The organism is Streptacidiphilus alkalitolerans, from assembly GCF_042511045.1.
Classification (GTDB): domain Bacteria; phylum Actinomycetota; class Actinomycetes; order Streptomycetales; family Streptomycetaceae; genus Streptacidiphilus; species Streptacidiphilus alkalitolerans.
Window position 1 is genome coordinate 55,900 of sequence record NZ_JBHEZX010000002.1, and the last position, 57,671, is coordinate 113,570.

Annotated in this window: 47 protein-coding genes and 4 pseudogenes (2 of these 51 only partly in view); 25 read left to right on the top strand and 26 right to left on the bottom strand. The window is 69.0% G+C overall.

The window, feature by feature from the left end:
- Positions 1-114 (top strand): annotated as a pseudogene (locus tag ACEZDG_RS04085) (IS5/IS1182 family transposase); its annotated part reaches 45 nt to the left of the window's first position; the annotation flags it as partial.
- A gap of 173 nt (positions 115-287) precedes the next feature.
- Here ACEZDG_RS04085 and ACEZDG_RS04090 read toward each other — a convergent pair.
- On the bottom strand, positions 288-5,117 hold the full coding sequence (locus ACEZDG_RS04090; protein ID WP_380502356.1) for a DUF5979 domain-containing protein: 4,830 nt from the start codon (positions 5,115-5,117) through the stop codon (positions 288-290).
- A gap of 216 nt (positions 5,118-5,333) precedes the next feature.
- Here ACEZDG_RS04090 and ACEZDG_RS04095 point away from each other — a divergent pair.
- Positions 5,334-6,094, top strand: a pseudogene (locus tag ACEZDG_RS04095) (IS3 family transposase); the annotation flags it as partial.
- Positions 6,095-6,139: 45 nt separating this feature from the next.
- Here ACEZDG_RS04095 and ACEZDG_RS04100 read toward each other — a convergent pair.
- The 3 genes from ACEZDG_RS04100 to ACEZDG_RS04110 form a co-directional block, all read right to left on the bottom strand.
- Positions 6,140-6,601 carry a hypothetical protein gene (locus ACEZDG_RS04100; protein WP_380503872.1) on the bottom strand — a complete coding sequence of 154 codons (462 nt, stop codon included), beginning with the start codon at positions 6,599-6,601 and terminating at the stop codon, positions 6,140-6,142.
- A 372-nt stretch (positions 6,602-6,973) separates the two neighbouring features.
- On the bottom strand, positions 6,974-7,174 hold the full coding sequence (locus tag ACEZDG_RS04105) for a hypothetical protein (RefSeq protein ID WP_380502358.1): 201 nt from the start codon (positions 7,172-7,174) through the stop codon (positions 6,974-6,976).
- Between the two features lie 139 nt (positions 7,175-7,313).
- The gene (locus ACEZDG_RS04110) at positions 7,314-7,493 is read right to left on the bottom strand and encodes a hypothetical protein (RefSeq protein WP_380503875.1); all 180 of its coding nucleotides are present in this window, start codon (positions 7,491-7,493) and stop codon (positions 7,314-7,316) included.
- A 282-nt stretch (positions 7,494-7,775) separates the two neighbouring features.
- On the opposite strand from ACEZDG_RS04110, the gene ACEZDG_RS04115 reads away from it, so the two are divergent.
- Positions 7,776-8,075 (top strand): hypothetical protein, encoded by a 300-nt coding sequence (locus ACEZDG_RS04115; protein WP_380502360.1) that lies wholly within the window; start codon positions 7,776-7,778, stop codon positions 8,073-8,075.
- Between the two features lie 418 nt (positions 8,076-8,493).
- Here ACEZDG_RS04115 and ACEZDG_RS04120 read toward each other — a convergent pair whose 3' ends face one another.
- A complete protein-coding gene (locus tag ACEZDG_RS04120; protein ID WP_380502362.1) occupies positions 8,494-10,194 on the bottom strand; it encodes a CHAP domain-containing protein in 1,701 nt (566 codons plus the stop codon).
- 1,011 nt (positions 10,195-11,205) lie between these two features.
- On the opposite strand from ACEZDG_RS04120, the gene ACEZDG_RS04125 reads away from it, so the two are divergent.
- Positions 11,206-11,745, top strand: a complete 540-nt coding sequence (locus ACEZDG_RS04125) for a hypothetical protein (RefSeq protein WP_380502364.1) — start codon at positions 11,206-11,208, stop codon at positions 11,743-11,745.
- Positions 11,746-11,930: 185 nt separating this feature from the next.
- Here ACEZDG_RS04125 and ACEZDG_RS04130 read toward each other — a convergent pair.
- The 9 genes and pseudogenes from ACEZDG_RS04130 to ACEZDG_RS04170 form a co-directional block, all read right to left on the bottom strand.
- Positions 11,931-12,698 (bottom strand): annotated as a pseudogene (locus ACEZDG_RS04130) (transposase).
- A 7-nt stretch (positions 12,699-12,705) separates the two neighbouring features.
- The gene (locus tag ACEZDG_RS04135; RefSeq protein WP_380502366.1) at positions 12,706-13,044 is read right to left on the bottom strand and encodes a hypothetical protein; all 339 of its coding nucleotides are present in this window, start codon (positions 13,042-13,044) and stop codon (positions 12,706-12,708) included.
- Positions 13,045-13,223: 179 nt separating this feature from the next.
- Complete coding sequence (locus ACEZDG_RS04140; RefSeq protein ID WP_380502368.1) at positions 13,224-13,817, bottom strand: 3'-5' exonuclease; 594 nt, start codon at positions 13,815-13,817, stop codon at positions 13,224-13,226.
- Positions 13,814-14,965: a radical SAM protein gene (locus ACEZDG_RS04145; RefSeq protein WP_380502370.1), complete on the bottom strand. Its 1,152-nt coding sequence runs from the start codon at positions 14,963-14,965 to the stop codon at positions 13,814-13,816. Before ACEZDG_RS04145 ends, ACEZDG_RS04140 begins: the two co-directional genes overlap by 4 nt.
- A 130-nt stretch (positions 14,966-15,095) precedes the next feature.
- Positions 15,096-15,953: a helix-turn-helix domain-containing protein gene (locus tag ACEZDG_RS04150; RefSeq protein WP_380502372.1), complete on the bottom strand. Its 858-nt coding sequence runs from the start codon at positions 15,951-15,953 to the stop codon at positions 15,096-15,098.
- 13 nt (positions 15,954-15,966) lie between these two features.
- Positions 15,967-16,482 (bottom strand): DUF6879 family protein, encoded by a 516-nt coding sequence (locus ACEZDG_RS04155; RefSeq protein ID WP_380503816.1) that lies wholly within the window; start codon positions 16,480-16,482, stop codon positions 15,967-15,969.
- Complete coding sequence (locus ACEZDG_RS04160; protein WP_380502374.1) at positions 16,479-16,757, bottom strand: hypothetical protein; 279 nt, start codon at positions 16,755-16,757, stop codon at positions 16,479-16,481. Before ACEZDG_RS04160 ends, ACEZDG_RS04155 begins: the two co-directional genes overlap by 4 nt.
- A 277-nt stretch (positions 16,758-17,034) precedes the next feature.
- Positions 17,035-17,604: pseudogene (locus ACEZDG_RS04165) on the bottom strand (hypothetical protein).
- Positions 17,605-17,828: 224 nt separating this feature from the next.
- Complete coding sequence (locus ACEZDG_RS04170; RefSeq protein WP_380502376.1) at positions 17,829-18,536, bottom strand: GntR family transcriptional regulator; 708 nt, start codon at positions 18,534-18,536, stop codon at positions 17,829-17,831.
- A 205-nt stretch (positions 18,537-18,741) separates the two neighbouring features.
- Between ACEZDG_RS04170 and ACEZDG_RS04175 the strand changes: the two genes are divergently transcribed.
- Both ACEZDG_RS04175 and ACEZDG_RS04180 read left to right on the top strand, forming a co-directional pair.
- Entirely contained in the window at positions 18,742-19,368 is a 627-nt protein-coding gene (locus ACEZDG_RS04175; RefSeq protein WP_380502378.1) for a hypothetical protein, read from the top strand.
- Positions 19,368-21,572 (top strand): hypothetical protein, encoded by a 2,205-nt coding sequence (locus ACEZDG_RS04180; RefSeq protein ID WP_380502380.1) that lies wholly within the window; start codon positions 19,368-19,370, stop codon positions 21,570-21,572. The genes ACEZDG_RS04175 and ACEZDG_RS04180 overlap by 1 nt, the downstream gene beginning before the upstream one ends.
- Positions 21,573-21,680: 108 nt before the next feature.
- On the opposite strand, the gene ACEZDG_RS04185 is transcribed toward ACEZDG_RS04180, so the two are convergent.
- Both ACEZDG_RS04185 and ACEZDG_RS04190 read right to left on the bottom strand, forming a co-directional pair.
- Positions 21,681-22,490, bottom strand: coding sequence for an IclR family transcriptional regulator (locus tag ACEZDG_RS04185; protein WP_380502382.1), 810 nt, complete (start codon positions 22,488-22,490; stop codon positions 21,681-21,683).
- A gap of 8 nt (positions 22,491-22,498) precedes the next feature.
- Entirely contained in the window at positions 22,499-24,025 is a 1,527-nt protein-coding gene (locus ACEZDG_RS04190; RefSeq protein ID WP_380502384.1) for a bifunctional 3-(3-hydroxy-phenyl)propionate/3-hydroxycinnamic acid hydroxylase, read from the bottom strand.
- Between the two features lie 122 nt (positions 24,026-24,147).
- Here ACEZDG_RS04190 and ACEZDG_RS04195 point away from each other — a divergent pair, with 122 nt between their 5' ends.
- Together ACEZDG_RS04195 and ACEZDG_RS04200 are read left to right on the top strand one after the other, a co-directional pair.
- Positions 24,148-25,107, top strand: coding sequence for an amidohydrolase family protein (locus ACEZDG_RS04195; protein ID WP_380502386.1), 960 nt, complete (start codon positions 24,148-24,150; stop codon positions 25,105-25,107).
- Positions 25,108-25,189: 82 nt separating this feature from the next.
- Positions 25,190-26,644: an aldehyde dehydrogenase family protein gene (locus tag ACEZDG_RS04200; protein WP_380502388.1), complete on the top strand. Its 1,455-nt coding sequence runs from the start codon at positions 25,190-25,192 to the stop codon at positions 26,642-26,644.
- 33 nt (positions 26,645-26,677) lie between these two features.
- On the opposite strand, the gene ACEZDG_RS04205 is transcribed toward ACEZDG_RS04200, so the two are convergent.
- The 3 genes from ACEZDG_RS04205 to ACEZDG_RS04215 are packed head-to-tail and all read right to left on the bottom strand — an operon-like array spanning position 26,678 to position 30,154.
- Positions 26,678-27,673: an amidohydrolase family protein gene (locus tag ACEZDG_RS04205; RefSeq protein ID WP_380502390.1), complete on the bottom strand. Its 996-nt coding sequence runs from the start codon at positions 27,671-27,673 to the stop codon at positions 26,678-26,680.
- On the bottom strand, positions 27,670-29,253 hold the full coding sequence (locus ACEZDG_RS04210; protein ID WP_380502393.1) for an FAD-dependent monooxygenase: 1,584 nt from the start codon (positions 29,251-29,253) through the stop codon (positions 27,670-27,672). The genes ACEZDG_RS04205 and ACEZDG_RS04210 overlap by 4 nt, the downstream gene beginning before the upstream one ends.
- Positions 29,246-30,154, bottom strand: coding sequence for an alpha/beta hydrolase (locus ACEZDG_RS04215; RefSeq protein WP_380502397.1), 909 nt, complete (start codon positions 30,152-30,154; stop codon positions 29,246-29,248). Before ACEZDG_RS04215 ends, ACEZDG_RS04210 begins: the two co-directional genes overlap by 8 nt.
- A gap of 393 nt (positions 30,155-30,547) precedes the next feature.
- On the opposite strand from ACEZDG_RS04215, the gene ACEZDG_RS04220 reads away from it, so the two are divergent.
- Positions 30,548-31,753, top strand: coding sequence for an amidohydrolase family protein (locus tag ACEZDG_RS04220; protein WP_380502400.1), 1,206 nt, complete (start codon positions 30,548-30,550; stop codon positions 31,751-31,753).
- 94 nt (positions 31,754-31,847) lie between these two features.
- Here ACEZDG_RS04220 and ACEZDG_RS04225 read toward each other — a convergent pair whose 3' ends face one another.
- From ACEZDG_RS04225 to ACEZDG_RS04235, 3 genes are all read right to left on the bottom strand, one after another.
- Entirely contained in the window at positions 31,848-32,417 is a 570-nt protein-coding gene (locus ACEZDG_RS04225) for a VOC family protein (RefSeq protein WP_380502403.1), read from the bottom strand.
- A gap of 77 nt (positions 32,418-32,494) precedes the next feature.
- Positions 32,495-33,340 (bottom strand): fumarylacetoacetate hydrolase family protein, encoded by an 846-nt coding sequence (locus tag ACEZDG_RS04230; protein ID WP_380502406.1) that lies wholly within the window; start codon positions 33,338-33,340, stop codon positions 32,495-32,497.
- A gap of 295 nt (positions 33,341-33,635) precedes the next feature.
- Complete coding sequence (locus ACEZDG_RS04235; RefSeq protein ID WP_380502409.1) at positions 33,636-34,328, bottom strand: GntR family transcriptional regulator; 693 nt, start codon at positions 34,326-34,328, stop codon at positions 33,636-33,638.
- A 201-nt stretch (positions 34,329-34,529) separates the two neighbouring features.
- On the opposite strand from ACEZDG_RS04235, the gene ACEZDG_RS04240 reads away from it, so the two are divergent.
- Genes ACEZDG_RS04240 through ACEZDG_RS04250 form a run of 3 tightly spaced genes read left to right on the top strand, consistent with a single transcriptional unit; the run spans position 34,530 to position 38,087 of the window.
- Positions 34,530-36,899 carry a transketolase-like TK C-terminal-containing protein gene (locus ACEZDG_RS04240; RefSeq protein WP_380503819.1) on the top strand — a complete coding sequence of 790 codons (2,370 nt, stop codon included), beginning with the start codon at positions 34,530-34,532 and terminating at the stop codon, positions 36,897-36,899.
- A 45-nt stretch (positions 36,900-36,944) separates the two neighbouring features.
- A complete protein-coding gene (locus ACEZDG_RS04245; protein WP_380502411.1) occupies positions 36,945-37,559 on the top strand; it encodes an NIPSNAP family protein in 615 nt (204 codons plus the stop codon).
- 27 nt (positions 37,560-37,586) lie between these two features.
- On the top strand, positions 37,587-38,087 hold the full coding sequence (locus ACEZDG_RS04250; protein ID WP_380502414.1) for an FAD-dependent oxidoreductase: 501 nt from the start codon (positions 37,587-37,589) through the stop codon (positions 38,085-38,087).
- A gap of 134 nt (positions 38,088-38,221) precedes the next feature.
- Here ACEZDG_RS04250 and ACEZDG_RS04255 read toward each other — a convergent pair whose 3' ends face one another.
- Entirely contained in the window at positions 38,222-40,975 is a 2,754-nt protein-coding gene (locus ACEZDG_RS04255) for a ricin-type beta-trefoil lectin domain protein (protein WP_380502417.1), read from the bottom strand.
- A gap of 630 nt (positions 40,976-41,605) precedes the next feature.
- On the opposite strand from ACEZDG_RS04255, the gene ACEZDG_RS04260 reads away from it, so the two are divergent.
- The 12 genes from ACEZDG_RS04260 to ACEZDG_RS04315 all read left to right on the top strand — a co-directional run bounded on the left by ACEZDG_RS04260 (position 41,606) and on the right by ACEZDG_RS04315 (position 52,494).
- On the top strand, positions 41,606-42,745 hold the full coding sequence (locus ACEZDG_RS04260) for a ricin-type beta-trefoil lectin domain protein (protein WP_380502419.1): 1,140 nt from the start codon (positions 41,606-41,608) through the stop codon (positions 42,743-42,745).
- Positions 42,746-43,194: 449 nt separating this feature from the next.
- Positions 43,195-43,356: a hypothetical protein gene (locus tag ACEZDG_RS04265; RefSeq protein ID WP_380502422.1), complete on the top strand. Its 162-nt coding sequence runs from the start codon at positions 43,195-43,197 to the stop codon at positions 43,354-43,356.
- Between the two features lie 300 nt (positions 43,357-43,656).
- Positions 43,657-43,782: a hypothetical protein gene (locus ACEZDG_RS04270; protein WP_380502424.1), complete on the top strand. Its 126-nt coding sequence runs from the start codon at positions 43,657-43,659 to the stop codon at positions 43,780-43,782.
- A 679-nt stretch (positions 43,783-44,461) separates the two neighbouring features.
- Positions 44,462-44,656 carry a hypothetical protein gene (locus ACEZDG_RS04275; RefSeq protein ID WP_380502427.1) on the top strand — a complete coding sequence of 65 codons (195 nt, stop codon included), beginning with the start codon at positions 44,462-44,464 and terminating at the stop codon, positions 44,654-44,656.
- A 611-nt stretch (positions 44,657-45,267) separates the two neighbouring features.
- On the top strand, positions 45,268-46,194 hold the full coding sequence (locus ACEZDG_RS04280; protein WP_380502430.1) for an ABC transporter ATP-binding protein: 927 nt from the start codon (positions 45,268-45,270) through the stop codon (positions 46,192-46,194).
- Positions 46,191-47,018, top strand: coding sequence for an ABC transporter permease (locus ACEZDG_RS04285; protein WP_380502433.1), 828 nt, complete (start codon positions 46,191-46,193; stop codon positions 47,016-47,018). The genes ACEZDG_RS04280 and ACEZDG_RS04285 overlap by 4 nt, the downstream gene beginning before the upstream one ends.
- 16 nt (positions 47,019-47,034) lie before the next feature.
- The gene (locus ACEZDG_RS04290; protein WP_380502436.1) at positions 47,035-48,201 is read left to right on the top strand and encodes a sensor histidine kinase; all 1,167 of its coding nucleotides are present in this window, start codon (positions 47,035-47,037) and stop codon (positions 48,199-48,201) included.
- Positions 48,198-48,863 (top strand): response regulator, encoded by a 666-nt coding sequence (locus tag ACEZDG_RS04295; protein WP_380502439.1) that lies wholly within the window; start codon positions 48,198-48,200, stop codon positions 48,861-48,863. The genes ACEZDG_RS04290 and ACEZDG_RS04295 overlap by 4 nt, the downstream gene beginning before the upstream one ends.
- Positions 48,864-48,959: 96 nt before the next feature.
- On the top strand, positions 48,960-49,628 hold the full coding sequence (locus tag ACEZDG_RS04300) for a VC0807 family protein (RefSeq protein ID WP_380502442.1): 669 nt from the start codon (positions 48,960-48,962) through the stop codon (positions 49,626-49,628).
- A 74-nt stretch (positions 49,629-49,702) separates the two neighbouring features.
- Positions 49,703-50,164 (top strand): hypothetical protein, encoded by a 462-nt coding sequence (locus tag ACEZDG_RS04305; protein ID WP_380502445.1) that lies wholly within the window; start codon positions 49,703-49,705, stop codon positions 50,162-50,164.
- 78 nt (positions 50,165-50,242) lie between these two features.
- Positions 50,243-50,503: a hypothetical protein gene (locus tag ACEZDG_RS04310; protein ID WP_380502448.1), complete on the top strand. Its 261-nt coding sequence runs from the start codon at positions 50,243-50,245 to the stop codon at positions 50,501-50,503.
- A 308-nt stretch (positions 50,504-50,811) separates the two neighbouring features.
- Entirely contained in the window at positions 50,812-52,494 is a 1,683-nt protein-coding gene (locus ACEZDG_RS04315; protein ID WP_380502451.1) for a PP2C family protein-serine/threonine phosphatase, read from the top strand.
- A 22-nt stretch (positions 52,495-52,516) separates the two neighbouring features.
- Here ACEZDG_RS04315 and ACEZDG_RS04320 read toward each other — a convergent pair whose 3' ends face one another.
- From ACEZDG_RS04320 to ACEZDG_RS04330, 3 genes are all read right to left on the bottom strand, one after another.
- Positions 52,517-52,954 carry an ATP-binding protein gene (locus ACEZDG_RS04320; RefSeq protein ID WP_380502454.1) on the bottom strand — a complete coding sequence of 146 codons (438 nt, stop codon included), beginning with the start codon at positions 52,952-52,954 and terminating at the stop codon, positions 52,517-52,519.
- 495 nt (positions 52,955-53,449) lie between these two features.
- Positions 53,450-54,481 (bottom strand): phage baseplate protein, encoded by a 1,032-nt coding sequence (locus ACEZDG_RS04325; protein ID WP_380502457.1) that lies wholly within the window; start codon positions 54,479-54,481, stop codon positions 53,450-53,452.
- A 787-nt stretch (positions 54,482-55,268) separates the two neighbouring features.
- Complete coding sequence (locus ACEZDG_RS04330) at positions 55,269-56,306, bottom strand: SCO2583/SCO2584 N-terminal domain-containing protein (protein ID WP_380502460.1); 1,038 nt, start codon at positions 56,304-56,306, stop codon at positions 55,269-55,271.
- A 273-nt stretch (positions 56,307-56,579) separates the two neighbouring features.
- Here ACEZDG_RS04330 and ACEZDG_RS04335 point away from each other — a divergent pair, with 273 nt between their 5' ends.
- A protein-coding gene (locus ACEZDG_RS04335) for a hypothetical protein (RefSeq protein ID WP_380502463.1) crosses the window boundary here: on the top strand, positions 56,580-57,671 show its 5' portion. The gene runs 117 nt beyond the window's last position; the window shows 1,092 of its 1,209 coding nt (coding positions 1-1,092); its start codon is at positions 56,580-56,582; its stop codon lies beyond the right edge, outside the window.

Here is a 57,671-nt window from a genome sequence, read left to right on the forward strand (position 1 = left end):
GCCGACGGACGCTGCCGAATTCCGTCGCTGCTGCTGACGCCCGGTCACTACGCGGACTGCACCCGGTTCGAGGCCGTACTGGAACGCATCCGCGTGCCACGGCCGCGCCCGGGGCGGCAGCGCACGGGGGTCCACAGCCGCAGGCCCCCCCAAAAAAAGCAGCCGGGCCTGCGGCTGTCGCGCGTGGGGACGGGCGACGAGCGCGGGCTCGTGGGCGTTCGGCCGACGAGAGGCCGAGTCCGGCAGGCACGGGGCCTGCCCGGCTCGGCCGCAGGAGTACTCGGCTTTCAGCCGTGGCGTCGTCGGCGGGCGGTCAGCTGCAGGACGGTGCCCGCGATCAGCACGGCCCCGGCCAGCAGTCCGCCGAAGACCAGGTAGCCGGGGCCGCCGGTGTCGGCCAGGCCGCCGTGGTGCGGAGGCGCGGGGGTGGCCGGCGTGGTCGGGGAGGGCGGGGTGGGTGTGGGTGTCGGGGTCGGCGTGAGGTGGAAGGTGTTGGTGACGGTGATGGTGACCGGGGTGGTCAGGTCGTCGGTGACCACCGCTGGGTCGTCGGCCGAGCCGTGGTCCACGGTGACGGTCGCCGCGCCATGGCTGTCGGTCTCCTGGGCCCAGCAGCGGGTGTTGACCGGCAGCGGTTGCACCGTCACCGCCTTGTCTGCGCTCACCTGGTAGGTCTTGTGCAGAACCAGGCCGCCCGCGGACCCGTCCCCGTCGGGCAGGGCGCAGGAGAGCTCGATGGGGAAGGTGGTGTCCCGCTGGGCGTCCGCGCCGTCACCGGTCAGCTGCTTGACCAGTTGCAGCGCGCCGAAGCGGAAGGTGTTGGCGATCTCGACGGTCTGCACCGAGGGGGTGCCCAGGCCCGGGGGGGTGCCCAGGCCCGGGCTGATGGTGAGCTGGACCGGGTCGCTCGCGGTGTGGTCGGTGCTGCCGCCGCGGGCGGAGGTCTCCCAGACCGAGCAGTCGGCTCCGGCGGGGATGCCGTCCACGGTGCTCGGCCTGGCTGCGGTGACCCGGTAGTCCTGGTCCAGCACGGTCCGATCGGGCCGTCCCTGGGGGTGGATCACGCAGGTGACGTGGAACGGGAAGGGGACCCGTGACAGCGCGGCAGTCAGCTGCGGGGACGGGGAGTCGACCTTCTTGACCAGCTTCAGGGAGCCGTAGGCGAGGGCCACGCCGACCTGGATCGGCTCGTTGGCCTGCAGGACGCGGGGGCTGCCGTTGCGGTCGGTGACCTCGTTGTGGGCGAAGGAGTTCCAGGCGATGGTGGGGTCGCCGTTGTGGGCGACGTCCAGCGGGGTGTCCATGGCGTAGGTCAGGACGACGGTGCCGCCGGGGGCGAGCGGGGTGGGGAAGGTCAGTTCGGCGCGGAAGCCGCTGGCCCTGGCGCTGAACGGTTCGTTCCAGGTGCTGCCGGGGCAGGAGGCCGCGCTCGGGTCGGCCCCGGCCCCGGCCATGGAGAGGTCGTCGGCGCAGATGGCGGCGTCGTTCTCGTAGGCGAGGTCCATGGTGCCGGGCCCGGTCAGCTGCGGACGGGAGGCCAGGGTCGGACGCTTGTCCCAGGCGGTGTTGCGGGCCTGGTCGATGATCACGCCCCGGTCGCCCTGCACCGGGAGCCGGTCCACGACGCGCATCGCGGTCGCGGCCTCGGTGCCGGCGTTCTGCAGCCGCTCCAGGTAGTGGTACTGGTCGCCGGGATTGACCAGGGCGACGCAGGGGCTGGTGGTGTAGAGCAGTCCGTCGGGGCCGGTGAGCGAGAGGCAGGAGGAGTCGCCGGCGGGGACGGTGGTCTTGCTGAGTGCGTTGTACCAGCCCAGGCTGTCGCGCCCGGACACCCACTTGCGGGCTGAGAAGGTAGCGCCGGCCTTGGCGGTCAGGGTGGCGCTCGCGGTGCAGTGCAGGCCCGGGCCGAACAGCGGGCCGTCGGTCTCCGAACTTCCCTCGCAGGCCAGGTCCGGGTCTGAGGAGGAGGCGCCCATGGTGTTGGTGACCACGTCGCCCGCGTTCACCCCTGCCTCCAGCTTCACGTGGATCTCGATGGTGAAGGTGGCACCGGGCGCCAGCACCCAGGGTTTCCCTGCGGAGTCCTGGGAGAAGTCCCAGCTGAGTGCAGAGATGCGGTCGCCGCTGGCCGTCTCTTTGAAGACCGGTGTGGGCACGGGCGGGGTGCCGGCGGGGACCTGCTGGTCCTCGACCTTGTAGGGCTGGCCGTTGTCGCCGGCGAAGGAGTCGTTGAAGGCGATGCCGGGCGACAGGTCGTCGCGGACCACCAGGTCGGGCACGTTGGCGGTGCCTGTGTTGACCACCTTCAGGAAGAAGGGGGCGTCCTCGCCGGGCGACAGCACCGTGTCCGGGGTCTTGCTGACGTCCAGTCGGGGGGTGCCCTTGAACAGGTCGAGGGTGGCGTTCACCGGGTTGATGGGGCGCGGCTTGCCGTCGGCCTCCAGCTTGGTCAGGAAGGAGCCGGAGACCGTGTCCTCCAGGTGGTCGGGGACCGGTCCGCCGGTGGAGCGCAGTGACTCGCGGGGGCTGACGTCCAGGTGCAGGATGCCCTGGCAGCTGGTGCCGGTGGTGCAGGGGGTGATGGTGTAGCCGCCGTTGGCGGTGCTGGTGGAGGTGTAGGTGGCGCGGAGGCCGGTGACCGACGCGGCGGCGACTCCGGCGGGCAACGCGGCGCTGGCGGAGGGGGTGCCGTTGATCCATTTTCCGCCGACGTAGGCGTCGATCTGGACCCGGTCGGCCCCGGCGGCCATCTGGTTCGAGGTGATGGAGACCAGGTCGACGGCGTCGAAGAAGTCGGCGTCCTGGTCGGTCATCTGTAGCGACTTCGCGGACATGTTGCCGGTGTTGACCACGGTCAGCGTCACGTCGGCGTGCTGTTGGGGCAGCCCGGGGACGGGCTTGGGCAGTCGGCCGGGGTCGATGGACTTGTTCAGCGAGGCGCCGTCGGCGGCCGGGTCGGTGTCCATGGAGGCGGAGCAGGCGGGGTTTGCGGAGGAGTAGCCGCCGTCGGCGGTGATGGCGAAGCAGTTCTGGAAGGTGGTGCCGTCCGGGGTTCCGGGCCGGCGCTCGGTCACCACGTTGACGGTGAAGGTGCCCTCGGGCGGCAGGTCGCCGGTGTAGGCGATGCGGATGGCGGTGGCGCGGTGCAGCTGCGCGGTGTTCGAGGATTTGTACGGCACCCAGGCCCCGACACCGGCGTTGGCGCGCGGGTCCCAGACCTCGATGGTGGCGGGGGTGCTGGTGGGGTCCAGGGTGATGGAGTCGATCTGCAGGATCGAGAACGGCGTGCCCTGGCTGAAGTCAGGGGTGCCGTCGGCCTTGGCCGGTGGGTCGGTGAGCACCGGGTTGACCAGCGGGGTGTTGCCGTTGTTGGTGATCTTCAGGTGCATCGGGATGGGCTGGCCGACCGGGACCGAGGTCTGGTCGGTGGTCTTGTCGCCGCCCGCGTCGGTGTCGGGGGTCTCCACCGGCATGTCCTTGCAGACGCCGCCGCTGGCGGTGCCCGAGCCGTCGGAGCGGCCCGCGTCGCCGGTGTAGGCCGCGCAGTTGGTCAGCGTCCCGGCCGGGACCCCGTCCTTGAGCGTGCCGTGCAGGTCCAGGCCGGCCTCGGCGTTCGGCTGGATGGTCGGGTTCCCGTCCGCGTCGGTGCCGGTGTAGGTCACCTCGACCTTGGTCACACTGGTGCCTGGCTTGGCCACGTCCACGGTGGCGTCGGCGGTGTAGTCGCTGGTGGCGGTGCTGCCGTCGGCGTAGGTGACGGTGAGGTGGGCGTTGGTCGCCCCGGCCGGGAAGCGCAGCCGGACCTGGGTGACGTCGACGGCGTCCAGGCTGCTGGAGGGCTTGGACGGGTCGGGCTCGGTGACCGTGATGGTCTTGACCGGGAAGGGCGACTTGTTGGTGACGTCCACCAGGCTGCTGACCGGTGAGTTCTCGCCGGTGACGGCGTGCTCGCTGCTCTGGTGGGTGAAGTCGCCGTTGGTGTCGGCGAAGAAGTCCTTGGTGGAGTCCAGGACCAGGATGTTCGGCAGGATGTCGTAGGGCGCGCAGGCCTGCGTTCCGTCCACGGTGCCGTCGGTCTTCTCGTCGGCGGAGGGGGTGGCGCAGTTGTTCACCGTGACCTTGTCGGTGGGCCGCAGCGGCGCACCGGTCGACCTGGTGGTGTCGCGCAGCTTCAGCTTCACCTCGACGCTGCCGCCGTCGGTGTCGTAGGGCAGCGGGTCGCCGTTGCTGTTGGTGAACACCACCTGGAAGCCGGTGACGTCGCCCGGGGTGACCCCGGCGGGCAGCGGCAGCGGGCCGGGGGCGGTGATGTCGGCGCCGGTGTGGGTGGCGCCGTCCGCGGTGGTGACGACCAGGTGCGCCTGGTCCGCCCCCTTGGGGAAGGAGGTGACGGTGGCGGACTCGAAGTCGAAGTCCTCGAAGACCGCCGGGTCGGTGTCCGAGATCGTCAGCGAGGTGACGTCGGCCGAGGAGGAGGAGTTGTTGCGCACCCCCAGCGTCAGGGTGCTCTCCTCGCCGCTGCCGGCGACCGCCGAGCCGTCCGTCCAGCTCTTGGTCGCCACCGGCTTGACCACCCGTGGGACGGTGACGGTGACGTCGCTCTCCGCGGACTTCTGGGCGGCGTTGTCGGCGGTGACGGTGGCGGTGTTGGGAAGCACGGTCCCGTCGGGGATCTGGGCGTCGGCGGGAACCCGCACGCCGATCTCCACCGACCCGCTCTGCCCGGCCCGCAGCCCGGTCTCCCCGGCCGGGTTGGTCAACGGCAGGTGGTAGGAGATCGTCAGCTGCCGGGTTGCCTCGTCGTAGGTCACATCGCGGGTGGAGTCGGACTTCGGAAGGCTGGTCACCTCCAGCCCGGGCGGCAGCGTGTCGGTGACGGTGAAGTTCACGCAGTCCACCGTCAGGCCGGAGCACTGGGCCTCGATGGTGTAGGTGAACTCGTCGCCGGGCTCCAGCGGGTCGGACGCGTCGTTGGTCTTGGTGATGCTCACCGCACTCTGCGGATCCGCACGCTTGGCCTTGGCCTCGGCAGCCGCTGCCCCGGGAGCGGCAGCGAGCAGCCCGAAGGCCAGGGCGGCTGCCGTGAGGCGGCGGAGTCCGCGTGCGGGCAGACGCATGTGACAGTCCTTAAGCAGGCAGCGGGATGTGTTCTCGGACGGTAAATCAGACGATTGCTTGGGATGGGCCAGCCATGCTGATGGAGCGTCAGAATCATTCGGATGGCCTCTGAGCTGGCGTGATCCGACCCTCGGGCGACAGGCGGGCCATCGCCCTGATGGGTGGACACGCTGATACTGGATCTGCTTGATCCGGAGGAAGCGAGCACACCGCCGATGGCGATGAAGGACTACTCGGACGAGTTCAGGGCCGACGCTGTGGCCCTGTACGAGTCCACGCCCGGGGCGACGTACAAGGACATCGCCGCTGACCTGGGCATCAACAGGGCGACCCTGCGTGAATGGGTGCTGCGGGACCGCGATCGCCGCGGCATCGTGGTCGCCGAGCTTGAAGCCAGCGAGCGGAAGCTGGCCACCGAGCGGGACATCCTACGCAAGGCGGCCAAGTATTTCGCCGGAGAGACGCACTGGTGAGCCGTTTCCAGTTCGCCCACGACCACCGGAACACCTACGAGGTGAAGCGGCTGTGCCAGGTCCTGGACCTCAACAGGTCCAGCTACTACAAGTGGCTCGCCGGAGCCGACGCCAGGGCCGCCCGCCACCGCGCGGACCAGGCCCTCGCCCAGGAGATCCGCGCCATCCACGCCGGCTCGGGCGGCGCCTACGGGTCGCCCAGGGTGACCGCGGAACTGCGCGAGAGCGGCAGGCAGGTCAACCACAAGCGTGTCGCCCGCGTCATGCGCGCACACTCCATCGCCGGCATCCGCCTGCGCCGACGGGTCCGCACCACCATCGCGGACCCGGCAGCACAGCAGGTCCCGGACCTGTTCCGGCGGGACTTCACCGCCATCGAACCAGGCGGCAGGTACATGGGCGACATCACCTGCCTGCCCCTGACAGGAGGGGAGTGCCTCTACCTGGCGACCGTCCTGGACTGCTTCAGCCGCAAAGTCGTCGGCTGGTCCATCGCCGACCACTGCGCGCCGGGCACCGAGAACACCGGCCCGACAGGACCGGCCTCCTCACGTCCGAGCCGCGCCCCCGCGACGCCAGCGGCCCTTCCCGGAGGCCGCCTGCCATGCGGTCATCGCCCCAGCCGGGGCCCAGGCGAGCACGTCCTCCTGCCGCACATACAGCACGCTCGGGTTCCGGTTGTGCGGGCCGTAGCCGATGGTGCTGCGCACCAGGACGTGGGCTCCGACCGGCACGGCCCAGAACCAGAACCAGGCATCCTGCTGGGCGCCGCCGGTGGCCCACGCCACCAGGGCCTTCGAGCCGCGAGCAGCCCGCTGGTAGACCCGGACCACCCGCACCAGCTCGGCACCGCGGGATCGCGGGTCGGCGCGCATCCGCACCAGGTGCTCCCACTGCGCGGCGAGGGCAGCGCGCCGTCTACGGGCACCGTTCCGCAGGCTGATCGCCATGGCCACCAGGCCGGCTGCGCAGATGCTGGCCGTCAGCACGTCGGCGATGGCATCTTCCATGGCCCTATGCCTACCACGCCCCGCCGCACCAACACGTACTGCGATGCCCAATTCCCATGCTTTGGGATCAAGTTGAAGGAGACTCGGATGTCCGACGATCAAGCAGCGTTGCTCGGAGGCACCGGGTGACCGCCGCATCCGGACAACAGGCCAAGGGGCGACTGCACTGGTGGGAACCCGCGAGGCGCGGTGCGCCGCTAGCCTGAACACCCACCCGCGCACGCCCCGAGGAGACCCATGTCCCAGGAATCCGACCGCCTGCGTGCTTTCGCCGCCGACACCGAAGCACTCCAGCAGCGCCTGAGCGACGCGATCACCGAAATGGACGGCCTGACCCCGGAAGTCAGCTTCCACCTCGGCGAGGCATTCGCGTCACTCGGCTCCGCTGTCGGGAGCCTGGAGGAAGCCGCCGGCAAAGCCGCCCGGGACCTGGTGCTTCTCGGCGAGCAGCAGGTCCAGCAGTCGCCGTTCACGGGCCACCCGGGCCGGCGCCCTCCTCGGGTCGTGGTTGGCGACGTGTTCCGGTGTGGCCTCACCGACGCCCAGGTCCACCTCCAGGCCGCCGAGGTACACGGACTCCGCGTCGGAACCACTCCCTCGGCGGTACCGCCGGCGTGCCAGTCGGGGTCGGTTTCATCAGCCGCTGCCTGCGCGGTGGCGGCCAATGCGTCCAGACCTCGCCGGATCGTAGCCGCCAGGATGTCGGTGTCGGTCACAGGTTCGCCTCCCGGCCGGGGTCGGCGGCGGGGTGGGTGAACTTCACGGGAAGGCCGAGCCACCGGGCGTACTCGATCTCCGCACGGGTGCTGTCGCCCACGTGGGGGTCGACCTCGACCCGGTCACCGGGGGTGGGTCGGATGCACGGGTCGTCGCCGCACTGGCCGGGCCTCATGTGGCCGGCTCCTTCGCTGCGTGGCACCCGCAGGTGCAGACCTAGCCGTGCTCTTGGCAGGCGGCGTGGTCCTCCATGAAGCACGTGTAGACCGCAGCGGGGCCGAGGCTGGACTCCCGCTCTGAGATCATCGAGCGGACTTTCGACGCCGATAAGGTCTTCTATCAGCCGCTGCTTGCGTGGCGGGAGGGAAACCCCGATCCAACAGAGCTCTACATCCAGCCTGACGTACTCCTCCGCACGAGGGCTGGTGTCTGGAAGATCGTAGAGTTCAAGCTACCGTTGCTGGACAAGAAGTCCCTCACCAAGGGTGAGCACCGTCGCAGGGGTCTGATTGGTTCCGTAGCTGAGGGAAAGTACCAGCTGGCGAACTACGAGGAGTACTTCGGCTTCGCCAAAAACCTCATGGCCGCCCAAGAGTTGCTAGGCGAAGCGCCGACCATCCCGGAGTTGGTACTCGTGGTGGGAAGCGACGAGAACTTCGACGCGGAGAAGGTGCGCGAGGCGACGCGTCTTGAACGGCCCTTCGAGATCATCGACTACGACACCCTGATGCGGATGTACCTGGCGGCGGCAGTTTGACTGCTGTCCGCACCGCGTGAGCGACTGCGGCAACCGCAGCTCCCGCGCTGGCTGAGGTCGCTCCCACCTAGAGCACGCCGGCCGCGACCTCTAGGTCGGGCTCATTCAGTGCGCCCCGCGGTCGTCGCTTGAGTCGGACCATCAGCCAGGCGCCACTGGGCGGCAGAAGCGTCCCATACAGACAGAGGCCGGCGGGCAGGGTAGACGGCTTGGTTCAGCGCGCCCGGAGGCAGAAGCGATGACCAGTCGGGCCAGCGGTGCCCGGACTGGTGGATGGTTCCTGTTGATAAATGGAGTAGAAACGTAGGGACAAGAGGCGGGCTCACAGGCTGGATGCCTGGAGCCCTACCTTCTTGTCCCTACGCAGGATGAGCGTGTGTCGGTGATCGACCACTACCCAACCTTGTTGTGTACCTACTTAGAAGCCGCTGCCAGCGAGGCCCTTGTCGTTCCAGCCGTTCCAGGCCGTGGAGTAGACCTGCTGCTCGATGTGGCCATCGCCGGTCACGCCGAAGACGTTGAGACTGCCGTCAGGCATCACCAACGCGTCGGGTGTTCCCACGAAGCCATTGCGCGCGGCACCTCGACCGATCCACCCGGACCAACCATTCGCCGAACTGTATGCCTGCTGGTAAAGCGTCCCGCTGTTGTTAGCGAAGACATTGAAGCTACCGTCAGGCATCTGGATTGCAACGGGTGAACCACTCGCGGCCGTGTTTCCACGTCCTCGGTTGATCCAACCACTCCACCCAGGGCCGGGGTTGTAAGCCTGCTGCCAGATGACACCAGAGGTGTCGGCCGCGAACAGGTCCATGCTGCCGTTGGGGTGAACCAGAACTGCCGGTGTCCCGACGAGTCCACCGCCAGCGGTACCCCGGTCGTTCCAGCCGTTCCACGTGCCAGCGGAGTACACCTGCTGCTCGAAGCGCCCGGGAGTGGTGATCTCGAAGACGTTCAGGCTGCCGTCAGGCATCACCACCGCATACGGCGAACTACTGAAACCACCAGTGCCACTGCCTCGACCGATCCAACCGGACCACCCGTTCGCCGAAGACCACGCCTGTTGGTACAGGGTGCCCGCGTCGTTGGTGAACAGGTTCAGGCTGCCGTCAGGCATCACCAGAGCGTCGACACCACCGGTCAGGCTAGGACCACCGCGTCCCCGGTTGTTCCAGCCGTTCCACGTGCCGCCGGAATACACCTGTTGCCAGATGACGCTGTTGCCGTCGCTAGCAAAGACGTTCAGGCTGCCGTCAGGCATCACCAGAGCGTCAGGCAAACCGACGAGTCCACCGCCAGCGGTACCACGGTCGATCCACCCGGACCAACCGTAGGTTGAGTTCCAGGCGTCTTGGTACAGGTGACCATCCGCCGCGATGCCGAACACGTTCAGGCTGCCGTCAGGCATGTTGATCGCGTCGGTCTGATGGATGCTTGTGCCGGTGCTTCCGCCCGAACCTCCGCTGGAACCGCCGCTCAACGTGGTGCCCACTCCGTTGAAGTCAACGTAGTTGCCGTAGTGGGAAGCAGCTTGCCAGCCGCTCTCTGAGTAGGTGCCGTCATAGCCCCCGTTGTACTGGGAGACCTTGACTTGGTAGCCACTGCTCACTGACTGAACGTCTTCGACGTAAGCGACATGGCCGTAGGGGTTGGACAACGTCGGCTCAATGATGGCCGCGTCTCCGACTTCAGGTGTGCTGGTGTAGGTCACGCCAGTGGCGTGGGACGGGTCATCCCATTCGCCACCGTTGCCTCGGCCGCTGACGAGTGTCGAGGAAATGCCCTGCGACACGAGACGCCAGGCGACGTATGACGTGCAGTTACGGTACTCGTACCCGTAGGGGTCATAGCATTCACCCGAGGGGCTGCCGGAGTCGCAAGCGCCGCCGGTCAGATGGCCGTCGCCGTTCTCATCGAAGTACCACCCGAAGGTGCCACTCGTACCGCTGCACGAGGTTGCGGTGCCACACCCAGCACTTGCCCAGGGGTAGCCGGGGTCAGTAGCCGAGGCCGACGTAACGTTGACCGTATCGGTGAAACCAAGGAACAAAATCATTGCTCCGAGGACCACCGGGAAACGACTCGCTAGGAGCCGCATCCAGTTTTGGACATGCGCCATTACCCCCCCTTTCAGGGAGTTGTAGGTACTTAAGGTGCAAAGTGGCCGTCGGCGAAATCACGACGATTGAAACACCTCTATATTGGCGTTCACACTTGCCTGGGTATTTATAACATGAAAATGGAAATACGCGAAACAAAATTATTGAGCTGCTCTATTGGCCGTCAGGAAGTAGGGCTAGTTGAGTAGCTGAATATTTTCGGCATTGGTCACGAGATTCCCAAATTCTGCACTCTGAGACCCCTGGACGGCTTGTAACTGGTCATTTGACGAGCAAAGTGCGTGCGATGCCGTGTAGCCAATCCAGAAGCCGGGAAACTGCTTAACGAAGATAGCTACGTAATCCTGAGATGGTGGTAAGATCCAGAGATCCGCTCTAAAGATCCGACGCTGCCAGTAATGGCAGAGCAATTTGAATCTAATGCAGTCAAGCTGGCTGTCGAAAAGTATAGGACTGTGCCCCCGGAGTCCGAAGCTGCAACATGGTCGGTTAGACCCCGGATGCTGGCAGGGACATTGTTGATCTCAATCCCTAGCTGTGACACCTTGAACTTTTCTGGATCTGTTGTTGACGCAGCAGGCGCAGACTTAGTTGAGTCGGTGCCACTGCTTTTACTCGTGCTCGCTTTAGCCGCAGGCTTGGCCTTGCGATTCTGGTGATACACATATGCGCCACCGCCACCAATGACGCCCAGCACGACGACGAAAGCCAATACGGCAATGAGGCCAAAGCCCTTGGTGTTCGGTAGTAACTTACGCATAGTGAATTGATCCTGCTTACTAAATAATGCCCTTACAATAAATCAGGGGTATTTAATTAGCAAGCCGCACTCTGTTGAAATTGCGCCTCCTTAGACCCACCGCCACCGCCTTGGGTGCCGTGAACTCACTGTCGGCTCAATGCTGGCGTCGGTCGAGGCTTTCCAGGTGTCACACCTCAGTTGGTAGGTGTTTGAAGCCTGGATTCCGGGCATACCGTCATACCGACCACTTGAGCAGACGGTGGCATTCATGGGGACTAAAGAGCAGGTCAGACAGGGTTTCATCAACCTGAGAGCTGGTGTCGGCCTGACAGCCGCGAAGCTCGAAGCGGAGCCGCTCCTCATGGAGCTGCTACACGCGGAAGACGGCGACCAGGCCGTGAAGCTCCTCACCATCCTGTGCGAGGCGCTTGGGGGTGAAGACCACGGCATTGCCCTCCGCAGCGCACTGGCCATCGGGTATCCGCCAGGCCAGGGGCTCAAGTGGCGTCGACAGCAACTGATTCAGCCGCATCCTGGCCGGTCGGCTGAACTCCCGGTGAGCCACAGCACGTTGCTCCGCAGGGAAGACGACGCGATCAAGCGGCTCACTGACGAGCTGGTGAATAGCCCGACCATCGAACCGACGACCGCCGGGGCTGCACCGGCCGTTCACGTCGCCGCTCCTGCCAACCGCGCCAGGCTCATAGACAGGCTGGACATGCGCGGCGTCGACTTGCCGCGCCTTCTGTTCCTGCTCCTCGGCTTGCTCCTCGGGGTGTCCCTGGCCGCACTCCTGAAGGCTAGGTAGAGACGCCCCTGGAGCACCACCCGAGCCCTATAGCTCCGGCCCATTTAACGCGCCCCGCGGGCTCCTCTGAGACGTCACCATCAATCAGGGGCGCCACGTGTGGTGGGATCGGCCTTCTAAGGCTTGTCCCGTAATTGATCAGGGCGTCGGTTCAGTCATGCCGATCCCTTGGTGAGGCCTGCGGGTTATGCGGCCTGGACGAAGTTGTGCAGGCGGGCGATGCCGAGCATGGCGTGGTGGACGCCGTCGCCTTTGAGGCGGCAGTCGCGGAGGATCTTCCAGTTCTTCATGCGGGCGAAGACGTGTTCGATGCGGGCGCGGACCTGTTTGTGCGAGTGGTTGTGGTCCTTCTTCCAGGCAGGCAGCTCTCCGCCGGCGGGGCGGCGGTGCGGGATGACCAGGCCGGTGCCCAGGTAGCCGCCGTCGGCGATGGTCATGGTCTGTGCGACGGCGGCCTTCGCGCCGGACTAGCTCCAGGCCCGGCTGTCGTGGCGGTTGCCCGGCAGCGGCTTGCCGATGACGACGACCAGCCGGGTGTCGGCGTCGATGACGACCTGGTGGTTGGTTGAGTAGCGGTAATTCTTGGACTGCTCGGCGATGCTGTGGTCGCGGGTGGGGACCAGGGTTCCGTCCACGATGAGCACCGCGTCCTTGCGGAAGCGCTGGCGCTGCTTGAGGGCGAGTTGGGGTCCGAGCTGGTCAATGATTCGGTCGGCTGCCGACTTGGAGACCCCGAACAGCGGTGCGAGCTGGCGAAGCGTCAGGTTGGTCCGCCAGTAGGCGGCCACCAGCAGGACTCGGTCCTCCAGGGGTAACGACCACGGCCTGTCCGGCCGCGGGGCATCGACCCCCTCGCGGCGCAGAGCCGTGAGCAGCTTTCCGAACGAACGAGGCGTCAACCCGGTGAACGGGGCTATCCAGGACGGCTCCGACGCCGTGATCACACCAGCCATCCCGAGATCATTCCACCGTTTCGCGATCCACCTGCTCGTAGGCAGCGCCGCAGCGTTCGACCTGCTCGCCGACCTGCTCCATGAACCAGCGCATGATCTCGTAGGGGATCACGTGCTCGTCGTGGCTGTGAATGTGGACGGTCGGCTCCAGATTTGGGTCCTCATCGGGGACGAACGCCACCAGGAAGGCTGGCCCGGGCAAGTGGGTCTCTGCATTGGGTATCTCTGCCCACGCAGCCGGCGCGGGGACAGCTTCGCTCAGTTCTACGGCCCAGGCGTCATCCGGCAAGGCGTAGTGGAACTGGACGGCGTAGTGACGGCCCGCATGTTCTCGCAGCTCTGCCATGTCGGCAGGCTGCCACAGGTGTCGGCAGAAGTCGCGCGGATACCTGACCGCAGTCCCTCAACCGAAGCTCAGCGGCGCAACTCCACCAGTGTTACGGGACAGCCCTTAGGTGGTGAATGATGGTCGTCTTACCCGCGCCGCTGGGGCCGTCGATGCTGACGAACACACCTCGGGCGTGACTAGAAAAGGGTCGCAGCTTCACTGTCGCCCCCGTCCGGTGGTTGGTTGCGGAGGACTTCGAGGGACAGCGGCACCGCACTCGATCGGTTCGCCATGTAGAGAAAGAGGCGCGCGGCAACCAAGGCGTCATACGTCGCACGGTGCGGCTTGAGAGCTTCGGGCATCCCCTCAGCCAGCTTGTACGCCTCGACCAGCGAACCAAGCTTGTAGCTCATCTGGTGCGGGATCAGGCGACGGGAGAGCTTGAGCGTGTCGAAGACCTCGGGGCACTCCCACTCCCCCAACTTGCGCTGAAGGACACCAACATCCACGTGCGCGTTGTGCGCGACCAGAGCGTCAGCTTCCAGCGCGCGCAGCACGTCCGCCTTGACGTCATCGAAGGTGGGAAGGTCGGCAACCTGCTTGTTGCTGATGCCGTGAATCGACTCGGCAAGGGGCGTAATCGGGTAGGTCGGCCGAACCAACCAGGTCGAGAGTGACCCGATGATGCCACCGTCAATGCGCACGGCGGCCAGCTCTACCAAGTCAGGCGGCTGCTGGCCGTTCCCCTCAACATCTACGACCACGTAGCTCAGGCTGGTCCAGTTCGTCATGACGTTGGTTCCTTCCATCCGATGTCCGCCCGGCCATGCTGCCGGTCGTGGTGTGGATGGCGAACGTCGTGCACCTGGAAGCCGAGCGCGTGTTGCAGGTAGTAGCGCGGTTGCTCCTCGGCCAGCCCCGAGACGATCGCCGCGCGCTCGGTGATGTCGACGACCACCAGGCCGCTCGCCTCGGGCAAGGTCCGGGCGACTTCCCGGATGCCGTCCGTCGTCGGAACCCGATGCGCCGACGCGCAGAGGTCGAGCTGTGCCAGGGGGCAGATGTCGCACAGTTCTCGAATGCCGTAGTGCCCGTTGTAGTCGGGCTCTCCATGTGCGTACGACACCGCGCACGAGGTCTTGCGGAACAAGGACTCCCCGCCGGCGAAGGTTGAAAGGACGCGCCTTTCCAGCGTCTCGGGCACAATCTTGCGCCGGGCAGTCTCATCGTACGGCTCGGGCAGCTGGTTCGCCCGGTAGTAGTCGGCGATCTGGTCCCGGTAGAACAGCCCCGTGAAGACCGTGGCGTCGGCGTGCTGGCTCAGCTCGTATGCCCGGTCGAGGTGTTCGGGTGAGTCGTTCAGACCAGGAACCAGGGGACGCCAGTAGAGAACCGTCCGGTACTGACGCTCCCGCGGGGCGCTCATGAGCTTCAAGGACTCTGCCGCCACGTGCGACGGGTAGGGCTCAATGTCCTTGTTCTCGATGCCCGAGTAGGTGAACAGCAACGTCACCTTGACGGAGGCCAGCCGGTTGAGCCGGTCGCTGTCTTCCGGCTTCATCTGGTGCCTGGTGATGACGAGCGCGTGATTACGCAGACCACGCGCGTCCAGGTCCTCCAAGACCGCGAAGGTGTGCGGCCGGACGGCGGGCAAGAACGGGTCGGTTGCCCGGTTGAACACCTGGATTGGCGTCACGTGCGGCTGGAAGTACCGGTGATTTACCAGTTCTGCGACGGCTTCGGCGTCGGTCATGAGCGCACGCGGCTGACGCGCATCCCACAGACCGTAGGTGTGCCGGATGCAGTACGCGCAGTCCAGCGGGCACCCCTGGACGTGGTTGAGGCTCAAGCCGCTTTTGCGGTACTCGACAACCTCACGGGCCTTCTCGGGTAACCGGCTGATCTGCTCCTTGTTGAGCAGAGGTACGAAGGTGGGCACCTGGATTCCTCCCGGAGACGGAGGGCGCGAAATCGCGGTCTCTTCCGGAGGGTAGGGGTCACCGTCAGTGCCCGTACAGAAAATTTCTCCGTATTTCTAGCAATACCTAAGCCGCGCATGTTCTCCGAAATTACGCGCCAGCCTCGGACTCGTCGGGTGCGAGATCATCAATGACCCGCGTGATGATCGCGCGGGCAGCACGCCCGTAGCTGGCCACGGCAGCGAGCTGGTCGAAGACGTTGCCGTACAGCTCGATCTCTTGCGGTTGGGCAAGGTTCAGCTCTGCCGAGAAGGTCTCGACCATCACGCGGTCGGTGTCCAGAATCCAAAACCCGTGCCAGGGTGCGACAACGTACCGCGTCTCAAAGCCGATGATGCCAAGCCGGACGTTAGGTAGGGCAGACAGGGTGACCAGCCGGTCAAGCTGACCGATCATCACCTCTGGTGCGCAGAGCTGAAAACGCAACGCTGCTTCGGTTAGAACGAAGTGAAATCGCTTATCCGGCCGGTACAGGATCTCTTGGCGCTGCGAGCGTGCCCGCACCGCCTCGTTGATGTCGTTGGACACCTTGAACATCGTGATGCCTTGAGCAAAGCGAGCACGCGCGTACTCGGCAGTCTGGAGCAGGCCGGGAATGACCGTGGCTTCAAAAGCACGGAACAGGTGAGTCTTTGCGTCTAGTTCGGCAATCTCATTCTGGTGTGACTTGAGTCCCGCCTTAAACTGCCGTTGCCACTCTGCATGCTGCACTTCAAGGGTGTGCAGCGATGCAAGTAGGCCCTCGGTTTCTTCCTCGCGCCCGACGGTCCGAGTCCAACCACGGATATCCTCGTCGGTCGGCGTCTGGTTGCCGTTCTCCAGCTTCGACACCTTGGAGGGTGGCCACGACAACGACTCCGCTAGCTGCTTGCCGGTTTGACCAGCACTTAGGCGCAGCTCGCGGAGTCGTTGCCCGAGGGCGCTACGTGCTTCATGCACGTTGGACACGCCCGATGTATGACTAGGTCGCAAAGTCATCCCGTCGAACAGCGTGGTGCCAAGCGACATCACGCCAGTAGTTGTGTTGCACGATCTCCGAAGGGTCTTCGATCAGCTCGCCGCCAAGGAACCGGTCTGCGTCATCGAAGTGCATCCGAATCAGCTTACGCGAGTCGAACAGCCAGTAGTCATGGTTCGGCAGGCCCTCTTGGCCAGCCACGTCACGGGTGAGGTAACGGATTTCCTCGCCCGCGCCGTTGGTGAACTGCGCACACCAGATACCGAATCGGCTGTAGTCGGTGAGCGGCAGACTGACGACGCGCACTCGGGAGAAGCGCAGCCCCTTGCTTGTTGCTTCGCGGATCATGACGAGCCAATCCTGCATCCAGGGAAGGTCATCATCCTCGCCCGCAACAAACTTTTGGAGCGACGAATTTTCGTACGCCGAGTCGTAGCGGTCACGCACTTCCAAGCGAAAGGCCGTGTGCTTGAAGGTGCGGAACAGCTCGCCGAACTCGTCACCCAGGAGCAGACTCAGCGCTCCCCCTCCTGCTCCAAGTAGCGGAGGGCGTACATCTTGATGACGTCCTCCGGGATCTCAATCAGGGTCTCGTGGTCGGGCACCGGGCCGATGTCGGCCAGCGTCTGCGGGTCCGTCACCTTCCACCCCTGCGCAATGTAGGTGATGCGGTCCGTGCGGTCGGTCGCGAACAGGGTAGGCGACTGGCCCACCTGCGACTCAGGGTCTTTGCCGAGGAACCGAGCGCGCATAGCGTCTCCTAGCTCGAAGATTCTCGAAATGTTCTCCGCCATGGTGCCTACGCCTGAATGCAGCGGTCAAGGGTGCGTCTCGGCCATCGACCGGCGAGGTATGCGGCCTGGAAACGATCATGCTCAGACAAGATCCACTAGCGCCGCAGGCAGGGTCAGCCGACCGCGCACCGCGCGGCCGGAATGCGCTCCATGGAGCCCCAAAACCCCCTCTGGGCTGCGGTTTTGGTGCCCGCGCAGGGACTGTCCCACAGGGGCGGACGCCGGTAGACTTGGGGTGTCCGGATGGGTGCACAGACACACACTTGACTACTCGGTCTCAGCCATCTTGGCCTCCGTCGCTGGCGTCCCGCCCGAGCGGCGCGAGGCCGTCGTCCTTCGCCAGGCCGGCGGCCCACTCCGCCAGCTGCTCGAAGTCGGCCGGAAGCAACCCGATGCGGGGGTCGATGGTCAGCAGCAGCGCTGGACCCGGGTGGTGGGCGGCGACCTACTCCCGGTCCGCGTCGGTCACTTCGTCGTCGACCCAGGCGAACGGGCGACCGGCAGCCCAGCGGACGACCTCGTGGGTCTTGAAGTACGTCCCGTCCTTGCGGGACGGCAGCCGGACTTCCTCGAACGGCACGTGCTCCAGCACGGGAAGCCCGAGATGGGGGCCGATCCACTCGTTGGCTTCGGCTTGCCAGGTGGTGCACCAGACCAGCTCGAACGGGAGCGCCACCAGCGCGGGCCCGTGGTCGGGGTTGAGCCAGACTCGCAGCGGCTCGATGTGCGGGGCGTCCCAACCGGTCGGGCGCATCCGGTGGGTGGCGTAACCGGCCGGGCGACGGGATGGCGTCGCGGCATGCGGATTGAGCGGGCCGTCCACGTCTATGAGCAGCAGCGGCCTCATGTCGATTTCTCCTGATTAATAGTCAACTATGCTGCTCCAGAACCTCGTTCGGATGGCTTTCCATCACTCCACCGCACCTGTTTCCGCAGCTCACCGGTTGTCCGAGGCGTGACCAGAGCCCTACCCGCCACCGCGATCCCGGCCCAGCGCCACCGCCGCAGCACCCGGCCACCCGGCCGGGCGATCCTGTGTTCGCCGCCCTGGTATCGCGGACCCTTGCCGCATCAGGTCCGGGGGGCGTCCTCGAAGGCGCGCAGCAGTTGGCGCTCGGAGTCGCCGAGGTAGACCGCCAGGTGGATCTCCGCCTGGCGGGCGTCTCTTGCCTGCAGGGCCGTCAGGAGTTCGCGGTTGCGGGTGACGTAGGGGGCGTGGAAGCGCTGCGGATCGCCCATGGCATGGAAGGCGAGGCGCAGTTCGGCGTGGACGCGGTCCATGAAGGCTTCCAGTCGCGGCGATCCGGCCAGCCGCACGATCCCGCGGTGGAAGTGCAGGTCGGCCGTGGCGACATCGGGCCAGCGCCGCTCGGCTGCCGCACGTTCTCCCCGCTCCACGGATCTGCGGATCTCGTCGATCGCCCGGTCCGGAGCGCTGGCGACCTCCCGGACGGCAGCACCTTCGACCAGGCGGCGCAACCGGTACAGCTCGACCACGTCTTCGGCGTGCGCGGTGCGGACGAACACTCCTCGGTTCAGCTCGTGAACCAGCAGCCGCTCATGGGAGAGGAGTCGGAACGCCTCCCGCAGGGTGTTGCGGGAAACGCCCAGGGCTGCCCCCACGGTCTCCTCGGACAGCCGTGTGCCGGGAGGGATGTGACCGTCCGTCACCTGCTCCCTCAGGACGTCGGCCACCCTCTCGGCGGTGCTGCCGTGACGGAGCGGATCCTTGGCCCGCTCGAGTGCCGCGACCCAGCCAAGGGGCGTGCTCGTGGTCATCTAACCGTCCTCGGGTGTCGGCCGTCTACTGGCCGTGCCGGAATCTCGTTGAACAAAGTTACTCCGCCTCTGCCGCCGGGGGAACAGCTCGAGGGACGACCGCAAGACAAAGGGAGGGGACCCCTTGATGGATCGTTGAACAATCCATACCTTGTGAGAAGGGCAGTTGCCCGGGCGCAGAGCGGAGGCGGTCATGGACATGGGCTTGGAAAGAACGGTCCGCATACTGGCGCCGGCGGCGGCGAGCCTCGCAGGGGCGTACGGGTTATGGGCAGTCGTACACCTGATCGCACAGGCATCCTTCTCCCAGAACGCCGAGTGGATCGACTTCGCGGGTACGCTCGCGCTTCTGCTCGGCTGTTTCCTGCCCGCGGTCTGTGGCTTCCCGAGCCTCAAGTGGTGCCTGGGCGCACTGCTGCTGCTGGGGATACTGGCCCTGCAGCGGTCCGAGGTCGACCAGCAGGCACTGCACCGCTTCGGGCGCACCGGGCACGTCAGGGTCCTGGGCGTCCAGAAGTCCCAGGACGGCATGAGTGCCGGGGAGGTCGACTACTACACGGTCTCCGTTCTCGACGGTCCGCCGCTGACCCAGGTGCGGGGCGGCACCTTCGCCGACTGGCACTGGAAGGTGGGCGGCACCTACACGGTGACCGTCGACCCGCGGGGGCTGGCGACGGTCGGGCGGGGAGGCGACCCCGGCGCCCCTGTGCTCCAAAGGGCTCTGCAGGTCCCGCTCGGCGCCGGCCTGTTCTACGTCCTGTGGCAGCGCGCGCGCCGCCCGTGGTACCGCAGGCGCCCCGCGGCTACGCGCCCCCCAGGGGGGAAGCACTGATGACGGGACACCGGCTGCCGGGCGGCCCCCAGGCCCCACTGCCGACCGATCCGCTGTTCCTGGTGACCGCTGCCCCCGAGCAGGTCCGGGAACAACTAGCCAGGACCCCCGGGCCCGCAGCCCGACTGGCGGACGCGGTGTACCGGGCCTCGGCGCATCTGCACGGGCAGGCAGGTCCGCAGGGCCGCCGACAGTTGCTGGCTCTGGACGCCGCCCGCTTCGGAGATCTGGGCCTGTCCGCGCGGATCGCCGCTGCACCCGTCGGCGACGGGGCGCGCAGGGCGTGGACGGTCGCGTGGGCGACCGGCAGCACGGTCGACCACCGCTTCCGGCAGGCTCTGATCGGCCACACCGAACGGGTGTGCTCGGTGGCGACGGGAGCGGTCGAGGGCCGCCCGGTGGCCGTCACCTGCAGCAGCGACGACCGCACGATCCTGGTGTGGGACCTGGCCACCGGCCGCCCGGTCGGCGAACTCCCCATGGGGGACAGCGAGGTCCGTGCGGTGGCCACAGGAGTGCTCCGAGGCCGGACCGTCGCCGTCGGCGGCAGCCGGAACGGGGCGGTCCGGGTCTGGGACCTGGCCACCTGCCAGCCCGTCGGCAGGCCCCTGACGGGCCATACCGAAGTCGTCGGCGCGGTGGCGACGGCGGTACTCGACGGACGCCTGCACGCCGTCAGCGGCAGCCGGGACGGGACTGTGCGGATCTGGGACCTGACGACCTGGCAGCCCGTCGGCGAGACCCTCACCGGGGACAACGGCCCGGTGGAGTCCCTGGCGACGGCCGTCATGGCCGGACGGCCCGTCGTCGTGGCCGGGAAGTGGGACGGGACGGTCCAGGTGTGGGACCCCGCCACCGGGCAGCCCCTCGGCCTGCTCCCCGACTGCGGCGAAGGCGTCTGGGCCCTGGCGACCACGCAGGTGGACGGCCGCCCGGTCGTTGTCACCGGCAGCCGGCACGCGACAGCGCGGGTGTGGGACCTGGCCACCGGACGACCCGTCGGGGAGCCTCTCATCGGCCCCGACGAAACGGTCTACGCGCTGGCGACAGGGTCGGTGCAGGACCGCCCCGTCGCCGTCGGCGGCTGCCTGGACGGCACCGTGCGGGTCTGGGACCTGCGCACCGGCCGCCCCGTAGGCGCTCCCCTCACCGGCCACGTCGACGGGGTCTGGACCGTGGCCACCGCCGTAGTGGGCGGCCGCACGGTCGCTGTGACCGGCGGTAACGAGGACGGAGAGGCGCGCGTGTGGGACCTTTCACCCTCCCTCCCTGTCGCCGGAGTCCCACGCAGTCACACCGGCGAGGTGCGCGCCGTGGCGTCCACGGAACCGGGCGGCCTGCCGGCCGCGGTCACCAGCAGCCGGGACGGCACTGTGCGGGTGTGGGGCCTCGCCTCCGGCCGGCCCCGCGCCGAGGCCGTGATCAGCCCGTCCCGGTCGGTGGAGGCGCTCGCCGGTGCCCTGGTGGACGGCCGGCCCGCAGTCCTCACCGCCGGCTGGGAGAACGTGGTGCGGGTCTGGGACGGGGCTACCGGCCAACCTCTCGGGGAACCCCTGGTCGGCCACACCGGTCCGGTGCGGTCCCTGGCGGTGGGGACGCTCGGGGGAACGCGGGTGGCCCTCGCCGGCGGTGAGGACGGAAGCGTGCGGGTCTGGGACCTGGCCACCCGCCGCCTGATCGGCCAGCCCCTCACCGGCCACTACGGCCAGGTGGGATCAGTGGCCACCGCGGAGCTGGAGGGCCGCACGGTCGCCGTCACCGGCAGCTGGGACACGACGGTGCGCCTGTGGGACCTGGCATCCGGCACCCCTCTCGGCAGTCCGCTCACCGGCACCATCGGCCTGGTGCGGGCGATGGCCAGGACCGTGGCCACCGCACAGGTGGAAGGCCGGCCGGTCGCCGTCGTCGGCGGCTGGGACACCACGGTGCAGGTCTGGGACCTGGCGACCCGCCAGCCGGTCGGCGCACCGCACACCGCGCACACCGATCGGGTCCAAGCGGTGGCAACCGGCGTGGTGAACGGGCGGCCGGTGGCCGTGAGCGGCAGCAGGGACCGCACCGTGCAGGTGTGGGACCTGACCGACGGCCGGCCCCTCGGAAGCCCGCTGGCGTTCCCCGGACCGATCGGCGCGCTGACCCTGTGCCAGGACGGCCGACTGGTCGTCGGCTTCGGTTGGGAGGTCGCAGTCCTGGCACTCCGGTAAGCGTCCTCCGCACGCCCCGTCTCGCGGCTTTGTCCCCAGGGTCCCATCGTGTCCCGGGATGGATCATCGGCCGACGCCGCGGGCATCAGTACTGATGCACTGTCATCCCTACGGGTGTCCCGCCGCAGGAGGCGACGGCGGGTTCCTGTGCCCAACCTCGGCGGACATGGCCAGGGCGGTCGCGCACACTTCCTCGGTGAGCCTCCGTACGGTCTCCTCGGTGGCCTGGCGGGTAGGCAGCGCGAGCGCCACGGCCAGCGGCAGTGCCCCGGTGGCCGTGAACACCGGGGCCGCCACGGAGGAGACACCCGGGAGCACACCGCCGGACGTGACCGCGTAGCCGTCACGGCGGGTGTCAGACTTGATCGTCTCGACCTGCTCGTCGGTCAGGCCGGTCTGCTCGGTGGTCTCGGCCTGGCCGAGCAGCACCGGGTCGGTGATGGCGGCCGGCAGGTGGGCCAGGAAGATCCGGCCGATCGAGGAGGTGAGCAGCGGCATCGTCGCGCCGACGCGGATGGTGATCGGCAGGGCGTGGGAGCCGTAGTCCCAGCGCACGATGATGGGCCCGTGGTCGCCCCAGACCGCCAGGTTGACGGTGTGTCCGGTGCGGTCGCGCAGTTCGGGGAGGTATTCGGAGGCGAGCCCGGACTCGTCCATGCGCCGCAGGGACTCGGCGCCGAGCCTGCGCATGGACGGGCCCATGTCGTAGAGGCCGGAGCTCTTGGACTTGGAGACCAGGCCGACCCGGCCGAGGCTGACCAGGTAGCGGTGGGCCTTGCTGGGCGCCATCGAGCTCGCCGCTGAGATCTGGGTGAGGCTCATCGGCCCCGTGCCCTCCTCCAGAGCCAGCAGGACCGTCATCGCGTTCTCGACGGACTGGATGCCCTGACGCGCGTCGTCGATGTCGTCTGCGGCCATGATCCGTACTATACGGCGGCAGCCGGGAGGGCGAGGGCGGCGAGCAGGTCCTGGGCCAGAGAGTTGGGGTGGAGGTCTCCTCCGGCCGCGCCGTAGACGTAGAAGTCGGGTCGCACGGCGACCGCCGACCAGCCGTTCTGGGCGAACCAGCGCCGGTAGGTGCCGTCCACGTCGGCCAGCGGGCCGTCCGCCGAGATGGCAGCAACCCGCACGCCGGCGCGCTCCAACTCCTCGGCGAGGGAGCCGAGGTCCGCGACGGCCCCGGGAGTCGCCAGGAACGCGAACCCGTCGCCGAACACCTGGTCGAAGCGGCCCCGGGCGGTTCCGTCGTCCACGACCCCCTGCCAGGAGAGCGAGCCCTTACCCGGCAGCGACCCCTCAGCCAGCAGGCCGCAGGTCAGTGCGGGGAAGCGGATCTTCTCCCGCTGCTCGCCCGAACTGCGCTGGACCAGCAGCCTTCGGTCACGCTCGGCCGCGGCGATCGGGTCCCTGGTGGTCTGCAGCCGGCCCAGTTCGATGCCCTTCTCGGTGACGGCGCGCACGTGCGGCTCGCGTTCGGCCTGGTAGGTGTCGAGCAGTCCGGCGTCTGCGGTCCGCAGCAGCACCCGGTCGAGCTTGAAGGCCAGGTTCTGGGCGTCGCGGATGCCCGAGCACATGCCCTGACCCAGGAAGGGGGGCATCTGGTGCGCGGCGTCCCCGGCCAGCAGGACCCGGCCGCTGCGCCAACGGTGCGCGATCAGCGAGCGGAAGGTGTAGGTGGCGACCCGGATCAACTCGGCTTCGCCCGGGGTGACGTAGTCCGCGACCCGCTCCCAGACCTTCTCGGGGGTGCTCTCGACCCCGAAGTCGCCGACCGAGTCCAGCATGAAGCTGAAGCGGTGGTGGTCCGGGCCCAGCGAGATGATCGACGTCGGCTGCAGCGGGTCGCCGACCTGGCGCGCGGCGGGGGCCAAGGAGGGTCCGCGCAGGCGGAAGTCACACACCATCCACGGCTCGGAGAAGCCGTAGTCGTCAAGTCCGACGCCAAGGGCGGCGCGGGTGAAGCTGTTGCCGCCGTCGCACGCCACCGCGTAGCGCGCGGTCGCACTCCCACCGCCCTCGACGGTGACCACGACGGCTTCCTCGTCCTGGTCGATGCCGACGACCGGCGAGTCCAGTCGGACCTCCACGTTCGGCAGGGTGCGACAGAGCCGGTCCAGGGCGTCCTCCAGATCGGGCTGGTACATCATGTACCACTCCGCCCAACCGCTGGCGCCCTGCTCCTCGAAGTGCTGTTCCATCAGCAGGGCCCCCGAGGCGCCGGTCCACTCGTAGGTCTGCTGGACCCGGACCTTGGGCAGCAGTTCCTCGGCTATGCCGAGGCGGGCGAAGGTCCGCATCGTCTCGTCGTCGAAGCTGGCCGCCCTGGGCAGGTTGTAGAGCCCGGAGTAGCGCTCCAGCACCGTCACCCGGTGGCCTGCCCGCCCCAGCAGCGCGGCCGTGACCATGCCCACCGGCCCGTAGCCGATCACCACGACATCCGTCGTCGTAGACATGTCGCTTTACCTCCTCTGTCGTCACCGTTGACATCCGGGACGCTAAGTTCCATCATCCGTGAAGTCAATGCACAATAGTGAAACCGCGGATGTGAGCGCAGAACGCAGAGGAGCCGAGACACATGCGCACGATCGGCCTTGAGGAGCACTTCGTCACTGCCGGCATGGCCGCCTACGGCGCCGGATCGGCCTCGATCGCCCAGCCCGAACGCTGGGCCGCGGCCTCCCGGCTGCTGCTCGACCTCACCGAGGAGCGACTGCCCGCCATGGACGCCGCCGGTCTCGACGTCCAGGTGCTGTCGCTGAACTCGCCGGGCATCCAGGCCGAGAAGGACCCGGCAGTCGCCGTCCGCCAGGCTGCCGCCGTCAACGACCTGCTCGCCGCGACCATCGCCGAGAACCCCGACCGCTTCTCCGGCTTCGCCGCCCTGCCGCTGCAGGACCCGCAGGCTGCGGCCAAGGAGCTGGAGCGCGCGGTGACCCAGCTCGGCCTCAAGGGTGCGCTGGTCAACGCCCACACCCAGGGCCGCTACCTGGACGACCCCACCCTGCGCGGGGTGTGGGAGCAGGCCGCCGGACTCGACGTCCCGCTCTACCTGCACCCGGCCAACGGCGCCGACACCGCACACGTGCTCAACGGGCACCCGGAGATGGTCGGCCCGATGTGGAGCTGGGGCACCGACACCGCCTCCCACGTGCTCCGGCTGGTCTTCGGCGGAGTCTTCGACGACTTCCCGGACGCCAAGCTGCTGCTCGGACACATGGGCGAAGGGCTGCCCTACGTCATGTGGCGGCTGGACTCGCGCTGGGGCTTCCACAACCACCACGGCGTCGAGCTGGCCCGGGGCAACCCCTCGGAGTACCTGCGGCACAACCTCTACATCACCACCAGCGGCGTCTGTGACGCACCGCCGCTGCTCTGCGCCCTGCTCGCACTGGGCGCGGACAAGATCCTCTTCGGGACCGACTACCCGTTCGAGGAGATGGGTACCGCCACGGAGTTCCTGCGGACCGCCCCGGTCAGCGAAGCCGACCGCCACAAGATCGCCGGCGGCAACGCCGAAGCACTGCTGCGACTCTGACCGCAGTACCCGCACCGCCCTGACCACCGCCGACCCTCAGCGACCCGGATCAGGCCGGGCCACCAGAACGGAGAGCGAACGCATGGCACACCGACTTGAGCAAGCACGGCACTGGATCAACGGCGAGTGGGCCGATGTCCAGAGCCCCGGCTCGCCCAGCATCAACCCGGCCACCGGCGAGACCATCGGCAGCTTCACCGACGGCGACCGGGCGGCGGCCCAGTCCGCCATCGACGCCGCCGTCCACGCCTTCGAGACCAGCGGCTGGCGCGACGACGCCATGCTGCGCGCCACCGCACTGCACCACCTGGCCGACGCCTACGAGGCACGCACCGGCGAGCTGGTCGACACCCTGTGTCTGGAGAACGGCAAGCTGCGCGGCGAAGCCGGCTACGAGGTGCACTTCATCCCGCGCGCCCTGCGCTTCGCCGCCGGACTGGCCCTGCAGAGCTTCGGCCGGGTGACCACCGCCAACCCCGGTCAGCAGACCATGTCCATCCGCCAGCCGATCGGCGTGGCCGGCATCATCACCCCCTGGAACTCCCCCGCCTACCTCTCGATCCGCTCGGTGGCCCCTGCCCTGGCGGCAGGGTGCAGCGTGGTCCTCAAGATGCCGGCCCAGGCCGCGCACACCGCCCGGGTGATGTCCGAGATCCTGGCCTCCGTCGCGGAGTTGCCGCGCGGGCTGGTCAACATCTTCATCGAGTCCGGCAGCGAGGGCGCCGCCCTTCTGGTCAGCTCACCGCAGGTGCCGACCATCAGCTACACCGGCAGCACCGCCGTCGGACGGGTGATCCTCGGCAACGCCGCACCACTGCTCAAGCGGGTGGGCCTGGAACTCGGCGGCAAGACCCCGCACCTCGTCTTCGCCGACGCCGACCTGGACGTCGCACTGGAGACCGTCATCGCCTCCTGCACCGTATTCGCCGGACAGTTCTGCATGACCGGCAGCAGGATCCTGCTGCAGGACGAGATCGCCGACACCTTCCTCGACCGGCTGTCCCAGCGGCTCAGCCAGGTCAAGCCCGGACCGGCCGCCGACTCCGAGAGCCAGATCGGCCCGCTGATCGACAAGGCGGCCGTTGCCCGGGTGGACGCGCTGGTGGAGGACGCCATCGCGGCCGGCGCCAAGCCGCTGGTGCGCGGCGGCCCGGCCACCGACCCGGCCCTGGCCGGCGGCGCCTTCTACCACCCCACCCTGCTGGAGGTCACCGACACCTCGCTGCCCATCGTCCAGCAGGAGGTCTTCGGTCCGGTGCAGGTGGCCGAGCGCTTCAGCACCGAGGACGAGGCCGTCGCCCTTGCCAACGCCACTGAGTACGGCCTGAGCGCCTGTGTCTGGAGCCGCGACGCCGACCGGTCGGTGCGGGTGGCCCGCCGTCTGGACGCCGGACTGATCTCCGTCAACAGCTGGGCCAACCTCGCCGTCGAGACCGAGGAGGGCGGCTGGAAGAGCAGCGGCCTGGGCCGGCTGGGCGGGGTCGCCAGCCTCGACGACTTCACCGAGTACAAGCAGATCACCCAGACCTACGGCTGAGCCCCGCGGTTCCGCCGCTCCCCCGGCCCGCGGTCACAGCCGCAGCAGGCGCTCGGCGTTCTCATGGGCGATCTTGCGCTTGGACTCCTCAGGGAGGTCGGCTCCCTCGATGAAGGGCAGGGCGCCCTGGTTGCCGATGAAGGGGTAGTCCACCGCGAAGACGATGCGCTCCAGGGGGAGCGTCTCCAGGCAGAACCGCAGTTGGGCCTGGCTGAACATGCCGCTGGGGGCGACGTGGACGTTCTCCCGGAAGTACTCGTGGAAGGAGCGGTCCAGCTTGGTGGCCTGCTGCGGGAGGGCCTCGTTGACGCGGTCCAGGTAGAAGGGGATCATCTCGCCCCAATGGCCCAGAATGACCTGCAGGTCGGGGTAGCGGTCGAAGACGCCGGAGTGGACCAGGTGCAGGAAGTGCACGGCTGTCTCCTGGTGCCAGCCCCAGGCACTGGTCTGCAGCCGGGTGGCGACGACGGATGGCAAGCCACCGGCGTAGTTGCTGTCGGTGACCTCGCGCGGCGGCACGCCGGGGTGCAGGAAGACCGGGACGTCGAGGGCCGCGGCCCTGGCCAGGATCGGGTCGAAGCGCGGCGCGTCGAGGAAATCCCCCTCTGTGCGGCCCAGGATCATGGTGCCGACGAAACCCAACTCGCCTACGCAGCGGTCTAGTTCGGCCACTGCGGCCTCGGGTGCGGTGGTCGGCAGCGCGGCGAACGCGGCGAACCGGTCGGGGTGGGCCCTGACCGCCGCGGCGGACCTGTCGTTGGCGGCGCGGATGAGGTCGGGGGCCACCTCCGCCGGAACCTGCTGGGCGCCCAGGCAGGACAGCACCTGCATGGTGATGCCGCCTGCGTCCATGGCGGCGAGCCGGCCCTCGGCAAGGTCCGTCAGTTCTTCGAAGGACGGGCAGTAGGTCAGGCCGGCGGCCGGAGCGTAGGCGAGGCCGAAGCCGGGGCTCAGCGCGTGGGCGGCGGGGCCGGCGGCCTTGCTGACGGCCGGATCGGCGAAGTGCTCCTCAAGGGCGATGATCTTCACGTGGTCGCACCCTGCGTTGCCACCGGGCATTCGCCGCGCAGCAGGTCGATCAGCCGGGCCGGCTCAGGAGCCAGGTCGTCCGCCCAGGCCACGTACTGGTCGGGGCGGACCAGGACGAGGTCGGCGCCGTAGCGGTCCCTGAGGTGGTGGCCGCTGAGGTTCACGGTGCTTAGCGGGACGCCCCGGCTGTGTGCGGCCTGCCCGATGCGGACCGCCTCGGAGGCTGCCAGGTCGGCCAGGACCAGCAAGGTGAAGCCGGAACCGAGGTCGTCGTAGAGGGACTGGCCGTCCAGCCATGCGTGCGGGAGCCGGGAGCCCGCCAGGGCGCTCGGATTGTGGGCGATGACCGGGGATTCCTCGATGCGGATGTCGAGCACCAGGTCCAGCGAGTGGAACTCGGCGCGCTTGGTGGCCTGGATGCGTTCCCCTGCGGTGAGCCGGGCCCGCTCCCCGTCCTCGTCGGCCGCGTCGAGGTTGTCGGCGAGCAGTTCGGCCGAGGTGACGGCCATGTTGGCGGTCGCCTCCCTGATCACCCGCTCCTGGATCGGGCGGCGTTCGCCGGCGTAGCTGTCGAGCAGGGCGGGACCGCCCCAGCCGTCGAGGACGGCCGCCAGTTTCCAGCCAAGGTCGACGGCGTCGCCGAGGCCGGTGTTGAGTCCGTGTCCGCCCAGCGGCGGGTTGAGGTGGGCAGCGTCGCCGGCGAGGAAGACCCGGCGGTCGCGCATCCGGTCGGCGATCTGCATCCGCGCCGTCCACGGGTCGGTCGACAGGATCACCGCCCCGGTGGTCGTGCCGGTGGCGGCGTCGATGAGCTGTCCGGCGTCCCGCGCCCCGGTCTCGGCGTCGGCCCCGAAGGCGATCATCCACCAGGTGCCTTCCCGGTCGAGGGGGCCGAGCAGCGCGGGGGCATCGGGGTTGATCACCCAGTAGTGCACCGCGGGACCGTGCGGCACCAACTCCGAGAGCCCCGGCGCCTGGAACACCATGCCGAAGTTGGGGCGCAGTGCGTGCTCCCCGTCGTACGCCGCCCCGATCAGGGGCCGGACGGCGCTGCGCGGTCCGTCGCAGCCGATCAGGTACTCGGCGGTGACCCTGGTGGAGGTGCCGTGGGTGTCGGTTGCCGTCACCGTCACCCCTGCGGCGTCCTGCTGGAGGTCGGTAACCGCGAGGCCGGTGCGCAGCTCGCAGGACGGCAGGTCGCCGACGGAGTCGCGCAGCAGCTCCTCCAGGACGTACTGGGGAGCCTGCTGACCGAGTTCGGGAAACCGGTCCCCCTCGGCGACCAGTCCGAGCACGCCGGAGAAGCGCGACAGTTCTCGGCCGGTCAATGAGGTGCAGAAAACGACGTCCTGTGACCAGTCGGTGGAGAGGGGAGCGCGCTTGCGCAGTTCGTCGGCGAGCCCCCAGCGGCGGAGGTGCTCCATCGATCGCGCGTTGACCGTCTTGCAGCGGGGCCGTGCATGGGACACGGTGACGCGCGGCTCGATCACCAGCACGTGGATGCCGCGCCGACCGAGTTCGACGGCTGCGGCGAGCCCGACCGGACCGCCGCCGGCGATGACGACCTGGTAGTCAGCCATCGCTGCCGTCCTCCGCGTCCTGTGCCGCGGCCTGCCGCGCCCAGTGGGCGCAATCCTCGGCGAAGGCCAGCTGCCGCAGGTGCAGCGCGCGGCCGAGGGTGTGGTGGTCGATGCTGTGCCCGGTTCCGCGGGCGATGCTCGCGTCGACGAACGGGGCCGCGGTGAGCAGCGCCGCGAAGCGCGCGACGTTCTCGGCGGTGCTGTCCCACAGGGCGTCGTATTCGCCGAGGGCGTTGTGGACCGGGATGTCCAGGAGTGGAGCGATTCCGGGAAGGGTGTCCTCGGGCCAGCGCGGGGCCTGGATCAACTCCCGCACCGGCACCGGCGCGTAGGAGTCGTGGGCTTGCTTCAGTCCCTCCGTGGTGAAGGTGCCCTCCGGGCCGAACATCACCTTGTCCCGCTCTTCGTAGGGGAGGTCCACGGTCGCATCGGCCGGCAGTGAAGCCAGCGCCTCGGCCGGGCCGCCACTGCGGATCACTGCGCCCATCCCGGTGACCGAGACACCGATGAGTCGGAACTCCGGACTGCCCGCCGCGATCAAGAGCACGATCATGCCGCCGATGGAGTGGCCGACCAGGAGCACCGGGCGGCCCCCGGCCGCCTGGGTGACGGCGGCGCTGAGCACCTGGGCGTGGTGCGCGAAAGTGTTCTCCCCCGGGTCGAAGGGCGTACTGCCGCCGTAGCCGGGCCGGTCGAAACTGACGACCTCGTAGCCGTTGGCCGCGGCGAGGTCCATGAAGGACTCGTGTCCGGAGCCGGCGACATCGAAGTAGCGGGAACCGTAGGTACCGCCGGGCAGCGCCGCGATGAGCGGACTACCCGCTCGGGCCACCCCCTTGCTGATGGCCGTGACGGTGAATCCGTCCACTTCATAGGTGACGGGGGTGGGTTGGTCTGCCATGACAGCCTCCTCTGGCGCGGATGGGCTCAAGGTAATCGCGATATGTGATAACAACAAGCCCTCGGACTGAACCCAGCGAGGCCCGATCAACGACTGCTTGGGGCCGGCTCGTACGGTTCCCCGAGCCACGTGGTGGAGCGGCCATGAACAGCACGGTTCTTGACCAGGCAGGCACCGGCTTCGGGTCCGCTCCTGGCAGACACGGCCCAACGGGCGCCCAGGGGTTGCCTCCTGACGAGTCCGGTCCGCACTCTTGTTGTTATCACATATCGCTGCTTAGGTATGGGCACTGAGTCGAGCCGCTGAGCCACTTCCTCGCGGCTCTCCACCGTCCCGACGCACCCCTCCCCACCGCGCGTCCGAGCCAGAAACGCCGAGAGAGGACACGAACTCATGTGCACCAATGAGTGGACCAGGCGCTCCTTCCTGCAGACCGCAGCCGGGACCGGGGTGGCGCTGTCCGGTGCCGCCGCACTGCTGCGGCCCGAGCCGGCCCGCGCCACCGAACGGACCGCTGCTGCCGGCACCCCCGAGCGGGTGGTGCTGACCAACGTCCGGGTGTTCGACGGACAGAAGCTCACGGCACCCCGCAGCGTGGTCATCGACTACGGCCTGATCGGCATCGCCGCGCTGGGGGCCAGGACGGTCGACTGCGGCGGCGCGACCCTGCTGCCCGGGCTGATCGACGCCCACATCCACCTGACCGACGTCACCACGCTGGAGCAACTGGCCGGCTACGGGGTCACCACCGCCATGGACATGGCCTGCTGGCCTCCCACGCTGGTGAACTCCCTGCGCAAGCAGGCCGGGCTGACGGACATTCAGAGTGCCGGCATCCCCGCCGTCGCACCGGGGAGCCTGCAGGCCCAGATCCCCGGCTTCCCACCGGCCGGCATCGTGACCGGTCCGAACCAGGCCACCAGCTTCGTGGCCGCCCGCGTCGCAGAGGGGTCCGACTACATCAAGGTGATCACCGGTACCCCGGGGGTCGACGGTCTGGACCAGCCCACACTGAACGCCGTCACCAAGGCGGCGCACGGCTTCGGCAAGCCGGTCATGGCCCACGCCACCACGGCCGCCGACGTCGCCATGTCGCTGCTCGCCGGAATCGACATGATCCATCATGTGCCCCTCGACACCGCCCTGACCAGCGCCGCAGCCGCCCAGTACGTCTCCGGGCACCGCATCTCGGTCCCCACCCTCACCATCATGGAGGGCTTCGCCAACCTCGGGATCCCCGGACTGAACTACGCCGCGGCCAGCGGCAGCGTCGCCGCCCTGCACCGGGCGGGCGTCCGGATCCTCGCCGGGACCGACTCCAACCACACGCCGGGCATCCCGGTGCAGCCGGCGTACGGCAGCAGCCTGCACCACGAGCTCGAACTTCTCGTCGACGCGGGGCTCTCCCCGCTAGAAGCCCTGCGCTCGGCCACCGCGCTCCCGGCGCAGTCCTTCGGGTACAAGGACCGCGGCGCCGTGCTCCCCGGCTACCGGGCCGACCTGGTCCTCGTCGACGGCGACCCCACCACCGACATCACGGCGACCCGGAACATCCAGCGCGTCTGGATCCGTGGCATCGAGTACCCGCCCGCAGCCTGAGTGGCACCTGTGGCCGCAGACGCGCGCTGAGTCCGCGGCCCCCTGCCGACACAGGGGGCCGAGGACTCAGCGGGGACCTGCCGCACCGAAGCCGTCAGCCGCCGAGCAGGACGCCCATGGGATCGGGCAGTTCGCTCCGCAGGGCCCAGGAACGGTCGGTGAGCTCCCGGACCGGGGCACCGCCACGGCGGGCGTCGAGCAGCGCCGCCGGGTCGAAGGCGGGACCCACGGAGTCGGCCCCGTATTCCGGGCCGTGCATGTACGCGGTAGCCTCCTCCGGCTTGTCGAAGTTGTCGATCTGCATCTCGACGAAGTTGCCGTCCGGGTCCTGGTAGTACATCGAGGTGGTGACCCCGTGGGCGATGCACACAGCGGGCTCCACTCCCTTGGCCAGCAGCAGTTCGTACCGCTCCAGCAGGTCGTCCAGGCTGCCGAAGGTGTAGGCGACGTGGTGCACGGAAGCGGTGGTGGGGGTCTTCCGTACCAGTTGCGCGGGCGGGGTGATCAGGGCCACCCGGTGGTGCTCGTCGTCGTAGGTGACGAAGCACAGGGCGTCGTCCTGGTAGACGGTGTGGCCTTCCAGGACCGCGCAGTACCAGTCCCGCATCTGAGTGGGCTGGCTGGTCTGGAAAACGACATGGGCGAACTTCGGCGTACTGGTCACGCGATCCTCCTTGATCGGAACCTGGGGCGTCAGTCGGGCGGGGCGGGGTGGAGTGCGTGGGGCTGCTCGGCACGGGTTCAGTCGGTGAAGCGCTGGCGCAGTTCGCCGATGCCCTCGATGCTGGTGACGAGCTCGTCGCCGGCGGCCAGCCACTTCTGCGGGCTGCGGCCAAGGCCCACGCCGGCCGGAGTGCCGGTGAACACGACGTCGCCGGGCAGCAGCGGCAGGACCGCGGACAGACGGGCGATCAGTTCGGGTACCGGGAAGATGAGTTCGCTGGTACGGCTCTTCTGCATCTGCTCGCCGTTGACGCTGCACTGGAGTTCCAGGTCGTCGGGGTCCTCGAACTCGTCAGGAGTGACCAGCCACGGGCCCATCGGCGCGAAGCCCGGGTAGGACTTGCCCAGGCTGAACTGCGGTGCGGGTCCGGCGAGCTGGATGATCCGCTCGGACAGGTCCTGACCCACGGTCAGTCCGGCGACATGGCTCCAGGCCGCGTCCTTGGAGACGCGGTGGGCCCGGGTGCCGATCACCAGGACCAGCTCGACCTCCCAGTCGGTGTGGCCACCGTGGGGCAGCTCGACCTCGCTGACCGGACCGGTGATGCTGCTGACGAACTTGGTGAACACCGGCGGCATCTCGTCCGGCAGCGCCAGCCCCGCTTCGGCGGCATGGTCACGGTAGTTGAGACCGGCCGCGACGACCTGACGCGGGCCTGGGGCCGGGGCACCCAGATCAGCAGCGGCGAAGGCGGTGCCCTCGGGCAGATCGGCGGCCTGGTCGACCCAGCCGCGGAACTCCGCCCAGTGGTCGTAGACCGCCTGCGGGTCAGCCGCGAAACGGCCTCCGCTGGCCTGCTCGACGTCCACCGCCAGCCCGTCCACGATCAGACTCAGGCGGCCGGAGAGATTGGCGATGCGCACGGGAAACTCCTGGAGCAGTGGGAACAGGACGGAAGCGGGCGCGGCCGGACACCGCGTGGTGGCCGTGCAGGCGGGTGGCCGAGCAACTTCTGGTGGTCGCCGCCCGCCACGGCGCGATTTCGCAAGTGATCCGGAACGCCACTCCCCACAGCCGGCACAGGTCGTGGGATCGCCGGAACATCATGAAGAGCGTACGACGGGATATGTGATAACAGCAAGGGAGGGAACACTGCCGCGTGTTTCGGTGCCGATGGGGGCGCCTCGGGCAGAAGCCGACGCCGGAAGGAGCGCCGAATCAGTCGGCGACGGCGTCGATGCCCCGCTGGGCAATGCGCTCGTTGGTGTCCAGGTGTTCGAGCAGGGCGTGCGCGGCGGCACCCGGATCGCGTCGGCGCACAGCCTCCAGCAGTACGCTGTGGGCCTGCTCGCGCCGGTGGGGCTCATCCGGGTCCGCGTCCAGGCCGCCGAAGCTCAGACGGATGTAGCGCTCGGCCGCGCGACCGAGCATCTCCAGGGTGCGCAGGTCCCACGGGGTCGCGGCGGGACGCAGCAGTTCCAAATGGAACTCGTGGTGGGCCTCGTAGATCTCATCCATGCCCAGTGCCGCGTCGGCGAAGACCGGCAGGTAGCCGGCCAGCCGGGTGTGGTCGGCGTCGGTCAGCAGCAGGCTGGCCCGGCCGATGAGTTCGGGTTCGATCTGGCGCCGCAGCCGGTAGACGGCTCGCAGGTCCGCATGGCTGAGGGGAGCGACTGTCGCGCTCTTGCCCCGGCTTGTGATCACCAGGCCCTGGCCCTCGAGGTGGTGCAGTGCCTCGCGGACCGGAATGAAGCTCACACCCAGTTGTTCGGCGATCTCACGCAGGGAGAACGGCTGCCCCGGGCGGAGGGACCCGCTGAGGATGGCCCGTCGGACCTCCTTGATCACGCTGTCGACCACCGAGACCGACTGCACCGGGCGGACGAAGGATGCCGTGGTCGGTTCTCCCATGGACGGCCTCCTCCACGACTCCGCCCGCTGGTGGGCGCTGTCCGGCTGCCACGATATCAGCGATAGCGACGGACAATCGAGTGCGCGGTCGGGCAGCGGTGCCAGGGCGCGGGTTTCCAACGAGCACTTGTGCGACGGGGTCCAGACTGGTGTTATCAAATCTAACACTACGAGGGAGGTAGCTCCAGGATGACCAGTCGCATCCCCACTGGCCAGCAGGCGTGCTTCGGCGGTGGAGCCCAGACGTTCCCCCACCCGCTGTCCGAAATCGAGCAGCGGGTGCTGTGGCTGTCGAGTGCGATCGTGCACCATGCCAACCGGGTGCGTCCGAACCCGTCAGGGCTCAAGGTCGGTGGCCATCAAGCCTCCAGCGCCTCCATGGTGTCAATCATGACATCGCTGTGGTTCCGGCACCTGCGGCCCCAGGACCGGGTCTCCGTCAAGCCGCATGCCTCCCCGGTACTGCACGGCATCAACTACCTGCTGGGTGAACTCGACGAGGAATGGCTGACGACCCTGCGCGCCTTCGGCGGGCTGCAGAGCTACCCGAGCCGCTCCAAGGACCCCGACCCGGTCGACTACTCCACCGGCTCTGTCGGAATCGGCGCCACCGCCACGATCTGGGGCGCCCTGGCGCGCCGCTACGCGGTGCCCTCAGCCGAGGACACCTTCCACGACCAAACCCATGAGCCGCGCGGACGGCAGTACGCGCTGGTGGGCGACGCCGAACTGGACGAGGGCGCGATCTGGGAGGCCGTGCTGGACCCCCAAGTCGCCGAACTGGGCGAACTCGTCTGGATCGTCGACCTGAACCGGCAGTCGCTGGACCGCGTGGTGCCCAACATCGCCGCAGGCCGCCTCCAGGGCATGTTCGCCGCAGCCGGCTGGCAGGTCATCACCCTCAAGTACGGGCGCACCCTGGAACAGCTTTTCACCCGCCCCGGCGGTACGGAGCTGCGCGCCCGCCTCGACACCATGCCCAACCCCGAGTACCAGCGCCTGCTCCGCTGCAGTGCCTCCGAACTGCGCCACCGGCTTCCCGGCACGACAACCGACGCGGTCGCGATCGCCGGACTGCTGGCCTCTCTCGACGACGACAGTCTGATCGAGGCCGTCCGCAACCTGGGGGGACACGACCTGACCGCCCTGGACGGGGCCTTCGCCGCCATCGACGACGGCCGCCCCACTGTGATCTTCGCCTACACGGTCAAGGGCCGAGGGCTGCCCACCGCGGGCCACCCGCAGAACCACTCCGCGCTGCTGACCGACCAGCAGATGCTCGCACTCGCCGAACAGGTCGGCGTCGACCCCGGACAGTCCTGGACCCGGTTCGCCCCGGACTCGGCCGCCGGCCGACTGTGCGCCGAACGCGGGACACAGCTGCGCCGCCGGAACCCGCCGCCGGCCGCCCCGCCCGCACTGCCGACCGACATCGGCCGCACGCCCATGGGGGTCGCCACCACCCAGGCGGCACTCGGCCGCACCCTGCTCGACCTCACCCGGGCCGCCCCCGAGGCCGCGGCCCGGGTGGTCACCGTCAGCCCCGACGTCAGTTCCTCGACCAACCTGGGCGGCTGGGTCAACAAGGTCGGCGTGTGGTCGGCGTCCGAGCGGACGAACTGGTTCGCCGACGACGCCGAGACCATCCTGCACTGGCACGAGAAGCCCGCAGGGCAGCACATCGAGTTGGGCATCGCCGAGACCAACCTGGTCGGCCTGCTGGGAGAGCTCGGCGCGACCTGGAGCCGCTGGGGCGAACCCCTGCTGCCGATCGGCGTACTCTACGACCCGTTCGTCGAACGCGCCCTGGAGCCCTGGTCCTTCGGGATCTACGCGGGGGGCCAGTCCATCCTGGTGGGCACCCCCTCCGGGGTCACCCTGGCCCCCGAGGGCGGCGCGCACCAGTCGATCACCACCCCCTCGATCGGCATCGAGCAGCCCGGCTGCACCACGTACGAGCCGGCCTTCGCCATCGACACCGAGTGGACGCTGCTGGCCGCCCTGGCCCGACTGGGCCGCCCCGGCGGAGAGTCCGCCTACCTGCGGCTGTCCACCCGCCCGGTCGACCAGTCACTCGCCCGCGTCCCCACCGATCCGGCCGCACGCGAACGCCGCCGCCGCCAGGTGGTCGCAGGCGCCTACACCCTGCGCCGCACCGCCTCCGCACCCACGGCTTCGGTCACGATCGCGGCCGTGGGCGCCATGCTGACCGAGGCCCTCGCTGCGGCCGACCGGCTGGAACAGACAGGCGTCCCCACCGACGTCGTCTGCGTCACCAGCCCCGACCTGCTCTTCCGAGCCCTGCAGGCGCGCAACGGCCAGGACGGCGCCGACGCGGCAGGCAGTTGGATCCTGGACGCGGTCCTTCCCGCATCCCGCGCCACCCCCCTGGTGACCGTGCTGGACGGCCACCCCCACACCCTGGCCTTCCTCGCCACCGTCAACCAGGTCCCGCACCGGGCCCTGGGCGTCACCGGCTTCGGCCAGTCCGGGACCCTCGACGACGTCTACCGCTACCACGGCATCGACGCCGACAGCATCATCCGGGCAGCCCTCGACCTCACCCGCTAGATCTGCCCCGCAACCGTCCACTCCACCGAGGAAGAGACACCCCCGATGCTCTACGAACTCGCCGCCCTGTCGCTCGAACCGTTCACCGTGCCCAAAGCCCTCGCGGAACTGGAGCACTACACCACCGGTCCGCAGGCGGCCGGTGAACTGCTCGGCTGCTGGGAGCCCGAGCACGGAGAGATCTTCGGACGCGTCATCCTCCTACGCTGCTTCAGCGACGCCCTGGAACACCACCAGGAACGCCGACGAGTCCTGACCGGGTCCAATCCCTACGGAGTCGGCGAGTACCTGCAGGGCTTCGAGGCGACCAGCCACACCCAATTCCCCTACCTGCCACCCATCACGCCGGGAAGCCACGGAGGCGTGTACGAGATCCGTACCTACCACCTCACCGTCGGCGGCCTCGGCGCGACCATGGCCGGCTGGCAGTCGTCGCTCCCCGCCCGCACAGCCCTCTCCCCGCTGACCACCGCCCTCTACGCCCTGGACGGTCATCCGCGGATCACCCACATCTGGCCCTACTCCAGCCTCGACCAGCGACTCGCCGTCCGCGCCCAGGCGAAGCAGCTCGGCATCTGGCCACCCGCTCATGGCCCGCAGTACGTCACCCGGGCAACCTCCACCATCGCCCTCCCCACCTCCTTCTCCCCACTCTCCTGACGGGTGTGTCCGGCGAGTGGTGGGAACTTGGCCGAAGCCCCTGATCCCAGGTGTCCGTCCAGCAGAATCGTCGTCATCGGCGGCGGCTACGCCGGCACTCTGGCCGCCAACCGGCTGCAGTCGAGCCCAGCGGTGGACGTCACCCTGCTCAATGCCCGCCCGTCGTTCGTCGACCGCGTCAGACTGCACCAGTTCGTGGTCGGCAGCGGCAGCGGCAGCGCCGAAGTGGACTTCACCACGCTGCTGGGCGCGAGGGTACGGCTGTTGGTCGACTCCGCCGAGCGGATCGACGCCGCTGCCCGCACTGTGGAGCTCGCCTCGGGGCGGTCACTGGACTACGACGATCTGGTCTACGCGGTGGGCAGTACCGCGGCAGCCCCGGCATCGGTTCCGGTCGCGGCCGAATTCGCCTTCCCCGTCGCCGAGTACGAATCCGCGAAGCGGCAGGCTAGACAAGATGTCGCGAGGGGTATCCACCTCCTCGACGCGGACGAGCCGATCCACTCGTCGGCGATACGGGGGCCATGAGAACGGGGTGCCGGCTCACCGCCGTATGGTCGTTCCGCCGACCCGGGGCTGCGGTGTGGTAGCTGCCTTCCGGGCCCGCCAGCGAGTGAACTCCGGCGGGCCCGGAAGGCAGCGGAGGAACGGGCGGTGGCGGCCTACATGCGGTGCCACTGCTGGTTGGCAGCACCTGTGCAGGGCCAGATGTCCAGAGCGGTGTTGTCGGCGGTGCCGTGGGCCACCGCATCGAGGCACTTGCCGGAGCCGACGTTGATCACGCTGCCGTCAGCGCGGACCCGCCACTGCTGGTTGGCGCCGCCGTTGCAGTCATAGATCTCGACCGGGCTGCCGTCCGCGGTGGCATTGCCGGTGACCTCCAGGCACTTGTTGTCGTAGACGGTCAGCAGGTTGTTCGCGGTTGAGGTCCAGGTCTGGTTCCCGGCTCCATTGCAGTCCCACAGGGCCGGCTGGGCGCCGTTGGCCTGGCTGCCGCCGGGGACGTCCACGCAGCGCCCCGACTCCTGGCCCTTCAGCGGTCCGGCCTGGGCCCCGCGCATCCACACCTGGTTGGCGCCGCCGTTGCAGGTCCAGATCTCCAGCAGCGTGCTCGGTGTCGCGCCGGCGGCGTCCAGGCACTTGCCCGTCGCCGGGTTGACCACCGTGCCGTCGCTGTTCACCGTCCACTGCTGGGCGGGGGTGTTGTTGCAGTCATAGATCTGCACGGCGGTGCCGTCGGCCGTGCCGGCGGCGCGCACGTCCAGGCACTTGGCGCCGCCGTAGACGGTGAGCTGTCCGGTGGGCGTCAGGGTCCAGGACTGGTTGGTCTGGCCGTTGCAGTCCCACAGGGCGACCTGGGTGCTGTTGTCCTGGGTGGCGCCCGGCACGTCCGTGCACAGGCCCGACCCGGAGCCCTTGAGGATGCCGGTGCGGTTGCCCGGCGGGTTCGCGGTGACCGACAGGTTGTCGAACTGGTCGGTCTGGTAGCCCACGACGCCGATGCCGACCTGGCCTGCGGGGTAGGTGCTGTCGTTGACGGCTCCCAGCGTGCTGCCGTCCGCAGTGGCGGTGATGCGGTCTCCGGAGAAGCCCAGGGCCAGGGTGTGCCACGTGTTCGTGCCCAGCGCTGTGCGATTGCCCGAGGCCAGCGTGGTCAGCGCGCCGGCCGTGGAACTGCGGACGATCGACCAGGCGCCGGCGTCGCTGACTCGAAGTTCGTAGGCGGCCTGATGGCTCTGCGGGCGGTTCTGCGGACCGGCGCGTCCCAGCAGCTCGACGGTGCCGGCCTGCCGCAGGTTCACGTCGGACTGGACCGTGTAGTCGCTCCAGGTGGTGTCGCCCATCAGGGAGAAGGCGTCCGAGTCGTCCTGCCATTCGATGGGCTTGACCGGTGCCATCTGCTGCAGGCACTGCCCGGAACGCCCCACGCACGGCTGGGCCTCGAAAGCGCCCTGCATGTCGGAGAAGTACGCCGCCTCGGCGCCGCTGGCCACGTTGTCGAAGGTGTCGCTGTACGGCAGTGCGAGCGCGTGGGCGGCAGGACCGGCCGCGGTGCCCTTGCCCTGGCCGGTGGTGGTGGTCACCGTGTAGATGTAGCCGGGCTGGAGAGTCAGCGAGTAGGAGCCGCCCGAGGGGGTGACGTCCTGGGTGTGGACGAAGTCGGTGGCGGCGCTGGGGGAGTTCACCCGGGTCGCCCACACGTGCGCGGTGCCGGTGGACAAGCCGCCCTGGACGTGCAGGTTCACCGTCTGTGCGGCGGTGGCGGTCGTGGTCTCCAGCACTGTGGAGTAGTCACTGCCGTTGGGTGACTTCAGGCTCACGTAGGCGCCGTTGGACTCCGAGCCGCCCAGGTACCCGGAGGCGGAGTCGATGAACTTCCAGCCGGGCTGGGCGAACTGGGTGACCTGCGCGGTGGCCCAGGTGTTCTCTCCCACGCTGTACTGGCCCGACCACGGTGAGGGCGCGGTGATCAGCCCCACGGTGGCGTACGGCAGGTTGGGGTAGATCGACGCGACCAGTGGCCAGTTGAGGTAGGCGGTCAGTTTCGCGTCGGTGTAGCCGCGAACGATCGATCGGATCAGCGCGGGCGCGCCGGTGTTCATGTCCTGCGATCCGTTCTCCGAGGCCCACAGCGGCTTACCGTTGTTCTGGGCGGTGGCGGTGCTGGAGCAGCTGGTCGCCGGACCACCGTCGCCCTGGCAGGGGTAGTGCGCGCCGATGACCGACACCGCGTTGTTGAACGCCGAGTTGCTGGCCATGTCGTCGGCCGTGCCCCAGCCGCTGTCGTCGGCCACGATCTGCACGCCGGAGTAGCCGGCGCTGTTCAGCGCGGAGCGCAGCTGGATGTACCAGTTGACGTCGTGGCCGCGTTCGTTCCAGCCGCCGAGGTACTTGATGTTCAGGCCGTGCTGCTTGGCGCAGCCGAGCCAGGAGACGAGGTAGTTGATCGTGTCTGTGGACCAGAAGCCGCCGTTGATCCAGCCCGGCGCGGCCCAGGCCAGACCGTAAAGGCCGATGTTCGGATTGCGCTTGACCGCCTGCTCACCGAGCCAGAACTCGTAGCCCGCATTGCAGTTGACGACTCCGCGGCTGTGCTCGATGGAGGGCTCGGAGCCGTCGGTGGAGTTCGCGTCGCCGCCGATCTCCAGCTTCAGCAGCTGCAGGTTCGCCCCGTACCCGGGCTTGAAGAGGTAATCCAGGATCTGTGACTGCTGCGCGGCCGGATAGTCCCGCAGGAGACGCGAGTTACCCCCGCCGCCGCTGATCGCACCGATCCCGTCGAACGTCCGGCCGCCCTGCGAGCCGTCCACCGTGATGGACGACGTCGCCGCCTGCGCCGGGGCGCTACTGACCGCCAGGAGAGCAGCGAGCAGCGCAAGCACCCACAGCGGGGCCAGCCACCTGAATCTGGTCATCGTTGAACACCTTCCAGTCGGGGACTGGCACAGTGTGTGGTCGTGTTGAGTTGGGGGTCAATATAGCTGCAAATAATGACAGAATCGAACTACCTGCATGGCGGTGGCCCCGTTGCATCGAGAGGGCAGTGGGTCGGCGCGGGCACCCCACCCGCACCCGCCGCACCAACCGCCTTTCCTGCCGATCAGCCAGCGCCGCATAGGGGCGCAGACCACCGCCTGTAGGCGCTTGTCAGCAGCAGGACCAGCATCGTGAACCCGAGCCGAGCCGGGGCTCCATGCCCTGTGCTCCCATCCGACCTCGGTCCTCAGGACCATGCACGTTCCTACATATTCGATCTCTCAACTGCTGCTTCTCGTCGAATCCTGTGCGCTATTTTTGTCTATCGTGTTGACATGCCGCACCCGTCTGGCCTTTGCTGGCGGGGCTTCAGCAGCATCGGCCGCGGCACCGCCGATGCGAACTGCGCCACATGGCCGACCGTCCGTCGGCGCGATCGAGACAACGTTGTCCATCCCAGGTACGACGCGGTGACGACGACGCTCGCTCCGGGACGGCAACCCGGTCTCCGTCCACAAGCGGGCACAGCCGTTCGTACTCCACCCCTCCCCCACCCGTGAGGAATACCGATGAAGAGCAACGTGGTGAACAGGTACGCGACACCCTTGGTCGCCGTAGCCATGGCAGCAGCCGGACTCGGCGCTGCTGTGCCGGCTACTGCGGCCCCCGCTGCGTTAGGCCCTGCGGCCGTGCAGCCCGCGTCACTGCGGCTGATGCCGCTGGGCGACTCGATCACCTGGGGCGTCGGCAGCCCGTCCGGCAACAGCTACCGCGGCTTCCTGTGGAACGAACTGGCCGCCGAGGGCCATACGTTGGACTTCGTGGGATCCGGGCGCAACGGCCCGATGTCCGACCCGGACAACGAGGGCCATTCCGGCTGGCGGATCGACCAGATCGCCGGCATCGCCGACTCCGTGCTGGCGACCTACCGGCCCAACGTCGTCACGCTGGAGATCGGCACCAACGACCTCAACGGCAACTACCAGCCCACCACGGCCACGGACCGCCTGTCGGCGCTGATCGACCAGATCACCCGCGACGCCCCTGATGCGACCGTCCTGGTGGGCACCCTGATCGTGTCCACCTCCAGCACCGAGGAGCAGTACCGGGCCGACTTCAACGCCAAGCTCCCCAGCATCGTCGCGGCAAAGCAGGCGGCCGGCCAGCACGTGCGCCTGGTGGACATGAGCGCGCTGAACGCCTCGGACCTGTCCGACGCCCTGCACCCCAACGACGGCGGCTTCAGCAAGATGGCCGACGCCTTCAATACCGGCGTCCAGAGCGCCGACGCGGCCGGATGGATCAAGGCCCCCTCGGCTCTGGCGGCACCGGTGCAGTCCGGCATCTCCGGCAAGTGCCTGGACGTGAACACCGGCAGCAGTGCCAACGGCACCAAGGTGCAGATCTGGGACTGCAACAACACCCCGGCTCAAGCATGGACCGCCCACAGTGACGGCACCCTGCGCGCGCTGGGCAAGTGCCTGGACGCCACCGGCGGCGGCACGGCCAACGGCACCCCGGTCGAGCTCTGGGACTGCAATGGCGGCGGCAACCAGGTCTGGCAGCCCTACAACGGCGGATACCGCAACCCGGTCTCCGGCCGCTGCCTCGACGACCCGGCCTCCTCCACCACCAACGGCACCCAACTGGCTCTGTGGGACTGCAACGGCGGCGCCAACCAGCGGTGGACCGCAGCACCGCTTTCCTGACCCGGCCCCGACCCGGCCCCCCGGGGCCCTGCGCCGTCCCGGGAGGGTCGGCCGAAGGCGGCATGCGCGCCCGGCGGCGCGCAGCGCCGCCTCTTGAGACCGAGTCAGTTGCCTCCACCTGCCATCGCACCCCGGACGCTGTGGAATGAACACGCGCATGCGCCGTACAGCCGTCCTCGCCCCCGCCGTCCTCGTCCTCACCCTGGGCGCCTGCTCAGCCCCTTCCACGACGAACGCAAACACCCGCACATCGCCCACTGCCACTGCCATCAGTACGGGCACCAAGGTCACCCCACAGCCTCACAACCCCCATACGGGAGTCCGCTAAACCACTGCGCGACGCGGACACCGCCGACGCGGGACACCCCCTCGCCGACCAGGCCACGTACGATTCCGCGCTCGCCGCGGTGGGCCGTGTCTGCACCGAATCCACCCCGGCCATCGCCCGCATGATCCCAGTCGCCCTGACCGAACTGCGCAAGGACCACGTGACTGGCCAGACCAACCTCAGCATCATGCGAGGCATAGCCAAGCTCGCACCGCCTGGAGAGAAGGACGAATGCGCCTCCATGGCCGCGCTCTACATGATGCATTTGGAAACCGACTTCTGAACCCACCACAACGAAGGCCCCTCCCGCTCGTCACGGGGCTGACCGCGGACTCCCTTTCGGTCTACGCAGGGGAAGCACTGTCAGCCGGCGATCGCGGGCCCTGCGCATGTGGTGGATGAAGCTTCCCCGTGAACCGGGACACCTGGCGACTGGGACGTGAGGTCCCAAGGGTCGCCCACGGTCGTTGCTCAGAGCAGCATCCGTGATGCCGTAGTTGCCTGGCCCCCTCGTGCGCCAAGCGTGCACCACCCCCGCCGCGCGCCCTTCCTTCGCTCCGGCTCGCGCTGGAACGCTGGCCGTATGCGTCGACTGACCGTCCACCAACGGGCCACGATCTTCGCCATCGGCGGAGTCGTGATCTTCTTCGGTGTACTGCTTCTGCTGTTCTTCTTCGTGCTGCCGCAGAGCAGCCCCGGGCAGGGGTGACTGCCTCACATGCCCGTGTACTCGGGTGACTTGTCAGCCACACTGGCCTCGAGAATCTCGTGCAACGACTCCCCGGATCCTCAGCAGCGAGGCAGCCGGAGCCGTCTGGAGCGACGTCGACCACGACGGCTCGCCCCTGGCGTTCGCCGCTCCCGTCGATGCTGCGGCCAGGGCGACGATCGGCTGAACCCGTTTCGGCCCCGCACCGGTACGGTCCGGGCGGGGGCCGCGGCGCGTCAGGTCCTCCGATCAGCCGAAGATCGAGGGCAGGAACAGCAACGCCGCGGCGACGAATAGCAGTGCGACGGGCTGCCCGATCGGGATGAACGACGACATGATGCCTCCAAGGGTCAAGTGCCTTCCTTCAGCCTGGTGGGGACTGGTGCCAGCCGGCACGCCCGGCGCAGCCGAACGGGGGTGCTCTCCGGATGCCAGGACGCCTTCGGGGGGGGTCTTCCGCGGCACCGCGGCACTCAACTCCCCCGGCCGCGCGGCGCAGCGCCTTCCAGACAGGGTGCCGCAGGTTCCCGCCGCCCACTGATGGACTGCAGGTGCACACCCCACCAGCAGTACTCAAGATGGCGGGTGGAGCGTCCAACCACCGCAAGAGGCCGCCCTTACGCCCCCCAGGGCGGGCCGGCTCCCGCGGATCAGCGCCAGCACGACCAGCACCGACCCCGTGAACGACGCCAATCTCGACGGCCTGTCCCGCCCCGGTCAGCGGCCGACCAGCGACCGGACCCACTCGATCAGCCACCACACGCCGCAGGCACTGCCCGCGCTCAGCCCGATCAGCCCCAGGAAGACCACGCTGTCCGGGAAGGTCCCGGTCCCGGCGTCGGCCTTCGTGGCCGGCTCTCCCGTATCCCGGTAAACCACACCGGTACCCCAACAGCCATCGCAACCCGGTTCGGACCCACCAGTCCGCACCCCGGTACCGGCACACTGCGGACACCCCGCTACGAGTCTTTTCGTGCGCTTCACTGTGGCTGCCCCCGTTCCCCCGAGCCCTACCCGGTTCACAATCCTCCCACTCTGCCCGCCAACTCTCCGGCCAGAGCGTCATCATGGCCCTGCGGCCGTGACCGGGCCACAACCATCCCCTGGTACCCGCCGCCGGTACTCAGGCGCCGAACGGCATCCAGCTCCGGCACCCGTCCCCACCAGCGGCGGGGCTGCGGTGCGCCGGGTCCCAACTGCTTTGGCGCTTGTCCCGCATGCCGGGTGCTTGACCTGCCGTCAACGGCGCCCGGTGGGTCACCCAAGCCCTGCGCCGCGGCGGCCACCAGGCCGCCCGCTGCACCGCCCAGCCGTCCAGCCGCCCGGCGGTTGATGGCCGAGCTCGGCTTCGAGGGGCCCTTTCGGGTCTGGGGGTCCTCCGAGTGGATGACCCCGGGGTTCTGAAGACACCTCGGGCGGAGGACTCGGGCAGGAGGCCGGGCTTCCTAGGCTGAAGCGGTAGTCAGCACATCTTTTGGAGGACGCGTGATCCAGGCCGAGGGTCTGACCAAACGCTATGGCGACAAGGTGGCCGTGGACGGGTTGACGTTCACCGTCAAGCCGGGTGTCATCACCGGCTTCCTGGGCCCCAACGGCGCCGGCAAGTCCACGACGATGCGGATGATCATGGGGCTGGACGCCCCGACGTCCGGCTCGGTCACCGTGAACGGCAAGCCGTTCTCCGACCACCGCCGCCCGCTCGCCGAGGTCGGTGCGCTGCTGGAGGCCAGGGCCGTGCACACCGGCCGCTCGGCGCGCAACCACCTGCTGGCGATGGCGGCCACGGCGGGAATCTCGGCCAAGCGGGTCGACGAGGTGATCGGCATGGTCGGGCTCGGTGATGTGGCCGACCGTCGTGCGGGCGCGTTCTCGCTGGGGATGGGTCAACGGCTGGGCATCGCCTCGGCGCTGCTGGCGGACCCGCAGACGCTGATCCTCGACGAGCCGGTCAACGGCCTGGACCCGGACGGGGTGCGGTGGATCCGGAACCTGCTCAAGGGCCTGGCCGACGAGGGCCGGACGGTGTTCCTGTCCTCGCACCTGATGAGCGAGATGGCGCTGACGGCCGACCACATCATCCTGGTGGGCAAGGGCAGGTTGCTGCGGGACCAGTCGATGGCGGACTTCATCGCCGGGGCGTCCGCCGACGTCGTCACGGTCCGCTCGCCCCAGACCGCCCAGCTCGCCGGACTGCTGGCCGGTCCCGAGGTGACCGTGCGCGACGTCGCGGACCAGACGCTGGAGGTCGAGGGCCTGACCAGCGACCACATCGGCAGGACCGCCGCGGCAGCCGGAATCGTCCTCCTGGAGCTCTCCCCGCACGCTGCTTCCCTGGAAGAGGCCTACATGGCGCTGACCGACGACTCGGTCGACTACCGCTCCACCGTCGAGTTCACCGAGGACGCCGCATGACCACCACCATTACCGGGTCTACGACCGCAGTGCAAGGTGCCATGGCCCGCGTCGACAGCCAGCCGGTCTCCCTCGGGCGGGCGGTGAAGTCCGAGTGGATCAAGTGGTGCAGCCTGCGCTCGACCTGGGCGGTCCTGGGCGCGGCCGTGGTCGGCATGCTGGCCGTCGGCCTGATCATCGGGTTCAACACCCGCCATCTGACCGGGAACCAGGACGCCAACGACCTGGCGTCCTCGGCGCCGCTGCAGGGCTTCTTCCTGGGCCAGTTGCTGATCGGCGCTCTGGGCGTGCTGTTCGTGTCCAGCGAGTTCAGCACCGGCATGATCCGGTCGACCTTCGCCGCCGTCCCCAGGCGCCAGCCGGTGCTCTGGGCCAAGCTGGCGGTCTTCTTCGTCATCACGGCGGTGGTGATGACGATAGCCACCGTCGTCACCTTCCTGGTCTCGCAAGCCGTGATCAGCCAGTCCCGTCCGGGATTCTCGCTTTCCGACCCCGGGGTGTGGCGGTATGTCCTGGGCACCAGCCTGTACATGGTCCTGGCCGGGGTCATCGGCGGGATGATCGCCTGGATGGTGCGCTCGACCCCCGGCTCACTGGTCAGCTTCTTCGCCCTGATCTTCGTCGTCCCCCAGCTGTTCAGCCTGTTCGGCTCCACTGGCAAGCACATCGCGCAGCTCTTCCCCTCCCAGGCGGGTGAGGCGTTCACCGTCGCCCAACCTGAGGCACCGCACCTGTCCCCGGGGGCCGGCGTGCTCGTCCTGTGCGCCTGGGCTGTGGCCGCGATCGTCGCGGCCTCGATCACCCTGCGCCGCCGCGACGCCTGAGTGGGACGCTGAAGCCATGCCCGCCGACCGCAGCACAGCCCTGCCAGCAGTACGTCCGCTTCTTCCGGACGTGCTGCTGGCCTGTGCTGTCGCCCTGGTAGCGGCGCTGGCCGACCTCTACGGCCCCGACCACCGCACCGCCTTCGCCCCGTACTGGGACATCGCGCTTGCCGCGCCCCTGGCCCTGCGCCGCCGCGCCCCGGCGACCGCCGCCGCCCTGGTCGCCGCGATCTGCTTCGCCACCTGGCTGACCGGCGTCATCGCCGTCGCCGCAGCCCCGGCCGTGCTGATCATGCTGTACTCCCTCGGCGCCTGGGAACGACGCCGCTGGCTGCTCGCCCTGGCCCTGGTGGTGGCCGAGAGCGGCGTCATCATGGCCGTCGCACGATGGACCCCGCACGGTCGCCAGTGGCTGACCGCCCTGATGGCCACCGGCACCGTCACCGCCGCCCTCGTGATCGGCCTGTACGTCCGCACCCGGCGGGCCTACCTGGCTTCGATGATCGAGCGCGCCGAGACCGCCGAACGCGACCGCGACCACCAGGCCCGGATCGCGGTCGCCGAGGAGCGCACCCGGATGGCACGCGAGATGCACGACGTCATCGCCCACAGCCTGGCCGTCATGATCACCCTCAACGACGCCGTCGCCGCCACCGCACCCGAAGGCCCGATCCGCGAGACCGTGACCCAGGCCTCGGAAGTCGGACGCCAGGCGCTGAGCGAGATGCAACGCATCCTCGGCGTCCTGCGCGGCGCCGGACCGGCGGATCTCATGCCCCAACCGGGCGTCGAGCAACTGACGGACCTGGTCGCCATCGCCCGCTCGGCCGGCCTGACCGTGGAACTGTCAATCTCCGGCGAACCGGGCCACCTGGCGCCGACCACCCAGCTCACGATCTACCGCATCGTCCAGGAGAGCCTGACCAACGTGCTCAAACACAGCCGCAACGTCCGCCGCGTCACCGTCACCCTCATCCACCGCGAGAACCGGGTCCGGATCCAGGTCACCAACGACGGCGAACCCGCCACCACGGCAAACGCTTCCGCAGCCGGTCACGGACTCGCCGGCATGCGCGAACGCACCACCCTCTACCAGGGACGGTTCCAGGCCGGCCCGACCCGCGGCGGAGGCTGGGAAGTCCTCGCCGACCTCGCCGTGACCGACCCGGCCACTGCCGCATGATCCGGGTACTGCTGGCCGACGACCAGGACCTGCTGCGCCGCGGCTTCAAGATGATCATCGACGCCCAGTCCGACATGGAAGCGGTCGCAGAGGCGGCCAACGGCGCCCAGGCGATCACCCAGGCGGCGGCGCTGCGCCCGGACGTCGTCCTGATGGACGTCCGCATGCCCGGGACGAACGGGATCGAGGCCACCCGCCACATCGCCGCCCACCTGCCCGACGTCAAGGTGCTCATCCTGACCACCTTCGACGTGGACGAGTACGCCTTCGCCGGCCTTCAAGCCGGAGCCAGCGGCTTCCTGCTCAAGAACGCCCGGACCGAGGAACTCATCGCCGGCATCCGCACGGTAGCCGCGGGTGAGGCGATCCTGGCCCCCAGTACGACCCGCCGCCTCCTCGACACCTACGCCTCGACCTTCCACGCCACCGGCTCCGGCGCCTCTCCGACGGATGTCCTGGCGCCGCTGACCCAGCGCGAGCGGCAGGTGTTCACAGAAATGGCATCGGGGCGCACCAACCAGGAGATCGCGGACCGCCTGGTCCTGTCGGAAACCACCGTCAAGACGCACGTCGCCCGCGTCCTGGCCAAACTGCGGCTGCGCGACCGGATCCAGGCGGTCATCTTCGCCTACGAGAACGGAGTGGTCCCACCGAGCCGCTGACGGGTCCGCGCACAACGACGCGACGCAGGGCCGGGGGAGGACCAGTGCGACGCGTCGCTACAGTGGTGACACGGCAGCCGAAGGGGGCGGACCGTGATGCCTGCGGGAGGAGCGCGCCGGGCGCTGGTGCTGCTGGTCGACGTGGCGCTACCGCTCGCCGCGTACTACGGTCTGAGGGCCCTCGGTGTGGGCAGCAGGCCGGCGCTGATCGCTTCGGCGCTGGTGCCGGTGGTGAGTGCGGCGGTGCAGTTCGGCCGTCGGCGGCACCTGGACCCGATGGCGGCCTTCGTGACCGCGGTGATGCTGCTGGGCCTGGTCGCCTCGCTGGTCAGCGGGAGCACCAGGGTCATCCTGGCCAGGGACGGCTGGGTGACGGCTCTGGCAGGGGTGTGGTTCCTGGGATCGGTGCGGGCGCGGCGGCCGCTGGTCTTCGAGGGCGCGCGCCCCCTGCTGGAGGGCCGGTTCCGCTCCGACGGCACCTCGTGGGACGTGCTGTGGGAGCGTTCGCCGCAGTTCCGGCGGATCTGGCGGGTGTCCACCGTGATCTGGGCCGCGGCGATGGTGGCGGACGGAGCGGTACGGGTGGTGGCGGCCTACACGCTGCCGGTGGACGAGGTGCCGCTGCTGAACGCCCTGCTGTGGCCGGTCACACTGGTCCTGCTGCAGGTTGTCAACGGGGTGTACTACGAGATCGCGGGGCTCTGGCGGATCACCCGCCCGCCGCCGCAGACCGGCTGGCGGTGCGTCGGAGTACCCGGGTCCTGAGCACCCAGGTCGCCGATGGGCACACCGCTTGGCTCGACGGTCGGCCTGAGCCAGCCCCAACGGCGTTAACGGGCTTGCTCGGCCTGCAGACGGTGATCCAGCAGGCCGCACCCGCGGACCGGCCGCTGCTGGCCAAGGGGCTGGGCAGCCTCGGGGACCCGATCGAGAACGCCATCGCCGGCCTGGTCCAGAAGCAGGCCCTCGCGGTGGTCCCCAGCTCCTGGTTCCACACCTTCTGGAACGACGCCAACCGGCGCGTCCACGCCACCATGGTCAAGGCCCTGACCGGGCAGGGCGGCGGCGCGGTCCGGCTCACCGACGACTCCGTGGTGGTCGACCTGGCCCCGGTGATCGACCAGGTCAAGCAGCGACTGGACTCCGGACTGACCGTGGCGTCGAAGGTCCCCGGGGTGCACACCAGCTTCACCGTCCTGGACGCCCAGCACATCGGGGCGGCGAAGACCGGCTTCCGACTGCTGCAGATCCTCGGCAACTGGCTGGCCGTCCTCACCGCCCTCCTGGCCGCCGCCGTGTGACCGGCCCGGCGCAGGCACCGGGCACTGGTCACCGCAGCGGCCGTCTTCGACCAACTCGTTCACTTCCTGCGCACGGCCGTGCGCTCGGTGGCGGTCCTCGGCATCGCCGTCGCCCTGGGCACCTGGATCAGCGGCCCGGGACGGCACGCGGCCCAGGTCCGCTCCCTGTGGTCCTCCGGAATCGACGCCACCCGCCACTCGGCCCGGTCCAGCGGGATGCGGCTCGGCCCGGTCGGCCGAGCCGTCCTGCTCGCCGTCACCGTCCTGCAGTTCCTGGACGAGGACAGCCGCCCGCAGGCCAGCCCGCAGGACACCGCCGCGACCGACGCCGACCGCTGACCCCGGTCGCGGGGCGGGTCGTCACAACGCTGGACCTCGACGTCGGCGCACGCAGGCGCCTGCCCCCGCTGCCGTATCCGCACCTCCCCGCGGGGAGCGCCGCCCGGCAGGAGGACGGCAATGACAAATCCCTGGGCGGGGACGGGGTAGAGGTCGTGTTGTGATGCAGCGGCCCTTGTGGGCCATGGGTTGGAAGGGTGGGAAAGCAGATGGGCGTGGAAGGCATGACCGATGCCGTGGCACCCGGCCCCTTGCGGGCCTCGGGTCTGGGCGCGGCCCCGGATGAGGACATGGAGCGCTTCGCCCGTTTGACCACACGCCTGCTGGACGTCCCGGTCGCTCTCATAGCGTTGCGGGAAGGAGAGAACGTGGTGTTCCCGGCCATTGCCGGTCCGGCGACCTGGCTCGGCCACGGTGCCCCGCAGGACTCACCCTCCGTCCAGGTGCTGGTCCGGCAGGTGGTGGCCGCAGCCGCCCCGGTCCTGATCGACGACACTCGCACGAGCGAGCCATCCGCAGGAACGGTGGCAGCCTTCGCCGGCCTGCCGCTGACCGACGACCAGGACGCCACCCTGGGCGTGCTCTGCGCGATCGACACGACCTCACACCCCTGGACTCCCCAGCAGTACGAGAACCTGGCCGATCTGGCGGCGGCGTGCTCGGCCGAGCTGCGGCTGCGGATCGCTTCCCAACGCGCCACCGGCGCCCAGCACCGCGCCCAGTCCCAGACCCACCAGGTGCGCCAGGACCTCACCAGCGCCGAACTGCTGCTGCGCGCCGCGGAAGAGCTGACCGGCAGCGCCACGGTGGACCAGGTGCACGGCCGGGTGCGGAGCCTGGTCAGCGGCGCCCTCAAGCCCTCCTACATCGGCCTGCTGCTCCTGGAGGGCGACGAGCTGCTCCGCCTGCCCGACCTGGACGCTGTCCTTCCACCGGAATCGGTCGAGCGCATGGACCGCGGTGCCGGTTTCGCCGCCGCGCGGGCGCTGCGGGAGCGCCGCATGGTCGCTGTCCCGGACCGGGCCCACCTGGTTCGGCACTACGGTCCCGCGCCGGTGGCGGCGTTCGACTCGCTGGGGATCGCCTCCGCGGTCTGCCTGCCGATGGTCGCCGCGCGCGGCCCGGTCGGCGTCCTGGTCCTGGGCTGGGACACCGACCACACGGTAGGTCTGGACGAGGCGGCCGTGCTGACCACGATCGCCGGCTACGCGGCCCAGGCGGTGGAGCGCGCGGTCTTCCTCGACGCCCGCGTCCACGTCGCCCACCAGCTCCAGCGGGCCATGCTCACCGAGCTGCCCACCGTGCCCGGCATGGACCTCGCCGCCCTGTACCGCCCCGCCTCCGCCGACGACATGGTCGGCGGCGACTGGTACGACGCCTTTCCCGTCCCCCACCCCCACGGCACCCGCGCCCCCGGCCTGGCCGTCACCGTCGGCGACATCACCGGCCACGACATCCACGCCGCCACCCTGATGGGACAGGTCCGCAGCATGCTGCGCCAGGCCGTCCTGATCAAGAACGGCGACGGCCCCGCCTCCGCGCTGGCCTCCCTGGAGTACGCCTGCCGCGTCCTGCCCCTGCCCGCCTCCGGAACCCTGGTCCACGCCCACCTCCACCACGAGAACGACCAGTGGAGCATGACCTGGACCAACGCCGGACATCCCCCACCTCTCCTGCTGCACCCCGACGGACACGTCAGTCGACTGAACGACCACGGTCCCCTGCTTCACCACACCCTGGCCGCGGTCGAACGCGACGACCACGCGGTCGTGCTCGAACCGGGGTCGACCCTGCTGCTCTACACCGACGGGTTGATCGAACGCGCCGGGCACGACCTGGACACGGCCATCGACCACACCGCCGCGCTGCTGGCCGCCGGCGCGTCCACACCGCTGCCGGCCCTGCTGGAGGAAATCGCGGACCAGGTCGCCGACGAGCACGCCGGGGACGACACCGTCCTGCTCGCCCTGCGCATCCCCGCCGCCCGCTGACCGGTCCTACACGGCGGTCGAGCTAGGCGCCGGATCCGCTTGCCCCGGAGGGGACGATGGCGAGCCGCGCGGTGATCGTCTTGCCTTCGCCGGGGTGGGACTGGACGTCGACGGCCTGGCTCAGTTGACGCAGGAGTGTCCAGCCGAACCCTCCGCCTCCCGCACGCAGGTCCGGGGCGCGGGGCGCCGGCAGGGTGGGTGCGGTGTCGGAGACGGCGATGATCAGCGCCCGCTGGGTCAGATTCAGGGACAGGGCGCAAGGACCCGGGGCATGACGGACCGCGTTGGCGACGAGTTCACTGACCAGCAGCAACGCATCGGCACAGGCTTGTGCGGAAATGGGCAGTGGGCAGGTGCCCAGGAAGCCGCGGGTGCGATCGCGCGCCATGCTGACGGTTCCGGCGGCCCCGTCCAGGAACCACGTGCCGTCGCCGAGGGACTCCTCGGGATCCTCGGACATGAACGACACCCCACGGCTAGAGCGAGCTGACTGATTTCATCCGCCTACCCCCAATTTGGCCGGTGAGCAGCCTACGCAGGCTTCAATGGTCTCCGAGGCTGACCGGTTGGGAGGAACTGCGCGACTGTGCCCGGTACCGGGCCGCGCGAGGACCGCTCCGGGAGTCAGGCCTCGTACAGATCCGAACGTCCACCCATCGGCGCTGTCCAGGCCGTGGAGAAAGAGGAGGTGCCCCGGGGCTGTGGTCCCGGGGCACCGCTGTGTACGACCGGGGGGGATGGCGTACACGATGACCGTCTATCCGGTCCACGCCGGAATACACCCGCGATTTCCGGCGGGGCCGCCTTCACCGGGTGACGAGCCGGACCCCCACCGGCACCCCCGCCGGCCCTGCCACAGCGAAGATGGAGGAACCGCGAGGGTGATCAGGCCGGACACGTACCCCGGAGCGCGGAATGAAGGACTGCCACGTCCATCGGCAGTCTCCCGTGCGCGTCAGGAGGGTTGGACGAGCCCGGTCTTGCCGTAGATGGTCGCCCGGCGGGCGCCGGCCGGGCCGGAGGCGAACCCGAGGCCGATGCTGAACACACCGGGCTGGGAGAGGTCCGGAATGTAGACCCCCAGACCTTCGGGTTCGCGGTAGTCCAGCGTGTAGGCAGCAGCGGTGTAGCAGGGGTTGACGTTCTGGTTGAAGGTGGACGGCGGGGCAGGGGCGAAGGCGCCTGTGGTGAGGTCCACGCAGCTGATGAACGTGTTGCCGACGCTGGGCTGGGATATCACGACGTCCTGGCCGCCGATCGACTCGGTCGTCCCGTAGGCGTTGCCGTGCAGCATGTAGAGGTACTGGCCGACGACGGCGTAGCCCTGCAGAAACGGGTGGCCGTAGGTGGTGAGGGGCCACCCGGGGACTGCGGTGATGTCCGGCTCGCTGATGGTCGCGAGCGGCTCGCTCCAGATGTTGAGACGCGCCAGGTCGAGATCGTGCACCTGGTACTTCATGATGCCGTCCGTGTCGCGGTACCGGATGCCGAGTCGACCGTAGACCGGGTCGACGGTGGCGGTGTTGATCGTGGAGCCCGGGGCGGGTGTGTAGGTGGCGAGGGAGGAGGAGGTGGAGTCGAGCACCTTGCCGCTGACGAACGGGAAGCGGGCCAGGCGGGTGCCGCGACTGGTGCCGTCACTCAGCGGAACGGCGTCGACCTCCGTCCAGAGATAGGCCGAACCGCCGACCGGTTCGACGCCCATGTTCATGCCGTGACCGAAGCCGCGCAGGTACATGTAGCCGAGAACATTGCCGGACATGTCCCATTTGGTTATGGTCAGGTCGCCGTTCAGGTTGCGGTCCGCACTGCTCACGGGGGCGGACTCGCCCGAGAGTTGCAGGCCCGCCTGCGTCACCTGCGCAAGGTAGATGTTCTTGTTGGCGTTGTCGTAGCCGAACGACTGGATGATGGTGGTGTCCCTGGTGGCCTTCTCACGTATCCAGTTGTCTGACGAACTGTTCAGGTCGAGTCGAGGGGAGGGCACCAACAGGGCGGAGCCCGGTGCGGGAGAACTGGCGGCTGACGCCGTCCCCGCACTGAGAGGTACAGCCGCGGCGGCAATTGCACTCGCGCCGGTCAATGCGAGCAGGGAGCGGCGGCTGGGGCGGAGAAGCCCGTCGTATGTCATGGCGCCCAATTAAAGCGACAGAACCGGTTACGCTCAACCCTCACTAAGAGAATCCGTCCTCTTTCCGGGCCTTATGCGCGGTATTTCCAGTTGGCGCCCAGGTCTCGATCAGGATGAACCTGTCCTCTTCACCGGTGCGGAGCAGCGAGACATCGCTTCCACCTCACGCGCGGACATCCGCACGGCCACGGTGACGTCAAATTCCGCTCCATTGATAAATCCTGGGACCAGCCGCCGAGCTCTTCAAATTTCTCCAGGATATGTCGGCAGGTATCCCCTTCGCCCACATACGGAGGTCGACCTCAAGGCCGGTGGAGATAAAGATTGAACAAAAGATCCTCCAGCCTCTTGCTCTCCTCGTCGAGGTCGCTGACAGCCTCTTCCATTTCCCCGGCGACCACCCAGGTTCTCTCAGGGCAGGCATGTCGTCGTCGATGGCCTTGGGCCGGCCGGCCTGGCCGGACACGACACGGTCCTGCCGTCCAGGTCCAACCAGCAGCCGGTCTTCCGCCGGGACCGTCCACGCCGAGCCGGCGGGCGGTCAACTCCCTTACTCCGGCACCTTCAGCACGGCGACAGGGCCGACTACGGGACAGAGCCCTTCACGTACAGGCCCGCCGAGCCGTCGCGGGCGGCCTGAGGGTTACTGGGGAAGCTGGTTGGTGCCGCTGAGTACGTCACCCTGGAGCGGGGAACCCGTTGCGCGCCGGAGCGCGCCGATCGCCGGGTCGGCGATGGAGACGGTGAGCGTGTACGGTGCCGGTCCGGTGATGGTGTTCGTCGAGTCGATCGGCGGGCTGAGGCGCTGCTGGACACCGAGTGCATCGATGCCCGGGCAGAGCGCCTGGGCAGGAAGCGTGACCTCAGCGGTCGCGCCGTCCGAAGATCCGATGCTGATCTTCCCTTGCGGGGTGCGCGCCGTGCCGTCGCCGAGCTTTGCCGGCAGGCCGTAGGCGCCGCCGACAAGCCCGTCGGGGCCCTCGATCTCCACTGCCACCCCCTGCGGACCCAGCGGCAGGGACAGGTCCAGCGACCGGCTAGCGCCCGGTCCGAACAGGAGGTCGATGGTGAAGTGCCCGGGTTCCCCGGCATCCTGGGAAAACCCGTAGGACCCGAGGGTGAGTTCCGGTCCCGGCGGCGCAGTGTCGGAGGGCCCGGAGGCCGAGGAAGCGGCGACTGTACCTGCGGGCGCAGCGGTATCGGTCCCGGTGAAGTGGTGGAATCCCTGCTTGCCGCACTCACTGCCGTCGGAGGTCCCGCCGCCGCTCAGCGCGACGTCCGTCGACGGACGCGGTGATCCCGCCGCATGCGCGGGCAGGACGTCCCGCGGGGAGCCGCCGGAGGAGAATGGGCCGCCGCCCGGAACGGTGCCGATGACGACGAGCGCGACAGCGACGGCGATGGCGATCACCACCCCTGTGCCGAGTCTGGACGCGAGCCTGGCCCGCTTCGTGCGCCGACGGGTCGGGCCGGGGTCGTCGCGAGACCAGCGGCGGCCGCCCGGATCCACCGGCCGCTCCATCCGCCAGCGTGCGGTGAGCATCCGGGTGCGTGCCGTCGGTTCCTTGATTCCGGCCCCGCGAACGAAGTCCTCGTCAAGAACGAGTCCGGCGAACGGGTCAGCTCCCGTCGGTTCCGGCTCGTCGGAGGCGCACGGGTCAGAGTTCTCGGCTATCGGCACCGCGTCATTATGCCGGGCCGCCCCGACACTCCGATCAACGAGGTACCGCGCAGCCACACGGTTCAACGATCAGCGGACCGGGCGTCACGGATACAGACGACTGCCCGCGATCCTGGAGCAGTTGCCACCGTAGGTGGAAACCTGTGCCACGCGGCAGCCAACCGGCCCTCCATCTGCGAGACTCAAACCCTCTTCCCATGGTCAACTGCCTTGGCATTGGCAGAACTTCAACGAAAGGCGCGCCAGATGCGACCAGGAGTGACACGTTCCTTAGTGGGCGCAGCGGTTACCGCGCTGCTGGTCCTGGGCCCAGCAGCGGCCTCGGCCCAGGGCGTGACGGCTGGCTCGACCGGATCCGCCACACCCGGCGGACCCTCGCAGGCACGTGCCTCCACGCCCGCTGACGCCGCGACCACCGTGCCGACCGGGGCGCACCCCGAGGCGACGGCCGGACCCACGGCCACGGCCGGGCCCGGGGAGGTCGACGCCGTGGCGTCGGTGGAGGTCACTGAGGGCACGGACACGCGGATCGCACCGGGGCGCGAGCTCTACGTGACCGGCGACGCCCGGCTGATCTCGGGGAGCCTTCCGGCGCTGGCGTTCACCATGACCCTGCCGCCCGGCCTCACCTATGTGCCGTCCACAGCCCGGGGCGATGAGTCCCTCACCTTCTGCACTCCCGCAGCCGGGGCCCGGTCCATCACCTGCCGGGCAGTTCCCCCGGCCGATGAATCCCAGTGGGAGCTGAAGCTGCGGGTGGGAGCAGGCGTTCCGGTCGGCACCAAGCTGCCCGTCACGGTCGCCGCAGACATCGGCACCGCGGTCGACGTCAACCCGCAGAACAACACCGCGACCTTGTCGCTGTCGGCGGACCCCGGCTCGGACTGGGGCATGAAGTGGACCGCCCCGAAGGAGAAGGTCGCCACCGGCGTCCCGGTCCGCACCGACCTGGTGATGACCAACTACGGCCCCGACGCCGAGACGCAGGCCGCCTACCTGCCGATCACCCCGGACCTCTTCCCCAACGGCTGGCACATCACGACCGAGGACCGACGTTGCTGGGCGGACGCGGGATACCTCTACTGTGAAATCGACAAGCCACTGGAACCCCGCACCAGCACCACCTTCACCCTCGTCTGGACGTTCGATGCCAACCTGGCGGGCAGGACCATGCAGATCCCGGCCCACTTGGGCTCGACGACCGTCCGGGACCCCAACCCGTCCAACGACGCATCCCTGCTCCGCATCGTGATCGCCGGACGTGCTGCGGGAACATCGGGCGGCACCGCCGGCGGGACCACGGGCGGGACGCCCACCATCGGTGCCGGCACAGGGGCCGGTACAGGCAGCGCCAGTGGCACCCTG

Bases quoted from the DNA above. Each gene is read 5' to 3' on its own strand.
- ACEZDG_RS04195 (WP_380502386.1), top strand. From the start codon at position 24,148: ATGCGCACGATCGGCCTTGAGGAGCACTTCGTCACTGCCGGCATGGCC.
- ACEZDG_RS04300 (WP_380502442.1), top strand. From the start codon at position 48,960: ATGCCTGCGGGAGGAGCGCGCCGGGCGCTGGTGCTGCTGGTCGACGTG.
- ACEZDG_RS04100 (WP_380503872.1), bottom strand. From the start codon at position 6,601: ATGGAAGATGCCATCGCCGACGTGCTGACGGCCAGCATCTGCGCAGCC.
- ACEZDG_RS04320 (WP_380502454.1), bottom strand. From the start codon at position 52,954: ATGTCCGAGGATCCCGAGGAGTCCCTCGGCGACGGCACGTGGTTCCTG.
- ACEZDG_RS04260 (WP_380502419.1), top strand. From the start codon at position 41,606: ATGAAGAGCAACGTGGTGAACAGGTACGCGACACCCTTGGTCGCCGTA.
- ACEZDG_RS04200 (WP_380502388.1), top strand. From the start codon at position 25,190: ATGGCACACCGACTTGAGCAAGCACGGCACTGGATCAACGGCGAGTGG.
- ACEZDG_RS04125 (WP_380502364.1), top strand. From the start codon at position 11,206: ATGGGGACTAAAGAGCAGGTCAGACAGGGTTTCATCAACCTGAGAGCT.
- ACEZDG_RS04295 (WP_380502439.1), top strand. From the start codon at position 48,198: ATGATCCGGGTACTGCTGGCCGACGACCAGGACCTGCTGCGCCGCGGC.
- ACEZDG_RS04170 (WP_380502376.1), bottom strand. From the start codon at position 18,536: ATGACCACGAGCACGCCCCTTGGCTGGGTCGCGGCACTCGAGCGGGCC.
- ACEZDG_RS04220 (WP_380502400.1), top strand. From the start codon at position 30,548: ATGTGCACCAATGAGTGGACCAGGCGCTCCTTCCTGCAGACCGCAGCC.
- ACEZDG_RS04120 (WP_380502362.1), bottom strand. From the start codon at position 10,194: ATGGCGCATGTCCAAAACTGGATGCGGCTCCTAGCGAGTCGTTTCCCG.
- ACEZDG_RS04180 (WP_380502380.1), top strand. From the start codon at position 19,368: ATGACGGGACACCGGCTGCCGGGCGGCCCCCAGGCCCCACTGCCGACC.
- ACEZDG_RS04270 (WP_380502424.1), top strand. From the start codon at position 43,657: ATGCGTCGACTGACCGTCCACCAACGGGCCACGATCTTCGCCATCGGC.
- ACEZDG_RS04135 (WP_380502366.1), bottom strand. From the start codon at position 13,044: ATGGCAGAGCTGCGAGAACATGCGGGCCGTCACTACGCCGTCCAGTTC.
- ACEZDG_RS04245 (WP_380502411.1), top strand. From the start codon at position 36,945: ATGCTCTACGAACTCGCCGCCCTGTCGCTCGAACCGTTCACCGTGCCC.
- ACEZDG_RS04235 (WP_380502409.1), bottom strand. From the start codon at position 34,328: ATGGGAGAACCGACCACGGCATCCTTCGTCCGCCCGGTGCAGTCGGTC.
- ACEZDG_RS04265 (WP_380502422.1), top strand. From the start codon at position 43,195: ATGATCCCAGTCGCCCTGACCGAACTGCGCAAGGACCACGTGACTGGC.
- ACEZDG_RS04190 (WP_380502384.1), bottom strand. From the start codon at position 24,025: ATGTCTACGACGACGGATGTCGTGGTGATCGGCTACGGGCCGGTGGGC.
- ACEZDG_RS04285 (WP_380502433.1), top strand. From the start codon at position 46,191: ATGACCACCACCATTACCGGGTCTACGACCGCAGTGCAAGGTGCCATG.
- ACEZDG_RS04255 (WP_380502417.1), bottom strand. From the start codon at position 40,975: ATGACCAGATTCAGGTGGCTGGCCCCGCTGTGGGTGCTTGCGCTGCTC.
- ACEZDG_RS04290 (WP_380502436.1), top strand. From the start codon at position 47,035: ATGCCCGCCGACCGCAGCACAGCCCTGCCAGCAGTACGTCCGCTTCTT.
- ACEZDG_RS04185 (WP_380502382.1), bottom strand. From the start codon at position 22,490: ATGGCCGCAGACGACATCGACGACGCGCGTCAGGGCATCCAGTCCGTC.
- ACEZDG_RS04160 (WP_380502374.1), bottom strand. From the start codon at position 16,757: ATGGCGGAGAACATTTCGAGAATCTTCGAGCTAGGAGACGCTATGCGC.
- ACEZDG_RS04140 (WP_380502368.1), bottom strand. From the start codon at position 13,817: ATGACGAACTGGACCAGCCTGAGCTACGTGGTCGTAGATGTTGAGGGG.
- ACEZDG_RS04110 (WP_380503875.1), bottom strand. From the start codon at position 7,493: ATGAGGCCCGGCCAGTGCGGCGACGACCCGTGCATCCGACCCACCCCC.
- ACEZDG_RS04090 (WP_380502356.1), bottom strand. From the start codon at position 5,117: ATGCGTCTGCCCGCACGCGGACTCCGCCGCCTCACGGCAGCCGCCCTG.
- ACEZDG_RS04215 (WP_380502397.1), bottom strand. From the start codon at position 30,154: ATGGCAGACCAACCCACCCCCGTCACCTATGAAGTGGACGGATTCACC.
- ACEZDG_RS04210 (WP_380502393.1), bottom strand. From the start codon at position 29,253: ATGGCTGACTACCAGGTCGTCATCGCCGGCGGCGGTCCGGTCGGGCTC.